Source organism: Mesorhizobium sp. P2_C4, assembly GCF_056404575.1.
The window spans coordinates 614,107-670,287 of sequence record NZ_JBFUDT010000003.1 but is presented as its reverse complement, the minus strand read 5'-3'; the positions used below and the strand labels follow the sequence as shown (position 1 = coordinate 670,287).

General features: G+C 61.4%; 55 protein-coding genes (2 of these 55 cut by a window edge). 29 read left to right on the top strand and 26 right to left on the bottom strand.

The genetic code is table 11. The features are described 5' to 3' along the window. Positions 1–808 carry the 5' portion of a UbiH/UbiF family hydroxylase gene (locus AC1DX6_RS15885; RefSeq protein ID WP_477315131.1) on the bottom strand. It extends 404 nt beyond the left edge of the window, so 808 of the gene's 1,212 nt are visible here — the first part of the coding sequence; the start codon lies at positions 806–808; the stop codon falls past the left edge of the window. A gap of 60 nt (positions 809–868) precedes the next feature. On the opposite strand from AC1DX6_RS15885, the gene AC1DX6_RS15880 reads away from it, so the two are divergent. The 8 genes from AC1DX6_RS15880 (at position 869) to AC1DX6_RS15845 (ending at position 9,133) form a co-directional block, all read left to right on the top strand. After that, a complete protein-coding gene (locus tag AC1DX6_RS15880) occupies positions 869–1,807 on the top strand; it encodes a DUF2182 domain-containing protein (RefSeq protein ID WP_477314846.1) in 939 nt (312 codons plus the stop codon). 14 nt (positions 1,808–1,821) lie between these two features. Continuing rightward, complete coding sequence (locus AC1DX6_RS15875) at positions 1,822–2,436, top strand: DUF1326 domain-containing protein (protein WP_477314844.1); 615 nt, start codon at positions 1,822–1,824, stop codon at positions 2,434–2,436. Then, a complete protein-coding gene (pcsA, locus tag AC1DX6_RS15870; RefSeq protein WP_477314842.1) occupies positions 2,433–3,266 on the top strand; it encodes a phosphatidylcholine synthase in 834 nt (277 codons plus the stop codon). Before AC1DX6_RS15875 ends, pcsA begins: the two co-directional genes overlap by 4 nt. Positions 3,267–3,298: 32 nt before the next feature. Continuing rightward, positions 3,299–4,276 (top strand): quinone oxidoreductase family protein, encoded by a 978-nt coding sequence (locus AC1DX6_RS15865; protein ID WP_477314840.1) that lies wholly within the window; start codon positions 3,299–3,301, stop codon positions 4,274–4,276. Positions 4,277–4,409: 133 nt separating this feature from the next. Continuing rightward, positions 4,410–5,987, top strand: coding sequence for an ABC transporter ATP-binding protein (locus AC1DX6_RS15860; protein ID WP_477314838.1), 1,578 nt, complete (start codon positions 4,410–4,412; stop codon positions 5,985–5,987). After that, positions 5,984–7,096 (top strand): ABC transporter permease, encoded by a 1,113-nt coding sequence (locus AC1DX6_RS15855; RefSeq protein WP_477314836.1) that lies wholly within the window; start codon positions 5,984–5,986, stop codon positions 7,094–7,096. The genes AC1DX6_RS15860 and AC1DX6_RS15855 overlap by 4 nt, the downstream gene beginning before the upstream one ends. Beyond that, positions 7,096–8,016 (top strand): ABC transporter permease, encoded by a 921-nt coding sequence (locus AC1DX6_RS15850; protein ID WP_477314834.1) that lies wholly within the window; start codon positions 7,096–7,098, stop codon positions 8,014–8,016. Before AC1DX6_RS15855 ends, AC1DX6_RS15850 begins: the two co-directional genes overlap by 1 nt. A 49-nt stretch (positions 8,017–8,065) precedes the next feature. Beyond that, positions 8,066–9,133, top strand: coding sequence for a BMP family ABC transporter substrate-binding protein (locus AC1DX6_RS15845; RefSeq protein ID WP_477314832.1), 1,068 nt, complete (start codon positions 8,066–8,068; stop codon positions 9,131–9,133). A 47-nt stretch (positions 9,134–9,180) separates the two neighbouring features. On the opposite strand, the gene AC1DX6_RS15840 is transcribed toward AC1DX6_RS15845, so the two are convergent. Next, the gene (locus AC1DX6_RS15840) at positions 9,181–10,287 is read right to left on the bottom strand and encodes an acyltransferase family protein (RefSeq protein ID WP_477314830.1); all 1,107 of its coding nucleotides are present in this window, start codon (positions 10,285–10,287) and stop codon (positions 9,181–9,183) included. 238 nt (positions 10,288–10,525) lie between these two features. Between AC1DX6_RS15840 and AC1DX6_RS15835 the strand changes: the two genes are divergently transcribed. After that, a complete protein-coding gene (locus tag AC1DX6_RS15835; RefSeq protein ID WP_477314828.1) occupies positions 10,526–10,969 on the top strand; it encodes a hypothetical protein in 444 nt (147 codons plus the stop codon). An 82-nt stretch (positions 10,970–11,051) separates the two neighbouring features. On the opposite strand, the gene rimO is transcribed toward AC1DX6_RS15835, so the two are convergent. The 5 genes from rimO to AC1DX6_RS15810 all read right to left on the bottom strand — a co-directional run bounded on the left by rimO (position 11,052) and on the right by AC1DX6_RS15810 (position 16,025). Next, positions 11,052–12,365: a 30S ribosomal protein S12 methylthiotransferase RimO gene (gene rimO / locus AC1DX6_RS15830; RefSeq protein ID WP_477314826.1), complete on the bottom strand. Its 1,314-nt coding sequence runs from the start codon at positions 12,363–12,365 to the stop codon at positions 11,052–11,054. A gap of 150 nt (positions 12,366–12,515) precedes the next feature. Continuing rightward, on the bottom strand, positions 12,516–13,175 hold the full coding sequence (locus AC1DX6_RS15825; RefSeq protein WP_477314824.1) for a TerC family protein: 660 nt from the start codon (positions 13,173–13,175) through the stop codon (positions 12,516–12,518). A 208-nt stretch (positions 13,176–13,383) separates the two neighbouring features. Continuing rightward, positions 13,384–13,791 (bottom strand): DUF930 domain-containing protein, encoded by a 408-nt coding sequence (locus tag AC1DX6_RS15820; RefSeq protein ID WP_477314822.1) that lies wholly within the window; start codon positions 13,789–13,791, stop codon positions 13,384–13,386. Positions 13,792–13,899: 108 nt separating this feature from the next. Further along, a complete protein-coding gene (locus AC1DX6_RS15815) occupies positions 13,900–14,259 on the bottom strand; it encodes a hypothetical protein (RefSeq protein ID WP_477314820.1) in 360 nt (119 codons plus the stop codon). Positions 14,260–14,288: 29 nt separating this feature from the next. Beyond that, positions 14,289–16,025, bottom strand: coding sequence for an Rcat domain-containing protein (locus AC1DX6_RS15810; protein WP_477314818.1), 1,737 nt, complete (start codon positions 16,023–16,025; stop codon positions 14,289–14,291). Between the two features lie 243 nt (positions 16,026–16,268). Here AC1DX6_RS15810 and AC1DX6_RS15805 point away from each other — a divergent pair, with 243 nt between their 5' ends. The 4 genes from AC1DX6_RS15805 (at position 16,269) to AC1DX6_RS15790 (ending at position 19,413) form a co-directional block, all read left to right on the top strand. Continuing rightward, complete coding sequence (locus tag AC1DX6_RS15805; RefSeq protein ID WP_477314816.1) at positions 16,269–17,132, top strand: bile acid:sodium symporter family protein; 864 nt, start codon at positions 16,269–16,271, stop codon at positions 17,130–17,132. A 200-nt stretch (positions 17,133–17,332) separates the two neighbouring features. Then, entirely contained in the window at positions 17,333–18,568 is a 1,236-nt protein-coding gene (locus tag AC1DX6_RS15800) for a pilus assembly protein TadG-related protein (protein ID WP_477314814.1), read from the top strand. Positions 18,569–18,572: 4 nt separating this feature from the next. After that, entirely contained in the window at positions 18,573–19,013 is a 441-nt protein-coding gene (locus tag AC1DX6_RS15795; protein WP_477314812.1) for a TadE/TadG family type IV pilus assembly protein, read from the top strand. Further along, positions 19,003–19,413, top strand: coding sequence for a TadE/TadG family type IV pilus assembly protein (locus AC1DX6_RS15790; protein WP_477314810.1), 411 nt, complete (start codon positions 19,003–19,005; stop codon positions 19,411–19,413). The genes AC1DX6_RS15795 and AC1DX6_RS15790 overlap by 11 nt, the downstream gene beginning before the upstream one ends. Before the next feature lie 65 nt (positions 19,414–19,478). Here the strand turns inward: AC1DX6_RS15790 and AC1DX6_RS15785 are convergent, their stop codons facing one another. After that, on the bottom strand, positions 19,479–19,931 hold the full coding sequence (locus AC1DX6_RS15785; RefSeq protein ID WP_477314808.1) for a pyridoxamine 5'-phosphate oxidase family protein: 453 nt from the start codon (positions 19,929–19,931) through the stop codon (positions 19,479–19,481). Positions 19,932–20,403: 472 nt separating this feature from the next. Here AC1DX6_RS15785 and AC1DX6_RS15780 point away from each other — a divergent pair, with 472 nt between their 5' ends. The 4 genes from AC1DX6_RS15780 (at position 20,404) to AC1DX6_RS15765 (ending at position 26,617) form a co-directional block, all read left to right on the top strand. Beyond that, positions 20,404–21,240 carry a universal stress protein gene (locus tag AC1DX6_RS15780; RefSeq protein ID WP_477314806.1) on the top strand — a complete coding sequence of 279 codons (837 nt, stop codon included), beginning with the start codon at positions 20,404–20,406 and terminating at the stop codon, positions 21,238–21,240. An 11-nt stretch (positions 21,241–21,251) separates the two neighbouring features. Further along, complete coding sequence (locus AC1DX6_RS15775) at positions 21,252–22,853, top strand: MBL fold metallo-hydrolase (protein ID WP_477314804.1); 1,602 nt, start codon at positions 21,252–21,254, stop codon at positions 22,851–22,853. Positions 22,854–22,975: 122 nt separating this feature from the next. Next, on the top strand, positions 22,976–25,399 hold the full coding sequence (locus tag AC1DX6_RS15770) for a phosphoketolase family protein (protein WP_477314802.1): 2,424 nt from the start codon (positions 22,976–22,978) through the stop codon (positions 25,397–25,399). A gap of 51 nt (positions 25,400–25,450) precedes the next feature. Further along, positions 25,451–26,617: an acetate/propionate family kinase gene (locus tag AC1DX6_RS15765; protein WP_477314800.1), complete on the top strand. Its 1,167-nt coding sequence runs from the start codon at positions 25,451–25,453 to the stop codon at positions 26,615–26,617. A 382-nt stretch (positions 26,618–26,999) separates the two neighbouring features. Here AC1DX6_RS15765 and AC1DX6_RS15760 read toward each other — a convergent pair whose 3' ends face one another. Both AC1DX6_RS15760 and AC1DX6_RS15755 read right to left on the bottom strand, forming a co-directional pair. Beyond that, positions 27,000–27,515 carry an N-acetyltransferase family protein gene (locus AC1DX6_RS15760; protein WP_477314798.1) on the bottom strand — a complete coding sequence of 172 codons (516 nt, stop codon included), beginning with the start codon at positions 27,513–27,515 and terminating at the stop codon, positions 27,000–27,002. 68 nt (positions 27,516–27,583) lie between these two features. Next, positions 27,584–28,231, bottom strand: coding sequence for a helix-turn-helix domain-containing protein (locus AC1DX6_RS15755; RefSeq protein ID WP_477314797.1), 648 nt, complete (start codon positions 28,229–28,231; stop codon positions 27,584–27,586). Between the two features lie 215 nt (positions 28,232–28,446). Between AC1DX6_RS15755 and AC1DX6_RS15750 the strand changes: the two genes are divergently transcribed. From AC1DX6_RS15750 to AC1DX6_RS15730, 5 genes are all read left to right on the top strand, one after another. Next, a complete protein-coding gene (locus tag AC1DX6_RS15750; protein WP_477314795.1) occupies positions 28,447–28,698 on the top strand; it encodes a hypothetical protein in 252 nt (83 codons plus the stop codon). 87 nt (positions 28,699–28,785) lie between these two features. Next, positions 28,786–29,529: a metallophosphoesterase family protein gene (locus AC1DX6_RS15745; protein WP_477314793.1), complete on the top strand. Its 744-nt coding sequence runs from the start codon at positions 28,786–28,788 to the stop codon at positions 29,527–29,529. Continuing rightward, positions 29,496–30,959 carry a protein kinase domain-containing protein gene (locus AC1DX6_RS15740; RefSeq protein WP_477314791.1) on the top strand — a complete coding sequence of 488 codons (1,464 nt, stop codon included), beginning with the start codon at positions 29,496–29,498 and terminating at the stop codon, positions 30,957–30,959. The genes AC1DX6_RS15745 and AC1DX6_RS15740 overlap by 34 nt, the downstream gene beginning before the upstream one ends. Positions 30,960–31,192: 233 nt before the next feature. Continuing rightward, the gene (locus tag AC1DX6_RS15735) at positions 31,193–31,714 is read left to right on the top strand and encodes an SRPBCC family protein (protein WP_477314789.1); all 522 of its coding nucleotides are present in this window, start codon (positions 31,193–31,195) and stop codon (positions 31,712–31,714) included. 373 nt (positions 31,715–32,087) lie between these two features. Next, the gene (locus AC1DX6_RS15730; protein WP_477314787.1) at positions 32,088–32,585 is read left to right on the top strand and encodes a sulfocyanin-like copper-binding protein; all 498 of its coding nucleotides are present in this window, start codon (positions 32,088–32,090) and stop codon (positions 32,583–32,585) included. 114 nt (positions 32,586–32,699) lie between these two features. Here the strand turns inward: AC1DX6_RS15730 and AC1DX6_RS15725 are convergent, their stop codons facing one another. The 6 genes from AC1DX6_RS15725 to AC1DX6_RS15700 form a co-directional block, all read right to left on the bottom strand. Then, complete coding sequence (locus tag AC1DX6_RS15725; protein WP_477314785.1) at positions 32,700–33,290, bottom strand: NAD(P)H-dependent oxidoreductase; 591 nt, start codon at positions 33,288–33,290, stop codon at positions 32,700–32,702. A 32-nt stretch (positions 33,291–33,322) separates the two neighbouring features. After that, on the bottom strand, positions 33,323–33,709 hold the full coding sequence (locus tag AC1DX6_RS15720) for a hypothetical protein (RefSeq protein WP_477314783.1): 387 nt from the start codon (positions 33,707–33,709) through the stop codon (positions 33,323–33,325). Positions 33,710–33,792: 83 nt separating this feature from the next. Next, complete coding sequence (locus tag AC1DX6_RS15715) at positions 33,793–35,046, bottom strand: MgtC/SapB family protein (protein ID WP_477314781.1); 1,254 nt, start codon at positions 35,044–35,046, stop codon at positions 33,793–33,795. Positions 35,047–35,056: 10 nt separating this feature from the next. After that, positions 35,057–35,506 (bottom strand): thioredoxin TrxC, encoded by a 450-nt coding sequence (trxC, locus tag AC1DX6_RS15710; protein ID WP_477314779.1) that lies wholly within the window; start codon positions 35,504–35,506, stop codon positions 35,057–35,059. Between the two features lie 28 nt (positions 35,507–35,534). Continuing rightward, entirely contained in the window at positions 35,535–37,388 is a 1,854-nt protein-coding gene (locus AC1DX6_RS15705) for a heavy metal translocating P-type ATPase (RefSeq protein WP_477315129.1), read from the bottom strand. A 34-nt stretch (positions 37,389–37,422) separates the two neighbouring features. Next, complete coding sequence (locus tag AC1DX6_RS15700) at positions 37,423–37,809, bottom strand: DUF302 domain-containing protein (protein WP_436261611.1); 387 nt, start codon at positions 37,807–37,809, stop codon at positions 37,423–37,425. A 153-nt stretch (positions 37,810–37,962) separates the two neighbouring features. On the opposite strand from AC1DX6_RS15700, the gene AC1DX6_RS15695 reads away from it, so the two are divergent. After that, complete coding sequence (locus tag AC1DX6_RS15695; RefSeq protein ID WP_477314777.1) at positions 37,963–40,644, top strand: bifunctional acetate--CoA ligase family protein/GNAT family N-acetyltransferase; 2,682 nt, start codon at positions 37,963–37,965, stop codon at positions 40,642–40,644. Positions 40,645–40,666: 22 nt separating this feature from the next. On the opposite strand, the gene AC1DX6_RS15690 is transcribed toward AC1DX6_RS15695, so the two are convergent. Both AC1DX6_RS15690 and AC1DX6_RS15685 read right to left on the bottom strand, forming a co-directional pair. Continuing rightward, positions 40,667–42,220, bottom strand: coding sequence for a bifunctional aminoglycoside phosphotransferase/ATP-binding protein (locus AC1DX6_RS15690; protein WP_477314775.1), 1,554 nt, complete (start codon positions 42,218–42,220; stop codon positions 40,667–40,669). A gap of 48 nt (positions 42,221–42,268) precedes the next feature. Then, positions 42,269–42,667 (bottom strand): c-type cytochrome, encoded by a 399-nt coding sequence (locus AC1DX6_RS15685; protein WP_477314773.1) that lies wholly within the window; start codon positions 42,665–42,667, stop codon positions 42,269–42,271. Positions 42,668–42,842: 175 nt separating this feature from the next. Between AC1DX6_RS15685 and AC1DX6_RS15680 the strand changes: the two genes are divergently transcribed. After that, entirely contained in the window at positions 42,843–43,679 is an 837-nt protein-coding gene (locus AC1DX6_RS15680) for a universal stress protein (RefSeq protein ID WP_477314771.1), read from the top strand. A 72-nt stretch (positions 43,680–43,751) separates the two neighbouring features. Here the strand turns inward: AC1DX6_RS15680 and AC1DX6_RS15675 are convergent, their stop codons facing one another. From AC1DX6_RS15675 to AC1DX6_RS15645, 7 genes are all read right to left on the bottom strand, one after another. Beyond that, on the bottom strand, positions 43,752–44,198 hold the full coding sequence (locus AC1DX6_RS15675) for a pyridoxamine 5'-phosphate oxidase family protein (protein WP_477314769.1): 447 nt from the start codon (positions 44,196–44,198) through the stop codon (positions 43,752–43,754). Between the two features lie 11 nt (positions 44,199–44,209). Further along, positions 44,210–44,914 carry a phosphoribosyltransferase gene (locus AC1DX6_RS15670; RefSeq protein ID WP_477314767.1) on the bottom strand — a complete coding sequence of 235 codons (705 nt, stop codon included), beginning with the start codon at positions 44,912–44,914 and terminating at the stop codon, positions 44,210–44,212. 30 nt (positions 44,915–44,944) lie between these two features. Further along, positions 44,945–45,436, bottom strand: a complete 492-nt coding sequence (locus tag AC1DX6_RS15665) for a DUF2267 domain-containing protein (RefSeq protein ID WP_477314765.1) — start codon at positions 45,434–45,436, stop codon at positions 44,945–44,947. Positions 45,437–45,560: 124 nt separating this feature from the next. Beyond that, a complete protein-coding gene (hemA, locus tag AC1DX6_RS15660; RefSeq protein ID WP_477314763.1) occupies positions 45,561–46,838 on the bottom strand; it encodes a 5-aminolevulinate synthase in 1,278 nt (425 codons plus the stop codon). 134 nt (positions 46,839–46,972) lie between these two features. Continuing rightward, complete coding sequence (locus AC1DX6_RS15655) at positions 46,973–47,797, bottom strand: universal stress protein (RefSeq protein ID WP_477314761.1); 825 nt, start codon at positions 47,795–47,797, stop codon at positions 46,973–46,975. Positions 47,798–48,242: 445 nt separating this feature from the next. Beyond that, positions 48,243–48,857 carry a response regulator FixJ gene (gene fixJ, locus AC1DX6_RS15650; RefSeq protein WP_477314759.1) on the bottom strand — a complete coding sequence of 205 codons (615 nt, stop codon included), beginning with the start codon at positions 48,855–48,857 and terminating at the stop codon, positions 48,243–48,245. Beyond that, entirely contained in the window at positions 48,847–50,334 is a 1,488-nt protein-coding gene (locus tag AC1DX6_RS15645) for a PAS domain S-box protein (protein WP_477315127.1), read from the bottom strand. The genes fixJ and AC1DX6_RS15645 overlap by 11 nt, the downstream gene beginning before the upstream one ends. 258 nt (positions 50,335–50,592) lie before the next feature. Between AC1DX6_RS15645 and AC1DX6_RS15640 the strand changes: the two genes are divergently transcribed. The 5 genes from AC1DX6_RS15640 to AC1DX6_RS15620 all read left to right on the top strand — a co-directional run bounded on the left by AC1DX6_RS15640 (position 50,593) and on the right by AC1DX6_RS15620 (position 55,519). Next, positions 50,593–51,405 carry a universal stress protein gene (locus AC1DX6_RS15640; protein WP_477315125.1) on the top strand — a complete coding sequence of 271 codons (813 nt, stop codon included), beginning with the start codon at positions 50,593–50,595 and terminating at the stop codon, positions 51,403–51,405. Next, entirely contained in the window at positions 51,405–54,032 is a 2,628-nt protein-coding gene (mgtA, locus tag AC1DX6_RS15635; RefSeq protein WP_477314757.1) for a magnesium-translocating P-type ATPase, read from the top strand. Before AC1DX6_RS15640 ends, mgtA begins: the two co-directional genes overlap by 1 nt. Positions 54,033–54,053: 21 nt before the next feature. Then, complete coding sequence (locus tag AC1DX6_RS15630) at positions 54,054–54,527, top strand: NUDIX hydrolase (RefSeq protein WP_477314755.1); 474 nt, start codon at positions 54,054–54,056, stop codon at positions 54,525–54,527. Between the two features lie 63 nt (positions 54,528–54,590). Further along, on the top strand, positions 54,591–54,860 hold the full coding sequence (locus AC1DX6_RS15625; protein ID WP_477314753.1) for a DUF6455 family protein: 270 nt from the start codon (positions 54,591–54,593) through the stop codon (positions 54,858–54,860). A gap of 56 nt (positions 54,861–54,916) precedes the next feature. Next, positions 54,917–55,519, top strand: coding sequence for a hypothetical protein (locus AC1DX6_RS15620; RefSeq protein ID WP_477314751.1), 603 nt, complete (start codon positions 54,917–54,919; stop codon positions 55,517–55,519). 156 nt (positions 55,520–55,675) lie between these two features. On the opposite strand, the gene AC1DX6_RS15615 is transcribed toward AC1DX6_RS15620, so the two are convergent. Continuing rightward, positions 55,676–56,181, bottom strand: the 3' portion of a protein-coding gene (locus tag AC1DX6_RS15615) for a CBS domain-containing protein (protein WP_477314749.1). It continues 193 nt past the right edge of the window; 506 of the gene's 699 nt are visible here — the last part of the coding sequence; its start codon lies beyond the right edge, outside the window — the gene reads right to left on this strand; its stop codon occupies positions 55,676–55,678.

The following is a 56,181-nucleotide window of genomic DNA, read 5'->3' as shown; positions in this document are numbered from 1 at the left end:
CCGAAAGCGGGTAGATCTGCCGGCCGGGCTCGACCGTCACCCGGCCGAGCAACGATTGCATCTGCTGTTCGACCCGCTGCGAAAGCGTGGCATCGTCGAGTGCTGCGAGCTCCTTCGCCGTCTCCGGCTTCACCACCCAGACCAGGCTGGAGCGGTTGCCAGGCAGCGGAACCTGCGTGAACGGGCCGGTTTCTGTGTGGAATTCGGTCGAGGTGAAAGCGTGCTCGCGACGGTGGCCGAAATTCAGCACCAGCGCAGCCTGCGGGTAGGAGCGCACGGATGCGTGAATGCCCGCCGCCTCGCGTGCCGGCGACAGGCGCCCGTCGGCAGCGACCGCCAGCAACGCCGCAACCCCGCTGCCATCGGCGAGGGCGGCATGAGCGCTGCCGGCATCGAGACGCCACGTCTGCACCATTGATTTTCGCCATTCGATGCCGGCATGGGCGGCAACCGCCTTGGCAAGCGCCGGATTAAGGGCGCTGTTGGGCAGATTGAGCCCAAATTGCTCCTCGTCGATTTCCGTGGCGCGAAAGGTGACCACCGGGCTGCGGATCAGCCGGCTGGTCGCATCGATGATGCGCATCACCTTCAACGGCGCAGCCTTGGGCCTGATGTCGGCAAGGACGCCCAACCGCTCGAGGATTTTCAGGGCCGGGTTCATCAAAGCGGTGGTGCGGCCATCGGCGCCGCCCGCCTCAGGTCCGACGAGCGTGACGGGAAAGCCTGCCTCGGCAAAACCGAGCGCCGCAATCAGCCCTGCCGGGCCGCCGCCGGCAACCAGTATCCGCGCTGTCTCCTGATGGTCCAAATTCGGTTTCCGCATCACGATGCAGGCCCGTTCGGCCTGCTGATGGATATAGGGCAGATCATGCAGCTTGATCAACGCGGCGATTCGGCTCATTCGATTGCCATGACCGGCCAAGATCATGATTTCAGTCATCTCGACCGTGCCGGTCGCACCACGGCAGGCGTTGCGCGCAACCCGCGGCTGACGGTCAACATCATCGTCGGCACGAGCATCCTGCTGGCCTGGCTGCTGCTCGGCAGCATGGCCATCCGCGGCGCTGAAAGCCGGGTGCCAGGTGCCGATGCACCCGGCGATTCCATGCTGAGATACCTGCCGCATTTGCCGCTGCCCGATTTCCTCGATCGCTTCTTCGCGCTTTGCCTCACGCCTGCGCCACTCGACGGAACCGTCGCCACAGAGGCGCTGGCGCTCGTCGGCATGTGGTTCCTGATGGCTGTCGCAACCATGCTGCCGTCGGCGGCGCCGATGGTCCGAATTTATTGCGAGATCGCCGACACGGCGCGGATCAAGGGCGAACCGGTCGTCCATCCGCTGGTTCTGGTCGCCGGCTACCTCTGCACATGGTTGGTCGCCGCGGCAGGCTTCGCGGCCCTGACGCTTGCCGTCCATGCCTTCGCCACATCTGGGCAGTTGCTGGGTCCGGTGGTTGGGCTTGCCGGCGCAACCGCGCTGCTGGTTGCCGGCCTTTACCAGTTCAGCGACCTCAAGGACGCCTGTCTGACAAAATGCAAAAATCCGTTCTCGATCCTGTTTGCGAACTGGAGCGCCAGGCCCGTGCGCATTTTCCAGCTCGGCCTGCAGCAAGGCCTGTGGTGCCTCGGCTGCTGCTGGGCGCTGATGCTGGTGATGTTCGCCGTCGGCACGATGAACGTGTTCTGGATGGCGCTCATCGGCCTGTTCACCCTGATCGAAAAACAAACGACAGGCAGGCTTCCAACCCGGCTGGCCGGTGCGATACTGCTTGTCTGGGCCGCCGCCCTGCTAGTAGTCTCGGCGTAGGGGGAGAGAATTCGATGGCAGATCACGGCTGGGCAATGAAGGGAGAGCTCGTACTCTCCTGCAATTGCACGGTTTTTTGCCCTTGCGTGCTGTCTCTCGGCAATCATCCGCCAACCGAGGGTTATTGCCAGACCTGGGCGGGATTCCGCATCGACGCCGGCCATTTCGGCGAGGTTGACCTGTCCGGCCTCAATCTGGGGCTGATCATGGAAATTCCCGGCTATATGAGCCGCGGCAACTGGACCGCCGGCCTGTTCATCGACCAGCGCGCCTCGGTCTATGCCGTCAAGGCGCTCACGAAGATTTTCACCGGCAAGGCCGGTGGAACCACGTCGCTGCTTTCCATCCTTGTCGGAAAATTCCTGGGCGTCGAACAAGTGCCGATCACCTATGAGACGCGTGACAAGACGCGTATCTTCCAGATACCGAAGATCATCGACGGGGCGGTGACGCCGATTCCCGGCAAGGATCGCGAGAAAGATACGGTGATCACCAACTCGGAATACTGGATCGCACCGGAAATCATCGTGGCCAGGTCCGACAAGAGCAAGCTGCGGGCTTTCGGCCGCAACTGGAATTTTGCCGGCCGTTCGGCCGAAATCTGCAAGCTGGACTGGCGGGGCCCGTGAGCAAGAACACAACGGCAAGGAAAACGGCCAAGAAAATCGCCGACCGGATTCCAAGGCCGAAAAAGAAAGTCACCTGGCCGCAGGCGCGTGCGTTTTCGGTCCATCTCTTGACTGCATCGGGTTCGTTCCTGGCGTTCCTGTCGCTAGTCGCGGCAAGCGAGCAGCGCTGGACGGCGATGTTCTGGTGGCTCGGCCTGGCACTGTTCGTTGATGGCATCGACGGACCGATCGCCAGGAAGCTCGAGGTCAAGGAAATCCTGCCGACCTGGTCGGGCGAAATGCTCGACAACATCATCGACTATGTCACCTATGTGCTGATCCCGGCCTTCGCGCTTTACCAGCGCGGTTTCATGGGCGAGCGGCTGTCGTTCCTGTCGGCGGCCATCATCGTCGTGTCGAGCGCGATCTACTACGCCGACACCGGCATGAAGACCAAGGAGAACTTCTTCAAGGGTTTTCCGGTGGTCTGGAACATGGTGGTGTTCACACTGTTCGTCATAGAGCCTGGACAATGGGTTTCCTTCGCCATCGTCGTGGCGGCGGGCATTCTGACCTTCGTGCCGATCAATTTCATCCATCCGGTACGCGTGGTGCGGCTGCGGCCGCTCAATCTCAGCATGACGCTGCTGTGGTGCGCTTTCGGCGCGCTCGCTTTGGCGCAGGCCGCCCTTGCCGCCTTCTACGATCAGATCGGCGTGCTGGGTGAGCAGGTCAGTGTCTTCACCAAGATCGGCATCACCTTCACCGGGCTTTACCTCGCTTGCATCGGCGGTATCATGCAGTTCTTCCCGGCGCTTGGCGCCAGGAAAGATGATTCCGACAAAGCCTGATCCCAGGGCCTGATCCCAAGGAAGCCTGCTCAATGTCCAAAGCGATCCGTATCCACGCCCATGGCGGTCCGGAGGTTCTGACCTATGAAGACGCCGATCCCGGGCAACCCGGCGCCGGGCAAATCCTCGTCAGGCACACGGCGATCGGCCTCAATTTCATCGATGTCTATCATCGTTCAGGCCTCTATCCGCCGCCCGGCGGCTTCCCGCTGATCCCGGGTGGCGAGGCTGCCGGCGTGGTTGTGGAGGTCGGCGCGGATGTCGACTGGCTGAGACCGGGCGATCGCATCGCCTATGCCGTCAACGTCGGCGCCTATGCCGAACAGCGCGTGATCGCCGCCGACCGCGTGGTGAAGGTGCCGGACGGCATCAGCGACGAACAGGCGGCAGGCATGATGCTGAAGGGCATGACGGCGGAATATCTGCTGCGCCGCACCTTCAAGGTGAAGGCGGGCGACACGATCCTGTTCCACGCCGCCGCCGGCGGCGTCGGACTGATCCTCGGCCAATGGGCCAAGCATCTTGGCGCGACCGTCATCGGCACCGCCAGCAGCACCGACAAGATCGAACTCGCCAAGGCGCACGGCTTCGACCATGTCATCAACTATCGCGAGCAGGATTTCGTCGCCGGAGTCGCCGCTGTCACCGGCGGCAAGAAATGCGATGTCGTCTATGATTCCGTCGGCAACGACACGTTTCCCGCCTCGCTCGATTGCCTGAAACCGCTCGGCATGTTCGTCAGCTTCGGCCAGTCGTCGGGACCAATACCGCCTTTCAGCATGTCGCTGCTGGCGCAAAAGGGCTCGCTGTTCGTGACCCGGCCGACGCTGTTCGTCTACAACGCCACCCGCGAAGCCCTCGAAACCTCCGCCAAGGCTTTGTTCGACATCGTGCTCAGTGGCGCCGTCAAGATCAAGATCAACCAGCGCTACGCACTCAACGATGCCGGCAAGGCGCATTCCGACCTCGAGGGTCGCCGGACGACCGGGACGACTATTCTCATCCCTTAGTCCCGTCTGCCTTGCTATCCCTTGAGTTTCCGCTGAAATTCTTGAAGCTCTTTCAAGTCGCGTGCCGCTTTCCCAGCGGAGCCGGCCGCGCCTACCATGCTTGCGGGAACACAGAACATATCTGGCAAACCAGATGGGAGGCACTGTGAGTGCAAATCAGGACGACGCGACCTTGCTCGAGGTTCGCGGGCTCACCAAGATATTCGGCACGCTGACAGCGTGTGACCATGTCGATCTCAACATCGCCAGGGGTGAAATCCACGCGCTGCTCGGCGAAAACGGCGCCGGCAAGTCGACGTTGGTCAAGATGCTGTTCGGATCGCTCGAGCCCAATTCGGGCGAGATCTTCTGGAACGGCCAGGCGGTCAGGATTTCCAGCCCGGGCTTTGCAAAGAAACTCGGCATCGGCATGGTTTTCCAGCATTTTTCGCTGTTCGAGGCGCTGACGGCGGCCGAGAACATCGCGCTGTCGCTGGATGACGGATCGCCAATCAGCACCATCGCCGCCAAGGCGAGGGCGCTCTCGTTCAGCTACGGCCTGCCGCTCGATCCGGAATCGCTGGTCGGCGACCTGTCGGTCGGCGAACGCCAGCGCATCGAAATCATCCGCTGCCTGTTGCAAACGCCGCAGCTCATCATCCTCGACGAGCCGACATCGGTGCTGACGCCGCAGGAAGCCGACAAACTGTTCGAGACCCTCGAGCGTTTGCGCTCGGAAGGAAAGTCCATCCTCTACATTTCGCACCGGTTGGAAGAGGTCAAACGCATCTGTGACCGCGCCACCGTGCTGCGTCATGGCAAGGTGGTCGGTCATTGCAACCCGCGCGAGGAAACCGCCTCGTCGCTGGCCCGCATGATGGTCGGCAACGAGGTGCAGGCCGTGGTGCGGGCGCCGGCCGACGGCATCGAGACCGCCCAGTCGCTGCTTGAGATCCGGGCGCTGAGCCGCAAGCCGGCGACGCCGTTCTCGATCCCGCTGAAAAACATCAATCTCAACGTGCGCGCCGGCGAGGTGATCGGCATTGCCGGCGTCGCCGGCAACGGCCAGGGCGAGTTCTTCGAATCCGTCTCCGGCGAAGTGCTACAGCAGGACACCGCCTCCGTGCGCATCCGCGGCAAGGACGCCGGTGGCCTCTCCATAACCGGCCGTCGGCTGATTGGTGCTGCCTTCGTCCCGGAAGAGCGGCTGGGCCACGGTGCCGCGCCGCGCATGAAGCTTTCGGAAAACCTGCTTCTGTCGCGCCACGCCACCGACGGCAAGGTTTTCGTCGGCGCCGGAGGCGTGGTCAAAAGCGCTGCGATCTACGGTGCCGCCCAGCGCATCATCGAGGCCATGGACGTGCGCAAGAGCGCGCCGGACCCCGAAGCAGCGGCTCTTTCGGGCGGCAACCTGCAGAAATTCATCGTCGGCCGCGAACTCGACCGCAAGCCCAGCGTCATGGTCGTCAACCAGCCGACCTGGGGCGTCGACGCCGGCGCTGCCGCCCACATCCGCCAGGCACTGATCGAACTGGCGCGCAGCGGCTCGGCGGTTCTGGTCATCAGCCAGGACCTCGACGAGCTGTTCGAGATCTCGGATGCAATCGCGGTCATGCACAATGGCGAATTGTCAAAACCGTTGCCGATCGCCGAGGCCACTTTCGAGAAGATCGGACTGCTGATGGGCGGCGCCGAGCCCGGCCACGCCGAACATGTTCTGGAGATCGCATGATGCGCCTCGAACTCGTCAAACGCCCGCAGCGCTCTATGCTGTTTTCGGCATTGTCGCCCTTCATCGCCTTCGTGCTGACGATGATCGCCGGCGCGATACTGTTCGCGCTGCTTGGCGTCAACCCGTTGACTGCGTTTCAGATTTACTTCATCGAGCCGATCAGCCAGGTCTGGCAGCTGCATGAGCTGGCGATCAAGGCAGCACCGCTGATCCTGATCGCGGTCGGCCTGTCGGTCTGCTACAAGGCCAACATCTGGAACATCGGCGCCGAAGGCCAGTTCATCCTCGGCGGTATTTTCGGCTCGATCATTCCGGTGTTGTTCCCGCAGTTTGAAGGCCCTTTGGTACTGCCGATGATGCTGTTGTTCGGCATGGTTGGCGGCGCCGCCTATGCGGCGATCCCGGCCTTGCTGAAAACACGCTTCGGCACCAACGAGATCCTGACCAGCCTGATGTTGGTCTATGTCGCCCAGCTGTTCCTCGACTGGCTGGTGCGCGGTCCGTGGCGCGATCCGCAGGGCCATGGCTTTCCGCAAACCATCCAGTTCAACGACTCCGCCGTGTTGCCGGAATTGATGCCGGATGCCGGCCGGGCAAACTGGGGCTTCGTCTTTGCGCTGGTTGCGGCGCTGCTGATCTGGATCCTGATGAGCCGCCTGCTGAAAGGCTTCGAGGTCCGCGTGCTGGGTTCGAGCCCGCGGGCAGGGCGCTTTGCCGGCTTCGGCCTCAACCGCATGGTGTTCTTCGCCTTCCTGCTGTCTGGCGCGCTGGCCGGTCTTGCCGGCATCTCGGAAGTCTCCGGCGCCATCGGTCAATTGCAGCCGGTGATCTCACCCGGCTACGGCTTCACCGCCATCATCGTGGCGTTCCTTGGCCGGCTCAATCCGCTGGGCATCGTCGCCGCTGGCCTTGTGCTGGCGCTGACCTATCTCGGCGGCGAGGCGGTGCAAAGCGCGCTCGGCATCTCCGACAAGGTGGCGCGGGTGTTCCAGGGCATGCTTTTGTTCTTCGTGCTCGGCTGCGACACGTTCATTCACTACCGCATTCGCCTGATCGGACTTACCGCGCCCAAACTTGAAGCCGCACCCAAGCTGGAGGAGGCCCGCTGATGGACATCGTCGTCAACATCCTTTTGACCGTCGCCACGGCGGCGACGCCGCTGCTCATCGCGGCGATCGGCGAACTGGTGGTCGAACGCTCTGGCGTGCTCAATCTCGGCGTCGAAGGCATGATGATCATGGGTGCGGTCGGCGGCTTCGGCGCCGGCTACCTCACCGGCTCGCCCTGGATCGGTCTTTTGGCGGCGATCGCCATGGGGGCGCTGTTCTCGTTGCTGTTTGCCGTCATGACCCTGTCGCTGGCCACCAACCAGGTGGCGACCGGCCTGTCGCTGACGCTGCTCGGTCTCGGCCTGTCCGGCATGATGGGAACCAGTTTCGTCGGCCAGCCCGGCGTCAGGCTGCCTAACCTCGACATTCCCGGCCTGACCTCGATCCCTGTCGTCGGCAGGCTTTTGTTCGGCCAGGACCCGATCTTCTACATCTCGATCGCGCTGACCGCGGCTGTCATGTGGTTCCTGTTCAAGACCCGCACCGGGTTGACGCTGCGCTCGATCGGCGACAGCCACACCTCGGCGCACGCGCTTGGCATCAAGGTCATCCGCTATCGCTATCTCGCGGTGATCTTCGGCGGCGCCTGTGCCGGCCTCGCCGGCGGCCACCTGTCGCTGGTCTACACGCCGCAGTGGGTTGAAAACATGAGCGCCGGCCGCGGCTGGATCGCTCTGGCCCTGGTCGTGTTCGCCTCGTGGCGCCCATGGCGCGTGCTGGCCGGCGCCTATATCTTCGGCGCGGTCTGGATCGGCCAGCTTCATGCACAGGCATTTGGCATTCCGGTCCCTTCGCAGCTGCTTTCTTCGCTGCCCTATCTGGCAACCATCGTGGTTCTCGTTCTAATCTCGCGCAACAAGCGTCTGACGATGATGAACACGCCGGCTTCCTTGGGGCAGCCATTCGTTCCGGATCGTTGACAATAAAAACAAACGGGAAGCTCCAAGGCTAACACAGAGAGGTAACACAATGAAAAAACTGCTTATTGCCCTGATGACCACGACGGCCGCCGTCTCGCTGGCGGCGTCGGCGCAAGCCGCCGACAAGCTCAAGGCCTGCTGGGTCTACACCGGCCCGATCGGCGATTTCGGCTATTCCTACCAGCACGACCAGGGCCGTCTCGCAGTGGAGAAGGCGCTCGGCGACAAGGTCGAGACCGCCTATCTCGAGAACGTCTCCGAAGGCCCCGATGCCGATCGTGCTTTCGAGCGCCTGGCGCGCGAAGGCTGCAAGATCATCTTCGGCACGTCCTTCGGCTTCATGGATCCGGAAGTGAAGGCCGCCAAGAAGTTTCCCAAGGTGATGTTCGAGCATGCAACCGGCTACAAGACCGGCGACAATCTCGGCATCTACAATGCGCGTTTCTATGAAGGCCGCTATGTGCTTGGCCAGATCGCCGCCAAGGAATCGAAGGCTGGCGTTGCCGGCTACATCGTTTCCTTCCCGATCCCCGAAGTGGTGATGGGCATCAATTCCTTCATGCTCGGCGCGCAGTCGATCAACCCGAACTTCAAGGCCAAGATCGTCTGGGTGAATTCCTGGTTCGATCCGGGCAAGGAAGCCGACGCGGCCAAGGCGCTGTTCGACCAGGGTGCCGACGTCATCGTTCAGCACACCGATTCGACCGCTGCCCTTCAGGTGGCGGAAGAGCGCAAGCTGCACGGCTTCGGCCAGTCCTCCGACATGATCAAGTTCGCCCCGAACGCCGCATTGACCTCGCTCACCGACGAATGGGGCCCGTACTATGTCAGCCGTGTCCAGGCCGCGCTCGACGGCACCTGGAAGCCCGACAATGTCTGGCTCGGCATCAAGGACGGCGCGGTCAAGCTCGCTCCGTTCACCAACATGCCCGACGACGTGAAGGCGATGGCCGAGGCAACCTCGAAGAAGATCGCCGACGGCTGGAACCCCTTCACCGGGCCGGTCGCCAAGCAGGACGGCACGCCGTGGCTCAAGGACGGCGAAGTCGCCGACGACGGCACGCTGCTCGGCATGAACTTCTATGTGAAGGGTGTCGACGACAAGCTGCCGCAGTAAGCCGGCAACACATCGAACGGGGGAAGGGCGCCGCGAGGCGCCCTTTTTCATTCGGCGGGTTGCGCGCCGATAGAGATCGGACGAAATCGCATTAGCACGGTATCGACCACGCGGCCGAGCCAGATCTTGACCATGCGTTGGGCCGCTCGTTCGAAATAGTGCCAGATCGCCCACGAAACCAGGAGCATGAGAGCAACGCAGCCGAAGGCGGCAACCCATTTGCCGACCAGTGGTGCCGCGCCATTGATCGCGAGATAGCCGATGTTCTGGTGCAGGAGGTAGAGCGGGTAGGTCAAGCCGCCCAGCGCCAGCGTCAGCGCGGACGGCCTGACACGATTGCGCAACAGAACGCCGCCGATCAACGCCGCATGCATGACGACATTGGCGGCCACGAGATGTGTCTGCGAAACCGCAATGCCATATTCATTGAGCATCCAGTGCTGCGTCACCGAGAGCGTGCAGCAAGACAGCAGGAAGGCGGCCGCCAGCAGCAGCAAGGCGTTGGCCGAGCGGCCATGCGCATGGATATGGTGGACCAGCAGGCCTACCGCGAAGAAGGGGCCGAACTCGGTGATGAACAGCAGCCGGATGGCGCGACTGTCGACGAAGAACTCGTTCAGCGCCGCGATCGCCAGCCAGATGAGGATCAACTGCAGCTTCCATTTCTGGAAAACCCCGGTGAGCAAGGCGAGCGTCACCCAGCCGTAGAAAACCAGCTCAAGCAGGATCGACCAGTAAACGCCGTCCATGAAGGGTTGGCCAAGCGCCGGCGCAAACATCGACAGATTGGCGCCATACTGGCGCAAGGAGGCTGAGAACAACGGCGCGCCGACAGTAACGACAATCGCGAAGGTGATCGTCATGCACAGCAGGTAGCCAGGATAGAGGCGCGCGAAACGCGCGATTGCAAACTGTTGCCAGCCGCGGTTCTCCGCCGACCAGGCAATGACGAAGCCGCTGATCAGAAAGAACAGATTGACGCCGAGATAGCCGTAGATGGCGACCGGCGCCGCGGTCGGATAGCTCACGGCGAGAACGCCGCCGGCGGCCGACCCGCGAAAGAAATAGTGAAAGAACACCACAGCCAGCGCCGCCGCCAGCCTCAGTAGGTCCAGCGTCGCGATGTAATCCTGGCGGGCAGGTCTGGGGTCCATCCAAATTCTCTGCGTTTACGATACGGAAACCATAAAGCAGGCCGCGGCCAAACAGGGTAAACGGGCGCACCTATCGCGAAATTTGGTAAATAGCGGCCGGAACATTGCGCACGGGGCACAATGTCTGTGACACGGCTCCGTGACACCCTTCACAGACGCCAATGGGTTCTACTTCCATGCTCATCTTGCGGACCGGACGAAATCGGCCGGCGTGACAAGCGTCAGCAGGAGAAGTCTTATGCAATTGAACAAAAAACTCTTAGCCATCATCGGTAAACGTATTCCAGCCATTTACGACGTTATCCCGCACGGACCCCAGTGGCGACTTGCGCAAATCGCACTCAATCCTCAGCCGCTCCCGCCTCACGAGCTGGGCGCTGCGATAGCCGACGAATTCGTGCGCTACGCATGGGTCGCCGAGCGAGGCGGGCACGACATGAAAGGGGTGCTGAGCGACCTCGACGATTGGTGCCCGACGCGCCCGAAGCTGCCGAAGCTCCCCCCGTGGTGGCCGCCCATTCCGGAGCCGGAGCCGCATCCCGAATGGTTCGTCGACTATCATCTGGGATTTGCCGCACGGTTGGCGGTGATAGCGGCCGGCTCGGCGGGCACACGATTGGACAAGACCCTCAATCAGGTCATCGATCGGTCCCTGTCTGCAATCGAGCAAGTGAAGCTCTGACGGAACGCTGCCAAAAATGAGGGCGCCATAGAGGCGCCCTTTTTGGCAATTGGCGAATTCGTCCGGACGTCGCGACCGATACCTAGACCGCTGAACCGTAGAGATCGTAGGCGTCGGCACGGTCGATCTTGACGGTGACGATGTCGCCTTGGCGCAGCGGGCGTCGCGACTGGATATGCACCGAACCGTCGATTTCGGGCGCGTCGTATTTGGTGCGGCCCTTGGCTGATGTGCCATGCGCCTCGTCGATCAGCACTGGCAGGCGCTTGCCGACCTTCTTGGCCAGCTGCGTCGCCGAGATCTTCTGCTGGCGCTGCATGAAGCGGTGCCAGCGTGCTTCCTTGATCTCCTGCGGCACCTGTTCGAGGCCGAGATCGTTGGAGCGGGCGCCCCGGACTGGCTCATATTTGAAACAGCCGGCGCGGTCGATTTTTGCTTCGTCCAGCCAGTCGAGCAGCATCTCGAAATCCTCGTCCGTCTCGCCGGGAAAGCCGACGATGAAGGTCGAGCGTATCGCCAGATCGGGACACGCTTCGCGCCAGCCGCGAATGCGCTCCAGCGTCTTTTCGCCATGCGCGGGCCGGCGCATGTTCTTCAGCACCTGCGGCGAGGCGTGCTGGAACGGGATGTCGAGATAGGGAAGGATCTTGCCCTCGGCCATCAGCGGGATGACATCGGCGACATGCGGGTAGGGGTAGACATAGTGCATGCGCACCCAGATGCCGAGCTTGCCGAGTTCCTCCGACAGGTCGAGGAATTTTGCCCGCACTTCGCGGTCGCCGAACATCGACGTTTGGTATTTGATGTCGATGCCGTAGGCGCTGGTATCCTGCGAGATGACCAGGAGCTCCTTGACGCCGGCCTTGGCCAATTTCTCAGCCTCGCGCAACACGTCCGCCGCCGGCCTCGAGACGAGATCGCCGCGCAGCGCCGGGATGATGCAGAAGGTGCAGCGGTTGTTGCAGCCTTCCGAAATCTTCAGATAGGCGTAGTGGCGCGGCGTCAGCTTGACGCCTTGCGGCGGCAACAGGTCGATATAGGGATCGTGGCTCGGCGGTGCCGCCTCATGCACAGCCGCCATCACGCTCTCATAGGCCTGCGGGCCGGTGATGGCGAGAACGTTGGGATGCCGTTCGCGGATGACGTCGGGTTCGGCGCCGAGACAACCAGTGACGATGACCCTGCCGTTTTCCGAAAGTGCAGAACCGATGGCGTTGAGCGACTCGTCGCGGGCCGAATCGAGGAAGCCGCAAGTGTTGACGACGACCAGGTCTGCGCCGTCATGCTTGCGCGCGATCTCGTAACCTTCGGCGCGCAGGCGCGTGATGATGCGCTCCGAATCCACGAGGGCCTTCGGGCATCCAAGGCTGACGAAACTGACGCGAGGGGCAGACATAAGGGTTTTCCAGATTTTCAGGATTGGCGGCGCAGTACCACACTTATTGTGGCATTGGTATGGGCAGGGCAGCGGCTGCGGCGAAACGCACGGCAGCTGCGGGCAAAGGCAAATCTGCGCCAATCGCCGAAATTGCAGAGAGAGACGGTGTCAGCCCACCGCGGCGTTCACATGCGGCAACACTTCCACCACGCCCCGATAGACCATGTCGACCGCGACATAGAGGATGATCGCCAGGCCGATATAGGCGATCCAGCGGTGGCGATGCAGCAGCTTGGCGATGAAGCTGGCGGCCAGGCCCATCAAGGCAATCGACAGCACCAGGCCGATGACCAGCACCGGAAAATGATCGCGCGCCGCGCCCGCGACCGCCAGCACATTGTCGAGCGACATCGACACATCGGCGACGACGATCTGCAGCGCCGCCTGGCCAAGCGTCTTGCGCGGCGCTTTGCCGGCCACCGTTCTGTCGTTGTTGAGGTCGGAATCGGACAGCGCCTCGGTCGCCTCCAGCTCATCGGCATGAGACGTGCGCAGCTCGCGATACATCTTCCAGCACACCCACAAAAGCAGGATGCCGCCGGCCAGCAGCAGGCCGACGACCGCCAGCAGCTTGACGGTGATTGCGGCAAAGCCGATGCGCAGCACCGTTGCCGCCAGCACGCCGACAAGGATGGCCTTCTTGCGCTGTTCGGACGGCAGGCCGGCCGCGGCCAGGCCGATGACGATGGCGTTGTCGCCAGCGAGCACAAGGTCGATGGCAATGACCTGGAGCAGGGCGGTCAGGCTGGCAGCGCTGAAAATGTCCATCGACTGGAAGTCCCTTGCTCGTTGGCCGAGTGTGCGTCGTCGGATATCCCGACGCCCTAACGTGGATGCTTCCCGCGCGTCAAGACACCGCCGGGAACAACATCAGCGCATCGGACTTTTGCGGCGGGAAAGCATAGGGTTTACGACGGTCGGCGACAGCGGGTGAAATACCGCACCATCCCGGTAAATCCAGTCGCAGGGATGAATTCTAGTCGTAGAGGTTATATTTCGCCCAGTCGGTTTCCGGAATCTCGTCGCCGATCCGGTAACGGAGCTGCAGCACTTCCATATGGTCCGGCGCCGTCTCGCATTTGAATTTCAGCCGGTACCACTGCCCCTTGCTGCGAAAGGCAGCGCCTGGGCTCTTGATTGCGTCGGCGCCCATTTCAGGCGTCGAAAAGGCGTAGGCGACGACGCGATCGGCTTTGAATTTGCTGTCGTCATGCGTGATCCGATCCAGCACTTCGGCGTCACATCGCTGTTCGAGCCGGGTTTGCGGATCGAGTTTCAGCAGGCCGGCGCGGAGCGCGCTGTCCATCGCGTTGGCTGGCCAAGCCAGCGTCAGCGACGCCAAAGACATAAGGCAGAGCTTTTTCATGGGCGCGAGAAGCAGCATATTTTGTCGGAGAAATCAACTATTGCCGCCCCTCGACACGTCCGATCCGGTCAAACCATCGTGTTCCCTAAGTCATCGAGGCGGGCAGGGACCAAGCTCTCGATCAGATCAAGAAACGGGCACACCAGCACGCGACTTCAACCGGCTGTAGAGCCGGGCAAGCCGCAGGCGGGCAACGGTCAGCCCCGCCGCTTTGCCGATGAGCGCGGCAGCGGCGAGGTAGAGCAGGATGCACCACCAGGCGAGCGCGCCGTCGAATCCCCTGAGCAGCCCGAGCAGCACGGACGCGACCAGGACGGCCATGACGGCGACCGAGCCCTGTTCGCATCCGCAGGCGAAGTATGCGCGGTTCAACGCCCGCTCTGTGCCTTCATCGGCGAGTGGCCCAGCCAGCCGGATGCGCCGGATTGCCGGCTTGCCGCTGCGCAGCTGCTCCAGGCTGGCGAGGCTGTCTACGGTGAACTCCATGGTGGTCTTCTCTCCACGCACGACCCGCTTCAGGGAAAGATCTTGTCGAGCGCTTCGGGCGTGGTAGTGATCCACTGCCACACCGCCTCGGCGTCGGCACGGGTGAAGTTGGCCTCGCCGCTGCCAAAACCGTAATTGCCGATCGTCTCACCCCAGTTGGTGCCGAGCGCCGGCTTCCACATGATCTCGGCCGGGCTGGTGTGCCCGTCATGGTTCAGTCCGACATAGTGCCCGATCTCGTGGATGGCGACATACTGAAAGATGACTTCCGGGAAGCGGTCGCGGAAGGTGGTGCCGGTCGGGCTGCCGTCGCCCAGGGCCGGTCGAAACCATGAGGTCAGACCGTGCAGACTGGTGCTGACGTAACCGAAATGGGCGATCACCGGCACCACACGCAGGTCCTCATCACGGTCGGGGCGGCCCATCAGCCGCAACAGCTCTTTTTGCACGGTATCGTCGTTTTCGTCGCTGTTGAGCGGGACGAATTTGGACTCGGTCACCGCGACCTCGCCGATCGACGGCCAGGTGAAGTTGATGCCGACCTGGAAGCCCTTGCGCTGGGCAAGCTCCAGCCGGTTGCGGAACGCGTCCCGCTTGATCGGGTAGGCGGTGAAGGAGGGAACGGCGCCGGCGCCGAGTTCGAGGAAATCGTCGAGGTCGGTCTTCGTCACCGTCGTCCTGGTGCCGGTGTAGACGACCTCGCCCTCGAATTGTTCCCAGGCCGCCTTGCCCTGGCAGTCGGTGAAACGCCCGGCGACGGCATAAAGGTTGAGCGCGCCGGAGCGGTGCAATTCGCGCAGGAACTCGCTGGAATGAATTGCCATGCGGCGAGGGGCCAATTCCATGGGCACGCCGATGGGCGCGCCGCCCAGGCGCGCTCTTTCCTTCGAGCGCGCCAGCCGGTCCGGATCCTTGGCCAGTGCCGCCGACAAGGCGTCGTCGATGATGGTCTCGAGGCCGCGTTTGTCGATCAGCTCGCGCGGACCGACATAAAACACCATGCCGAGCAGGCGCGTGACGCTGGTGATCACCCTGAGCACATTGAAGATGCCCAGCCCCTTCTGGATACGGCACCAGTCCAGGCTGAGGATGCCGATGACCAGATCGCGGATGCCTTCGACGGTATCGCGCACCCAGTCGACCACATCAGCCGCCCAGTCCAGCAGGCCTTCGAGGGCGCCGAAGATCGCGCCGAAGAAGGCGCAGGCGCCGTCGCCGAAGATGCAGAAGGTGCGGCCCAACGAGCCCAGAAGGTCGCCGACCTCGTGCAGGATTTCGGCCACGTCGTCGAGCAGTGACACGACCAGTTCGAACACGTCGTCGACCGCGTCGACGACGTCGTTGACCAGGTCCCAAAGGGCCGAGAACGCCTTCACCGGATCCTCGAACAGGCAGACGAAGAAAGTGACGAGCCGGGTGATCACCTTCAGCACCAGTTCGACGACGATGCCGACAACCGTGGTGACGATCTTGCAGACCAGGTGCGTAACCCATTTGCCGATGGTGACGACGACCCAGGTGACGACGCGGACCACGACGGTGACCAGCCAGCAGAACCACTTGTTGCAGCAGGCGCACCACCAGTTGCAGTCCTGCTCGCGGCAGCGCTTTTCCTGCTTGCTGACCCAGTTCTCAACCGGCTGCTGCACCTGCTCCTCGACCCAGGTGGTCACATTCTCGCAGGCTTCGCGCGCCTGGGTGATGAACCGCTCCACGGGAGTAAGCACATTCTCGGTGATCCATGTCGACACTTCACGGCAGGCCATGACACTGTCCCTCCTTGGCCAGGCCAACCGCTGAAGTCCGATCAGCCTCGGCCTTCATCTGTGACATCCGGGCGATCACGCGTCTGTGAGCTGTTTCTCAATCCAGCCTCAGTGGAATCGCGCCGGATTGCCCGAGGACGGGTGCCGGTGCAGTGGGCCGGAATGTCGAATAATTCCGTATTCATAGTTTTGCGCTAATAGATCGGTTCGCGGACCTTGGCTGGTCAGCAGGGGAGCACCAGCATGCAGCACAGCGCCACCTTCAACATCTTCCTGCCGGTGGCGCTCGTCATCATCATGCTGGGGCTTGGCCTGTCGCTGAAACTCCAGGATTTTTCGCAAGTCCTTTTGCGGCCAAAGACCCTGCTGGTCGCTCTTGTCGTGCAGATCCTGGTGCTGCCGGTCGTCTGCTTTGGCATCGTCTCGGTTTCGGCGCTGCCGCCGGCCATCTCGGTCGGCATGATGCTGCTCGCGGCCAGCCCCGGCGGGCCGACGGCCGTTCTCTATACCCATCTGGCCAAGGGCGACACGGCGCTCAGCCTGACGCTGACGGCGATCACCTCGCTGGTGGCGCTGGTTTCAGTGCCGCTGATCACCAATTTTTCGCTGCAGCATTTTTATGGCGCCGGACAGATCCTGCCGTTGCCGGTCGACAAGTTTCTGCAGTTTTTTGCCATTGTCCTGGTTCCGGCTGCGATCGGCATTGCGGTTCAGCATCGCTACCCAACCCTGGCGGACCGCCTGGAGCGCCCGGTCAAGCTTTTGGCAACGCTTTTCCTGGCGGCAGTCGTTATCTTTGCGGCCGTCAGCCAATGGGACGTGATCGTCACCTGGGGGCCGGTCGTCGGCCTTGCCGCGCTCGCCTTCAATCTGGCCAGCATGGCGATCGGCTACCTCATACCGCTTCAGCTTCGCCTCGAAAGGCGGCAGGCGGTCGCCGTCGCCATGGCCACCGGCATCCACAACGCCGCCTTCGTCATCACGCTCGCGCTCAGCGAATTCCTGCTCAACAATGCCGAGATGGGCGTGCCGCCGGCCATCTACGCCCTGATTGCCTACATCACAGCCGCGGCTTTCGTGTTCATCCTGAACAGATCGGCCAGATAGCCCAAGTCTTTGCAGACGGATTGCCGCGGCGGCGCGGACACGCGATCCTCGTGCGAAAGACGATCCAGCAAGCGCCGGAAGGCGCATTGCACTCTGGAGTATCGGCGCAAAAAAGAAATTGCGGGCTACTTCCGTCATTGCAAAGAATCGGAATGGAGTTTTTAGCCATTCATTCACACATGCATGCTTTCTAATAACATATGTTATTCAGCGCTTTCACCCGGATCCGGTTTGGCTTGGGCCGCCTAGTACGGGCCAAGAACGCGAATGTTGCCATCATCTTTGCGTTCACCTTGCCGGTTGTGGTCGGCGCCGCGGGCTTCGGGGTCGAGACCTCCTATTGGTATTACAGCAGCCTCAAACTGCAGGCAGTCGCGGATGCCGCAGCTTATGCTGGCGCCCTGGAAAAGATTTCCGGCTCCAATAAGCCCGCGATCATCTCCGCCGCGACGCTTTCCGCAACGTCCAATGGTTTTGCAACGCCACCAGGGACAATTAGCGTTTTCACACCGCCGTCATCCGGTCCAAACGTCGCAAACAAGGCGGTCGAGGTCATCGTTCACCAGAACCTGGATCGATATTTCACCGCGATATTCAACCAGGGGGCCGTTCCCGAACGGGCAAGAGCGGTGGCTCTCATTACAGATGCTTCAAAAGCCTGCGTACTGGCGCTCAATACCTCCGCGTCGAAGGCGGCGCTCTTTTCCGGCAGCACAAATGTCAAACTGACCGGCTGTTCGGTTATGTCGGATTCGATTGCCGCGGACGCCATCAAGCTGCAAGGGTCGGCAGCTTTGAATGCAGATTGTCTGATATCGGCAGGCGGCGTCTCTCTGAGCAACCCCGTAACGACCGTCTGCGCCGCGCCGATGACCCAGGCGTTGCCCGCCGCCGATCCTTTCGTCAATTTGCCGACGCCAGCAGCCTCGAACCCCTGTCAGAACACCAAGCCGTCGACCCTGCAGCCCGGAACCTACTGCGCCGGACTGAGCTTGAGCGGCAATGTGACACTCAAACCCGGTGTCTACGTCATTCAGGGCGGAGATTTCAAAGTGAATGCGAACGCCCAGATTTCCGGCAACGGCGTTACCATCTATCTGGCCGGAAGCTCGCGTGTCAGCATGAACGGCAACGCTTCAATCAAACTCAGCGCACCGACCTCTGGCACCTATTCCGGGGTGCTGCTCTATGGAGACAGAACCAACCTCGGCGGGCAGAACACGATGAATGGAACCGCGGATTCCTTGCTGACCGGCGCCCTCTATTTTCCAACGCAGCAGGTCAATTATCTCGGCAATTTTTCAGGCACGGGTGGTTGCACGCAGGTCGTCGCCGACACGATACAGTGGTCCGGCAGCAGCACCATCAAACAGGACTGCACCGGCCTCGGAATGAAGGACATTCCGGCGACGCAGTCCGTGCGGCTTGTCGAGTAGCACGATGGGCTGGCATGCCTCCCGATTTTTACGGAACAAGTCCGGTGTTGCCGCCGTGGAATTCGCGATGGTGCTGCCCATCCTGTGTGTTGTTCTCCTCGGCATCATCGATGGTTGGTCATTCGTCGCGAGTTCATTGTCGATGCGCGCCGGCGTCAAGACGGCAGCAAATCTCCTGATGGCCGGTGCGGCCAACGATCCGGCTACACAAGCGATTGCCCTTTCGAGTTGGGAAAGACATCCCGACGACGCACAGGTCACCATGGCGCGGCAATATATGTGCGGCAGTACGGTGGTGGATGCGACGAGCCTCTGCGCCGGGCCGAAAGTGCCGATGATCCTCGTCCAGATAGAAGCGACAGCCACCTGGGCACCACCTTTCGCCTTTGGCGGTTTCATGGATCCCCGCACGATCAGCCATCAAGAGGTGATCCGTGTCCGCTAGACAGACCGCACGTGGATTGCGTCGAGACCGATCCGGCGGAGCGGCGCTGGAGTTTGCGCTGATCGCACCTATTCTGGTGATGCTTTTGTTCGGCATTTTTGCTTTTGGGTGGTCCTTGAATGCGGAATCCAGCGTTCGCTACACGCTGGAGACGTCCGCACGTGCGCTGCAGATGAAGAATTCGCTTACACAGAGCCAAATTCAAGCCATCGCCACGCAAAAACTGCTGACATTAGGATTGAAGGATGTCGTGGTCACAGTCGCAATTGATGCCGCCAGCGGAGGTTTCCGCATGGCTCATCTTACCGCCGACTACGCCTATGTGATCGCGTTCCCGTATTTCGATCAGTACCCCATTAATTACTCAACAACCGTCACCGTCCCGCTGGTCGCCAGCTAAAGGTACCGCCGGCTTTCGCTGAGTTGGCGGCCGCATTACCCAAAGCTGTCTGGGGGGAAGCGCGCTCAGCAGGTGACGAGATCGGTGTGGCCAAAACCCTTGGAGTAGTCGAGCACGGAGATGACAGTAGGCATAACGCGAAATATGCGCGCCTGCTCCGGAGTCGGCATCGGACCTGGCAGCGAGACTTGCTCCGGATACTTCAACGGCAGCATCCGCAGGACCTTTTCCGCTTCGGCCCGGTCTACCACCGCCTGCGCGCGCGCCGCCATGGAAAGCCCGGTGATTTCCATCACCTGTGGCGTGTCGTGATCGATGGTCAAGGACACGCGATCGTCTCGGGCCAAATTCGCGGCCTTCTGACTTTCCAGACCGCAAAGGAAGTAAAGGGTAAGGCCTTCGTTCACATAGCCGACGGTCGTCGCCTGCGGCCAGCCGTCCGGCCTCAGCGTTGCAATTGTCATGATGCGGTGTTGATCCAGCAGCGTCAGGATCTTGTTTCTGACCTCTTCGTTCATCGGTTGTCTCCAAAGTCGATGCCGACCGTGACGCGATAGTAGGGGACTGTCGATCTCCTGACATTGACGCACATCAACGAAGATGGCTCGCAAACGCTTCTCGGCCGCAACGGCTGGTTGCTGCTATGTTCGCGCGATGGGGCCATCGGTTGTCACGAACGTCAGCAAACGGACAGCGACATGGATCGATTGAAACACGGCCAAGGGATCAGTAGCCGACATTGCTCGACTTCGGCCTTTGACTAGGCAGGCGGTATCACGATCACGCCAAGTGCGCTCGTCGCCGGTAGTGCTGAAAGTCCGCATTTGGCGGCGCCAATCGGTTTTGGCGAGCGTACCTGCGCAAACCTTATGCCGCCCCACCGATCGCAGCATTTGCGGTGGATCAATGCTCGCGCCGTCGATTGCCTCCAAAGTGTCGAAGCGCTGGCATGACGGTGGCGCGACCTTGTCGCAACGGAGGCGGAATCTGATGAAGCTCATGGCATCCCTCTGCATGGCCACATACCCGGATGCGAACACACCAAAGATCGCATCGAATGCAGTCGCACTCGCCAGGAATATCGACGCGACGCTGCATGCCGTTGCCATCAATGTCGACATTCCCGACGTTTCGAACGCGCTCTCAAATTACTTGCTGGACCTTCCCTACAAGATACAAGAGGTCGAGGCGACCAGTCGTAAGCATGGCAAAGAACTGCTCGGGACAATTACCCAAGAGGCCGCGCACGCGGGTGTGACCATCACCACGCAGGAGTTGACCGCACCACCAGCCTTGATGGGCGATGTCGCCGCGAAGCATTCCCGCTATTTCGACCTCTGTCTGGTCGGCTGGGCGCCAACCAACCAGACGGCGCGGATGCTAGCCGAGGCGATACTGTTCGGCTCGGGTCGACCGACCTTGCTTCTTCCCGACTCCACGGACGTTGGGGTGCTTGGACATGTCGTCATCGCCTGGGACGGCAGCCGAGTGGCCGCACGGGCCGTTGCCGACGCGCGGGCCTTTCTTGACCGTGCGTCCATGGTCACCGTTGTGACCGTCACCGACGAAAAGCCGCTTCCGGGACAGGGCATCGGCGAACGCCTTGCGCTGGGCTTGAGGACGCGTGGGCTGGTGGCCAAGGCTGCCTCTATCCGGGCAGGGGACAGTTCGATCGGAACCGCTCTACAGGAGCATGCTCTCAAGATCGGCGGCGACCTGCTTGTCATGGGCGGATACGGTCACTCCCGCGTCAGGGACTTCGTGCTTGGCGGTGCCACCGAAGGCATTCTCGCGGATCTGCGCCTGCCTGTTCTCTTGTCGCATTAGGTCGACCCAAGATGAGAGGCGAGACGGATCCTATCCTGCGTTTCCACGGCGCAGCCCATGGCGTCACCGGCTCATGTTATGAGATCGAGACGCCGCATTCGCGCATCCTCATCGACTGTGGTCTCTTCCAAGGGTCGAAGTCGGAACGGGAATTGAACTATGGAGCATTCCCGTTTCCACCGGAAGCGATTGACGCTGTCATTCTGACGCACGCGCATATCGATCACAGCGGCCTTTTGCCGAAACTGGTCAAACACGGCTTTTCTGGACCCATCCATACGACCCGCGCCACCATCGATCTCTGCTCGGTCATGCTGCCGGACGCGGCGCATATCCAGGAAATGGAGGTCGAGCAGCTGAACCGTCGTAACGCGCAGCGCGGGCGCCCGCCCGTCGAGCCGATCTACAGTCAGCAGGATGCGGCCGCGTGCATGACCTTGTTCCGCGCCCTTGAATATGGCGAATGGACCACGGTCGCCGAAGGCCTTCGCGCTCGCTTCTGGAACGCTGGCCACCTGCTTGGTTCGGCGTCGGTGGAGCTCGAGATCGACCGACACGATGCGCCGCTGCGCATCATATTCTCGGGCGACATCGGCCCAGGCCACAAGCTGCTTCAAACCGATCCCGAGGGGCCCGCTGGCGTTGACTATCTGATCTGCGAGTCGACCTATGGCGATCGCGACCGGCCGGACGTTTCGCCCGAACAGCGGCGATCCCAACTCGGCGACATCGTGCGTGACGCCGCCGAGGCGGGCGGCCCCCTCATCATTCCGTCCTTTGCTGTCGAGAGGACGCAAGAACTACTGGTCGATCTGTATTTGCTCATGAAAGCGGGGGAGGTGCCGTCAGCCCCGGTCTTCGTCGACTCGCCGCTGGCAACACGCGCCAGTGCGATTTTCGAACGCCATGCCAACGAGATAGAACAGGGTGACGTGCTGCGCCTGGCCCTCAACTCGAAGGAGCTTCGCTTCACCGAGACGGTGGAACAGAGCAAGGCGATCAACCGCCTCACCGGCTTCTTCGTGGTGATCGCCGCCAGCGGCATGTGCGATGCGGGCCGTATCCGCCATCATCTCAAGGCCAATCTCTGGCGAAGGAACGCCACGATAATGATGGCCGGATACCAGGCCCAAGGATCGCTCGGCAGGATCCTGCTCGACGGCGCGCAGCGCGTGCGCATCCAGGGCGAGGAAGTCGAGGTCAAGGCACGTATCAGCCTGTTCGACCTCTATTCCGGCCACGCCGACGCCAGCGAACTGGTCGCCTGGCTCAAGGCCCGAACTCCGGTGAAGCAACAGGTGTTCCTGACGCATGGAGAAGAGCCTGGACTTGGCGGCTTGCGTGGAAGGCTTGCAGGACTGATACCCGACGACAAGATCATTATCCCGAGGCTGGACGATGCTTTCCAATTGACCCCCGGTCGCAGTTTGCCGGTCGAGGTCAACGAGCCTCGCCGTCTGAGGCCGGAAAAGATTGCCCGCCTCGACTGGCACAATGACCTTTCAAAGCTTCTCCTGGACGTGAACGAGGCGGTCAGCGCCGCGGCCGACGAGAGGAGTCGCGCAGCGGTCATCAGGCGCATGCGCAGGGCGCTCGAGGACACGGACGCATAGAGACCGCGAAGCGATGAACTGAAGGCGCGCTAGCGCGTTGGTGTCCATTCGCTGCAGATCGACGAACACATGCCCATGTCGCAATCTGCGACCGGGCGCCAACAGGGCAATGGGAGCCAGACATGACCGAGCATACGACAATACCAGCTTCCAGTGGCCGGCTGTCAGATCGCGAATTGCACGATATCGACGCCTATTGGCGCGCTGCCAACTATCTGACGATTGGCCAGATCTACCTGCTCGACAATCCGTTGCTGCGCGAACCGTTGCGGCTGGAGCACGTCAAGCCGCGCCTGCTTGGCCATTGGGGAACGTCGCCGGGACTGAGCTTCATCTATGCGCACCTCAATCGCGCGATCCGGCTCAGGGACGCAAATGTGATCTATGTCTGCGGTCCCGGGCATGGCGGCCCGGCAATGGTGGCCAATACCTATCTGGAGGGCACCTACAGCGAGCTCAATCCCGACATTGCGATGGACGAGCAGGGGATGCGCAAGCTGTTCCGGCAGTTTTCGTTTCCCGGCGGTATCCCGAGCCATGCAGCACCGGATGTGCCCGGCTCGATCCATGAGGGCGGGGAGTTGGGCTATTCGCTTGCGCATGCCTATGGCGCGGCCTTTGACAATCCGGATCTTGTGGTCGCCTGTGTCGTCGGTGACGGCGAGGCTGAAACGGGACCACTGGCGGCCGCGTGGCATTCCAACAAATTCCTCAACCCCGCGCGCGACGGGGTAGTGCTGCCGATCCTGCATCTGAACGGCTACAAGATCGCCAATCCAACCATTCTGGCGCGCATTCCCGAAGACGAATTGCGCGCGCTGTTTACCGGCTACGGCTACGAGCCGCTGTTCGTGGAAGGCGACGAGCCGGCCCTGATGCATGAGCGGATGGCGGGCGTACTCGACGATGCGTTTGATCGGATCCATTCTATCCAGCATGCCGCACGCAACGGACCTGTGGCGGCCGCGTCGCGACCAAAATGGCCGATGATCGTGCTGAGGAGTCCCAAGGGGTGGACGGGACCGAAAGAGGTCGACGGTCTGAAGACCGAGGGCTTCTGGCGCTCGCATCAGGTTCCCCTATCAGGCCTTGCCGAAAACCCAGCCCATCTCAAGCTGCTCGAGGAATGGCTGAAAAGCTACCGGCCCGAGGAGCTGTTCGACGCCGCAGGCGCTCCTGTCGCCTCGATCCGCGCCACGGCACCCCAGGCGACGAAACGTATGAGCGCCAACCCGCATGCCAATGGCGGCTTGCTGCGCAGGTCTCTCGAACTGCCCGGGTTGCATGATCACGCAATTGCGCTCGAGCACCCCGGCGACGCAAAGGCGGAGTCGACGCGGGTCATGGGCAGTTTCCTGCGGGATGTCATGCAGTTGAACGAGGCATCGAAGAACTTTCGCATCGTCGGCCCCGACGAGACTGCCTCGAACCGCCTCCAGGACGTGTTTGAAGTGACCGAGCGTGGCTGGATGGAAAAGATCCTGCCCGAAGACGTTCATCTTGGGCGCGATGGCCGGGTTCTCGAAATCCTCTCCGAGCACACCTGCCAGGGCTGGCTGGAAGGCTATTTGCTCACCGGGCGCCATGGTCTGTTTTCCTGCTACGAGGCGTTTATCCATATCGTCGATTCCATGTTCAATCAGCACGCGAAATGGCTGGATGCCTGCCGCGATATCCCGTGGCGGCGGCCGATCGCATCGCTGAATTATCTGTTGTCCAGCCATGTCTGGCATCAGGAACACAACGGCTTCAGCCATCAGGACCCTGGCTTCATCGACGTCGCCCTCAACAAGAAGGCCGACATTGTGCGGGTCTACCTGCCACCGGACGCCAACACGTTGCTGTGCGTGACCGACCATGTGCTGCAGACCTGGAACCGCATCAACATAATCGTCGCCGGCAAGCCGCCATCATGGCAGTGGCTGTCGATGGACAGGGCAATCGTTCACTGCAGGGCAGGGATCGGCATCTGGGACTGGGCGTCAACGGACGATGGGGCTGAGCCCGACGTCGTGATGGCTTGCGCTGGCGACGTCCCGACCCTCGAAACGCTGGCGGCAGTGCAGATCCTGAGGCAACAGGTTCCCGATCTCAGGATCAGGGTGGTCAATGTCGTCGACCTGATGACTCTTCAGCCAAAGGAAAATCATCCGCACGGTCTTTCGGATCGCGATTTCGATGCGCTGTTCACCACCGACAAGCCGGTCATCTTTGCCTATCACGGCTATCCCTGGACCATTCATCGCCTGACTTATCGCCGCACCAACCACGACAATATCCATGTGCGCGGCTACAACGAGGAAGGGACGACGACGACACCTTTCGATATGACTGTTCTGAACGGCCTTGACCGCTTCCATCTCATCAAAAGCGTCCTTGACTGGGTTCCGCAACTGAAAAGCGTCCGGGTCGCCTTGAAGCAGGCGATGGAAAGCAAGCTGCTTGAACATCGAGCCTATATTCGCGCCCATGGTCAGGATATGCCGGAGATCCTTGGCTGGAAGTGGGGACAGGATCCTGATGCGGCGCCGAAGCGTCCAGATTGAGCTGATGCCCGTCCACAAGCACATCGGGCGAGAAACATACTGGATGGCTTCATGACCGATGCGATCCTTGTCCTGAACGGTGGTTCTTCCAGCCTGAAGTTCGCCGTCTTCGAAGGGCGTGACGAACTTCCGCTACTGCTGCGCGGCAACGTCTCTTCTCTCGGCCATCAACCGCGGCTGCGAGTCGAGGCCCCGGCCGGCAGGTCCAGGATCGACAGAAGCCTCGGCGACACACCGATCGATATCGCCAAGGCGTTCGCAGCAGTTGCATCCGTGCTAGCCGAAAGCGGATTGCTGCGTCGCATCGACAGGGTAGGGCACAGGATCGTTCACGGCGGGCGTGACTTCACCGAAGCGACGCGGCTCGACAAACGCACGCTCAAAGCACTGCGCCTGCTCGAGCCGATGGCGCCTATCCATCAACGGATCAATCTCGAGATTGTCGCGATGGCCACGGACCTCTTGCCGCAGGCCCTCCAGATCGGGTGCTTCGACACGGCGTTTCATTCGACCCGGCCGGAGCTTGCCAAAATCTACGGGCTGCCGCGCGCGATGACCGAGGCGGGCATCGTTTCCTACGGGTTTCATGGGCTGTCCTATAGCCATATCGCTTCGAAGCTGCGAGACCGATACGGCGTGGGCGCCGGCGGCCGGACGATCGTCGCCCATCTCGGCAGCGGCGCCAGCCTGTGCGCAATGAGATCAGGGGCAAGTGTCGCCACCACCATGGGGTTTTCGACACTCGATGGTCTCGTTATGAGCACCCGCTGTGGCGCAATCGATCCCGGGGTCATTCTCTATCTTCTGCAGAATCAGAAGCTGTCGCCTAAAGAACTCACTATGCTGCTTTACGAGAGCTCCGGCCTGCTGGGCGTGTCCGGTGTTTCCGGAGATATGCAGACGCTGCTTGGGTCGAACGACCCGGCGGCGGCACAAGCCGTTGACCTCTTCATTTATCGCGTCGGGCGCGAAATAGGCTCTATGGTAGCCGCGCTCGGAGGGCTCGACACGCTGGTGTTTACCGCCGGAATCGGCGAGCACGCAGCTCAGATTCGGCAGAGGATATGTGTCGAGGCTGGATGGCTTGGCGTCATGGTCGATGATGATCACAATCTGCGTGGCGACGATGTGGTGAGTGCCCCGAATTCGCGGGTCGATGTCCTTGTCATCCCCGCGAATGAAGAAAGCGCGGTGGCTAAGGAGATGCTCATCTTCTGAACCAGATGCGGTTGATCTAGCACTTCGGCCGCTTCTTCATCATGGCGGCCAATCCGCCGATGAACGCCCGCGTGCCGGCGCCAGTTCGAAGCAATGCTCCGATAATCAATCACAATACCAGCGCTTCGGCCTGTTGACCTGGATCAAGGCAACGAAACTCGGCTCGGCTTAGCCTTCTCGTAAATGGAGAAGCCCGCAATGCCTATCGAATCGACCGTAATCATAACCTCTGTAGTCCTCGCATTTGTGTTCTTTTCGGCCGTATTGGCATTTGGACAGATCACTTATAACCGCCCCGCCACGCCAGCCGCTCGCCGGCGAAAGTAAGTTCTGGGGAGGGTGACAAGAAGCAGGGTTGGTTGGGCTGCTCGGACCGCGGCAGCTAGGCGGTTGATCGCGCCCCCAGTTCCCGCCGAACCAGGACAAGCGTCGCATCGTCGGGATCGGTCGTGACGGTGAAACCCATATCGCGCTCGACCTCGATCGCAGCGCGGTTTTCGCGGCTCTCGATCGATTCGATGGCCTCGAGGCCGAGTTCCTCGGCATATTTGGAAATATAGGCGAGCAGCTCCCAGCCAACGCCCAGATGCTTGCGATCCGCGCGAATGCAAATCGCAACCTCGCCGGTTCGGTCGGCTCGATCGCTTGCCAGCGTCGCTACCGCGATCAGCATCCCCTCGATCGAGAAGGCGAGGAAATTATGGATATGGGGGTCGTCCGAGCGCGTCATCGCCACCAGCCGTTCGTGCAAGACTTCCTTCACAGCGCCGAGAAAGCGGAAGCGCAGGTCGTCCGGGGTCACATGGGTGAAGAACTCGGCCAGCGCTGGTTCATCTTCAGGGCGCGCGCGACGCACTTCGAAGCGAAAGCCGGTATGGGTGATAAGTGTGTTGTTCATCGTTATCTGGTCCTTGAAACCGTACCGGTGCTGCGGCGTGGTGATGTCTCTTCCGCAGGGCGAAGCCCCTATTCGCCCATGGTCTGCAACACGTCCTGCTTGAGGATTTCGATGTTGCGCAGGTTAAGCAGGCGGATCACGCCCTTGTCCTTCAGCCGGGTGAAAACCCGCGATACGGTCTCGATGGTGAGGCCGAGATAGTCGCCGATGTCCATGCGTGACATCGGCAGCTCGACCTGTCGCAATCCGCCTTGCCGCTCGGCCATGTCGACCAGGAAGGCGGCGACGCGTTCAATGGCATTCTGGCGGCCGAGAACCAGCAGATGTTCCTGCGCGCGGGTCAAACCCTTCAGCGCCAGGGGCAATAGTTGGCGGGACATGTCCGCCCCGGCGGCGAGCCGCAAGACGCGGACAGCTGTGGCGTTGATTGCCTCTGCGAAGAAATGATGCGTTGCGTCTGCCTCGAGCCCGAATGTCTCTCCGGCGAGGTGAAAGGCGCTGATCTGCCGGCGACCGTCGGCAAGCAGACGGTAGATGCGCACGGCACCGAACTCGACCTGATAGAAGGCTCCAGCCTTCTCGCCCTGGGCATAGATTTCGGCGCCTGCGGGAAAAAAGCTTAGCGGCTGCAACGGTGTCGGGTCGAATGCGTTCGGCAGGGTTGGTTGCACAGAAAGCGACGGCAGTGAAATTTTGGAACTCGTGTAGGCGTGCATGGCTGTTTTCCCGGTTGATCCGTGACAAAGCAATCGCGCGAATCCGGGGGTTGCGAAATTCGGTTATATCCCTACGGGAAACTACCTAGTCGTGCGGATTGTTGATCTACATCAAGTGCCCAGGCGCGCGGGTCGCCTAAGTCCTTCTTCGCTTTGGGCGATGGCAATCGGGAGTCGTTTCGAATTCTAGCATCGGAACGGCTGGTGGGCAGCGAATGTACCTTCCGCAATTCCTGGTGGGAATGTCTGTCACCTCGACCATCGTCGCGGTCTGGACCTACGCAGAAACGGGCTCGGTCTGGACAGCACTGGGCTGGGCGATTATCGACTTGGTCGTTCTGCAGGTCGGATACTTCGTCTTTGTCATACGCCTGGTTTCCAAAGGCGCGAGCGCAGACGCTGAAACAGACTCTGCGTCACTCAGCCATGTTGTTGCACCGCCCCAAAAAGACGGCACGTTGCATTAGCCGTCCCCTATGATCGCGACGCAGCCATATCAAATCAATCACGTCACGCGCCTTGCCATGTTTTGCCAATCTCTGGGACAAGGTTGAATGCGCATCGCGATCCTGTCTGACATCCATGCCAATCGCGAGGCGTTCGACGCGGTCCTGGAAGCTGTTCACGAACGCGGTAGTCCAGACGAATTGGTATTGCTCGGCGATCTGGTCGGCTACGGTCCTGATCCCATCTATGTGATCGAAAAGGCCGCCCAACTGATGGCTGACGGCGCGCTTTGCATCATGGGCAACCACGACGAAGCGGTAGCGTTGAACCTGAGTAACATGACTGAGAATGCGCGGTTCGCCGTCCAGTGGACTCGCAAACGCATCGCCCCGGCGCATCTCGATTTCCTGGCGCGACTACAGCTTTCGCTGCAATCCGAAGACCGCCTGTATGTGCACGCAAGTGCGGAACGACCGGGAAAGTGGCCCTATATCCGCGACGTGGATTCAGCGGAACGCTGCCTCTCGGCAAGCGATGCGCGCTTCGTTTTCTGCGGCCACACCCACATTCCCGCCATCTACTACGCGCTGCCCGGCCGCCGGCCGATGCATTTTCAGCCGCATGACAATGTGGCTGCCCCCCTGTCGGAGATGAGGCGGCACCTGGTGATCGCCGGCGCGATCGGCCAACCGCGCGACGGCAACCCGGCGGCGTGCTTTGTTCTTGTCGACACGCAGCGGCAAGAGGTCACGATGGTTCGTGTTCCCTATGATCACGAAGAAACAGCCCGCAAGATCCACGCCGCCGGCCTGCCTGGATGGCTTGGCATGCGGCTGAAGATCGGCCGCTAGGCTTCAAGGAGATCTATTCGATGCGACGGTTTGAGGCAGGCGCAGTCATCGATGGTTTCGAGCTGGTCGAAAAACTCCCCTCCGGCGGCATGGCCTCGCTCTGGCGGGCGACCAACCCGCGCTATGATTTTCCGCTTGTGCTGAAGATCCCCTTTCTCGACCCGGGCGAGGATGTTTCCGTCATAATCGGCTACGAGGTGGAGGAGATGATCCTGAGACGCCTGTCGGGGCCGCATGTGCCGCGTTTCGCGGCATCCGGGAGCCTGGCGGAGGTTCCCTACATAGCCATGGAGTTCGTGGCCGGCATCGGCCTGGCGGATCACGTCGGCAATGCGCCGCTACCTGTGGACGAGGTGGCAAGGATCGGCATCGAGATAGCGACGGCGCTCGCCGCCCTGCACCGGCAGAAGGTCGTACATCTCGATCTCAAACCCGAAAATATCATGCTCACCAGGCGGGGTGTGGTGCTCCTCGACTTCGGGCTCGCCCGACATGCAGAGCTTCCCGATCTTCTTGGTGCGGAAAGGTCAGTGCCGATGGGCACTGCCGCCTATATTTCGCCCGAACAGGTGCTCGGGGAGAGGACCGATCCTGCAAGTGACCTGTTTGCATTGGGTTGTATCCTCTATCAGCTGGCCACGGGTGAGGAGCCGTTCGGGCGGCCGGCCACTTTCGCCGGGATGAAGCGCCGGCTCTATCATGCTCCCAGATCGCCGCGAGATATCAACGAGGCTATTCCGCGGTGGCTGGAAGCCATCATTATGCGATGCCTGGAAGTGGACAGGTCTCGACGATATGTCGAGGCGGCGCATGTTCTTTCGGATCTCAGAAACCCCGACCAGGTCGTGGTTACCAAGCGTAATCCACGGGACGAAGGGGCGTGGGCTACCATCACCAGCGTGTTTCGCAAGACGGATGACAGGTCGCTCGTAGGCAGGCCGAGCTCGACAAGGACACAGGCCGGACCGTCGATTGTTCTTGCCGCAGTCGACCTGGCCAATGGCAGCGATGCGTTGGCGGGCGAGGTTCTCAACGAAACCGCGCGTGTGCTGGCTTCGCGGGAGGATTCGTGGCTGGCCTGCGTGACGGTCCTGAAGACCGAAATCATCGGCGAGACGCCGGCGACCGACGAAACAGGGCGCTCGGTCTATTTGAAGCGGCTCGTGGCGCTGAAGGATTGGGCCCATCCACTGCATCTGCCGGAAGACCGCATCAGCTATCATGTGCTTGAAGCGGTCAGCCCCGCTGATGCGATCCTCAACTACGCCGAGCACAATGACGTCGGACATATCGTGGTTGGAGCGCGGGCGTCCTCGGCAATCCGCCGTCACCTCGGCAGCGTCTCGACCAAAGTCGTGGCACAGGCCCTTTGCTCGGTTTCAGTGGTCCGATTGAAGGCAGTCGAAGAACAGCAGCGGCGGCCGCTTTGATGCGCTTCAGGATTTAGGGGCGTCTTTACAGGAGGATCACGGACAGCAGTAAGCGAAGCTCAGCCAACGCGATTTTCATACATTTAGTGTAGCCCAACTGGGCATCGCCACTTTGACACAAATCAACGCCGCGGCTCCGAGAGAGCGCCTAATCTGCAGGTCTTCATCCGACACGGGATCGGAATGTTTTCTTAGGTCTGTCCTGAAACCAGGGATGAACCGGAGGTGAGACAATGCCAGCAGTGTCACGTTCCATCGAAACTACCGTCAGGATAGAATCCGCAGTCGAGACCGTGTTCGCCTATCTCGACGACCACAGGCATCTTGGGGCTCACATGAGCGCCTCGTCATGGATGATGCTCGGTTCGAAAATGGACTACGAGTTCGACGCGGGCGAGGCCCGCTTAGTCGGCTCCAAGTTTGGATTCCATGGAAAGATACTTGGAATTGCGCTGTCTGCGGAACAGGTGGTTACAAACCGGATGCCACCCAGACTGAAGGTCTGGGAGACCATCGGAGCGCCAAATCTCTGGGTAATCGGCCGCTATCGCATGGGTTTCGAAATAGTGCCCGAGGCGAGAGGGTCCCGGCTTCGAGTCTTCATTGAATACGACCTGCCGGAAGCGGCACCGTCCCGTTGGCTTGGCCTGATCTTTGCGAGTGCATACGCACGCTGGTGTACTGGCCGGATGGCGAAAGACGCGGCCCGCTATTTCGAGACGGCGGGGGCGCAGGCAGTCCCTTCGACAGGCTGAGCGAGGAGCGTCGGCTCCGAACCGTGTGCCTCGCTCCCCTCTGACAATTTCGACCACATCATCGAGCTTGCCGATCGCTGCAGGTTTGCCCGTCGCTTCAGCGAACTCCATTGCGGCGCTCACCTTCGGCCCCATGGAGCTGGCTGCAAAATCCCGACCGGATATCTCTTACCGTTGCACCCCGCCGGAGCGCGCGGGCGGTGGCGGTGCCGTAGTCGGCATAGACCGCATCAACTGGCTGACATCAGCATCGGCGCCGCTGATGGGGTGGCCCCGGTCGGTTTGATCTGGCGCAACGACGGTGGGCGACGTTCATGAACGGGATGGCATCGGGATGTAGAGCGCTTCTGCTGCCGTCCTGAAGGAGATCGCCATGAAAACCATATTGAGGAGAGCAGCACTCGGGCTTGCTGCCGCAATGCTCATGGCCGGCAGTGCCGGCGCCGTTCGGGCTGCTTCGCTTGTCGAGATCTCGTTGTGGGACAAGGGCGCGGGTACGGAGATGCCGATGGGGCTCACCTATGCGACGCCGGGACTCGACCTCGCCAGGGCGACCATGGGCATCAAGGCTTTGCCCGGTGCAGTGAAGGCCGGGGAGGTCACATTCAATGTGAAAAATGACTCCAAGGACACGATCCACGAAATGATCGTGATGTACCTTGCCGAACCTGGCAGGCCGCTTCCTTATCTTGAGGCCGAGAACCGGGTCGACGAAGACAAGGCCGGCGACAAGGGCGAGGTTTCGGAACTCGATCCGGGCAAGTCAGGCACATTGACCGTCGATCTGAAGGCTGGAAAATACCTGCTTATCTGCAACGTACCAGGTCACTATGGTGCCGGAATGTGGGCCGAATTCACTGTCGATCCATGAAGCAGGGCGCGCCCTGGCCGGAAAGCTTCGACTGTCGCCGTTCCGACGCTTGCCGGGTCGCTAGTCTTTTTTGCGGCGCATCGCACGAAGTGTCTGACTGCTCAGATCGCTGCGCTAAAGCGCTCGCTCGCCGAGATCGCGCATCTGGCTGATCCACTTCGCGCGGGTCGCATCGCTGGCGCCAGCGACCATGCCGAACAAGGCCTCGCGCACCGGACTGATGCCGACAAAATGCAGAATACTTCGCTTCATGCCGGCGATGCCGTGTCCGAGGAACCATAGCCGGTAGACGACGGAAGGCATGCCCATCGTCACCACGACGCGCGCAGAGCGGCCGCGAAGAAGTGTCTTGGTGAAACCGCCGCCCTTGTCCGGGTAGGCGAAGGCCGTCCCTGGCCGCATCACCTGTTCCAGGAATGCCTTCAGCAGAGCCGGCATCGTTCCGAGCCACAGCGGGAAGACAAAGACGATGTGCTCCGCCCACACGATCGCCTCGGCTGCATCCTTCAACTCGTCGGGAACCGCACCATGTTCGAACTCCTGCATTGACCGCAGCATCGGAAAATCAAGTGCTGCCAGATCGACCCGGCGGACAGCGTGCCCCGCCTTTTCCGCGCCTTCGCCATAGGCGTTGGCAAGACCGCGGCAGAGCCGGTCCGGCGACGGGTCGGGATGGCTGACCACAATGAGAATGCGTCGCGACATGGTCTACTCCCAGGGAGCCTGGCCCCGAGGCGTCAAGGCCGTTCGACCCGTGCCACCTGGTAGGTGTGCATGGCGCCGTTGCGCTCTATCGACACGTACTCACCGGTCACGAACCGTTCGTCGCCGAGATGGAAGCCGACCTCGTCGTCGCGATCGCCCTCGGCATAGTCGAAATACCACTGTCCGCCCGGTTTGCGCCTCAGCCGGCCGATCAGATCCTCCTCGCCGGTGCGAAAGCGACGAACACGGCAAGAGGCCTTGTGCGATTTCCATTCTTCCGCATCGATCTTTCCTTCGCCGGTCAACGGCGCCAGCAGGTCGTAGCCCTCTTCGCGGTCGCCATCTGGGTGGCCTTTTTCACGCGCGAGCAGCAGCCGGACATTGCGGAATTTCGGGGTGAGGTCCTTCAGATTGGTCATGGCAAACTCCTTTCACGGAGTTTTATAGAGCGGCGCGGTCCCGGCCCTTGATCCGCATCAAGGAAGGCTCGAGAACAGCGCCTCTATCCAGGACCGAGCAACAGGAGGGCGCAGATGCCGATGGTCGCTGCGATCAGGGTTGCTACGGCTAGTGGCAGCCAGAATCTAACCGGACCGGCAAATACTGCGAGCGACAGGCGGCCGATGCCGTTTGCTGCCAGCGCCGCGAGCACGGCCTGTCCCACGGTCTCAACGGACACGGAATGCTTGACTAGGCGCAGCGCGCCAAGCACCGAGACATCGACATCGAATGTGCCTGCCAGCGCCGAACTCGCTAGCAGACCGCGCCCGCCGAATTGAGTGGCCAGCCCGGCACTTGCGGTTGACACGATCGCAAAGAGCAAGGCGAAGAGCAGCAACGGGCCCAGTTCGAATGGATTGCGCGCGATCGCGCTGCCTTCACCGTTCCCGCCGCCGCGAGTCAGCAGCAATGCCCCGCAGACAGCCAAGGCAAGCGCCGCGGCAATCGCCGGAATGGCGACCGAGGCGAACACGCTTGGTTCGACGATCAGAACCACGGCGCAGACGCGCAGCACCGAAACCATTGCAGCCAGGGATGCAGCCCCGACGAACGGCAGCGGATTGCTTGCCGACGCCGCATTGCGGGCAAGCGCCAAAGTCACCGCGGTCGAAGAGACGATCGCACCGGCGAGCGAACTGACCAGCAGACCACGCGTATTGCCAAGAATGCGAACAGCCACATAGCCGCCGAACGAAATCGAAGCCATCAGCACCGTCAGGAACCATACTTCCCAAGGATTGAAACCGCCCCACGGATCCATCGTCCGGTTTGGCAACAGGGGCAGAACGATCGCCGTCATCACCGCCAGGATCAGCGCTGAACGCAGTTCAACCCAGGTCAATCGCTTCAACAGGCCATGCAAGACCTCTCGGCTGGCCAGGACCGTCGCCAGTGCCGCCCCACCGGCAGCAGCTGCTCGATAATCGCCGGCGACGGAGAGCGCCCCAAGCGCGAAAACGCCAAGGCCGGCGATCACGCTCGTGACGCTGAAATCCTCATCATGGACGGCCTCGCGCGCCTTGAACCAGGCGAAGATTGCCGCAAAGGCGATGAAGCCGCCCACCAGTACGGATACCGCGCCGAGCGCACTGGCAAGTGCGGCGAGCACGCCGCCGAGCAGGCCGGAGATGCCGAATGTCCGGATGCCGGCCGTGCGACTGCGATCCGGTGCATCGCGCTCTTGCCAACCACGCTCCAAGCCGACGAGCAGGCCTATCGCGAGGGCAAATCCGAGCCGGGCGATGAGCGAATCCATTGGGTGTCTCTCAGGCGGCGACCGTCGGCAGGCGGTCTCGAACCCACCTGACGATCTGGCTCGCCGTCATGGCACCTGATGTGCGCGCGATTTCGCGCCCGCCATGAAAGAGGATCATGGTCGGGATGCCGCGAATGCCGAGCCTGGCCGCGACGGCCTGCTCATTGTCGGAATTGAGTTTGATCAGGAGAACATGCGGCTCTAACTCACTGGCCGCGGCTTCATAGGCTGGGGCCATAGTCTTGCAGGGGCCGCACCAAGGTGCCCAGATGTCGACGACAACGGGCAGGCTGCTGCGCGCGATCTGACACTCGAAAACCCGGGTGTCGACGTCTTCCGTGTGACCCGAAAACAGCCTGTTACGGCACTTTCCACATTTCGCCTCCATGGCATTACGGGCCGGTGGCAGGCGGTTGACGCCACCGCATCTGCTGCAAACCACCAGATCATGCTGTGCCATGGCTATTCACCGATTTTGCTCTCGACCATTATGCGCGCCACAGATGTCCAACGCCAAGGGTGCGCAACGCGTTCAGGATCACCGCCACGTCAATCCCTTCCTGGAGCAGCGCTCCGGCAACCGGCGTGATCTGCCCCATGGCCGCCGCGATCATGGCCAGCCCCGACAGCGCCAGCCCAGCGATGATGCTTTGCAAGGCGATCGATCGGGTTCGCCGTGCAATCCGAACTGCATCGACAACGGGCTGCAGCCTGTCGGTCAGCACGATGACGTCGGCCGCCTCGGAGGAGGCGGTGGCACCACGTGCGCCCATGGCGACACCGACCGTTGCGACCGCTAGCGCTGGGGCGTCGTTGATGCCGTCGCCGACCATCATCGTCGGCGCCAAGACTTTCTCGGCTTCGACCGTCGCGACTTTTTCGGCAGGGGTCGCATCGGCGACTACGGCGTCGAGGTCGAGCAAGGCGGAAATGCGTTTGGCTGCCACGCCATCGTCTCCTGTCAGCATAACCATGCGCCCAATGCCGGCGGAGCGCAGCTTGCCGAGTGCATCGTGTGCATCAACACGCAGGGCGTCGCCAAACGTGAAAACACCGGCAAGCCGTCCGCCGCTTGCTAGGAAAACCCTGAGTACCGGCTCGTCCCGGTATTTTTCTTCGCCGCTTTTTGCCCAGCCGGGCAGCGGCTTGTTGGCGAGCACGAGGGCCCGCGATCCCGCCGCGATCGACATGTTGTCGACCCGGCCCTTCAGGCCCGCACCGCGATGCTCCCGGACATCGCGCGGATGCGAAAGCATCAGCTGTCTGTCGCGCGCCGCCCGGATGATCGAGTCGGCGAGCACATGGTGCGAGGCCTGTTCGAGGGATGCCAACAGCTGCAGCGAATGGTTCGCGTCACCGCCGGGTGCTGTCTCGATTTCGATGAGTTCGGCGCCGCCTATGGTCAAGGTCCCCGTCTTGTCGAAGATCGCGGTTCGGACCTGCGCAAGCGCCTCCAGAGCCGCGCTGCCTTTCATCAGGATGCCGGCACGCGCGGCGCGAGATACGCCACCGATAAAGGCAACGGGTGCCGCGAGGATGAGCGGACAAGGTGTCGCGACGACCAGCACGGCAAGCGCCCGGATCGGATCGTTGGAGATGTACCAAGCGGCACCGGAGACCAACAAAGTGGCTGGCAGCAGGAACAGCGCAAAGCGGTCGGCCATGCGGATGAACGGGGATTTCGCCGTCTGCGCCGCAGCCACCATGCGTACGATCGCGGCATAGGTGCTCTGTTCAGCCAGGGCCGAAGCCCGCATGCTGAAGGACTCGCCAGCGTTGAGGGTGCCGCTGCGCAGCAGATCGCCTGCTGTCCGCCGTTCCGGCAGCGGCTCACCGGTCACCGCCGACTCGTCGAGCGAGGCCGAAGCATCGAGCAGGATGCCGTCGACGGGAAGCTGTTCGCCGGCACGCACCAGGAGGTTGTCGCCGACGGCCACTTCTTCGACGGGGATCCTTTCTGTTCCATGTGTCGACTTGCGGTGTGCGACACGCGGTGACCGGTCGGTTAATGCCTTGAGGTTCCGCTCCGCGCGGCCGCGGGCGAAATCTTCAAGCACCGTGCCGCCGGCATACATGATCGCCACCACCACTGCCGCCAGGGATTGGCCGAGCAGCAGTGCGGCGGACATCGACACCAGCGCAATCGCATCGACACCGAAACGGCCGATCCAGAAATCGCGCAGAATGGAGATGGCGAGAGCCGCCACCACGGGCAATGTCGACACCGTCCAGATCGTGTCGGCTTCAATGGGGCCGAGCCCGGTTCGCCAGGCTCCGATTCCAACGGCGAGACCCAGGACGGCAATGACCAGCAATACGCGTCGTAGAGCAGACTCGTTCATCCGATGTCCCTCAACCTTGATGGCCCTCTTGGCGCTAGAGTTCGCGGACCATCTCCTCGAGCAGGCGACGCACATCGTTCGCGACCTGCGCAAGCTCGCGATTGCCGATAGCTCCCATTGAAGCGACCGGATCCACTGCCGCGACCTCTACCTTTCCTGGTCCGACCTCCGTGACGATGACGTTGCAGGGCAGCATGGTTCCGATCTTGTCTTCGGCCTGAAGCGCCCGCCATGCGAAATGTGGATTGCACGCGCCCAGGATCACATAGGGCCTGAAATCTGCGCCAAGCTTGGCCTTCATGGTCTGCTGGACATCGATCGATGTCAGAACGCCAAACCCCTTGCTTGCGAGCTTGTCGGTCACGTGGTCGATTGCCGCTGTGAACGGCATGGCGACGATCTTGCTGAAATAGTAGCTCATCTAACTCTCCAATCGTTGATCGCAACAGCTCGTCGCCACTTTGCGAACGACCTCGCGCATGAGCTAATCGCGATCACCGGAGGAGGCTTTGATCCAACGCAATGAACGGGCAAGATCGATTGGTGACTATCGCCGCGAACGGGAGATACAGCGGTGACGATCCGAAATCTCGAACATGCGTTTGCCCCGAAGTCGGTTGCAGTGTTTGGGGCATCGGTGCGCGACGGCTCTGTCGGGCGTGTGGTCTTCGACAACATCGTCAATGGCGGCTTCGCGGGCGAGATCTGGCCGGTCAATCCGAAGCACTCGAAAGTGGCCGGGCGGCGTTGCTATGCGAAGGCGGCAGACCTGCCAGGTATTCCCGACCTCGGTGTCATCGTGACGCCGCCGGAGACGGTTCCCGGCATCGTGCGCGACCTCGCAGACAAGGGCACGCGGGCGGCGGTCGTCATCACCGCCGGGCTCACGCGCGAGAACGGCCTGCGCCAGGCCATGCTCGACGCTGCCAAGCCCGCCCTGTTCCGCATCATCGGACCGAACACGGTCGGGCTGATGATCCCGCCGCTACGGCTCAATGCCGGATTTGCGCATATGGCCGCCAAGGCGGGCAACATCGCGCTGCTGTCGCAATCCGGCGCCATTGCCACATCGCTCATCGACTGGGCAGCAGACAACAATGTCGGCTTCTCGCAGATTGTCTCCCTTGGCGACATGGCTGATGTCGACGTGGGAGATTGTCTCGACATGCTGGCGGGCGACATCCACACGCGCGCCATCGTGATGTATCTCGAGACAATTCCCAATCCGCGCAAATTCATCTCGGCCGCCCGTGCTGCGGCGCGGATCAAACCGGTGATCGCGATAAAATCGGGTCGGCACGAGCAATCGGCCAAAGCGGCCGCGACCCACACCGGAGCGCTGTCGGGAGCCGATCGTGTCGTCGATGCGGCATTGCTGCGCGCCGGCATCTTGCGTGTCAAAGGCCTGACCGAGCTGTTTGATGCCGCTGAGACGATCGCCCGCTTCGCTCCTCTCGAACAGGCCCGTGTCGGCATTGTCACCAATGGCGGCGGGGCAGGGGTATTGGCCATCGATCAGCTCATCGACTGCGAAGGGGAACTGGCCGCGCTTTCAGCGGCCACCATCGAACGCCTGAACGCCGTGCTGCCGCGAACATGGTCGCACGCCAATCCGGTTGACATCATCGGTGACGCCCCGCCTGAGCGCTACAAGGCCGCCGTCGAAGCCGTGGCGTCCGATCGCGGAACGGACGTCGTCCTGGTGATGAATTGTCCAACGGGGCTGGGCTCGCCGCTTGCCGCGGCAAGCGCGGTGGCGGAACTCACAAGGGAAGGGATGATCGCCGGCAAACCGGTCCTGACCTGCTGGCTCGGAGAACACACCGCGCGCTCCGGGCGGCAAATACTTCAGGATGCAGGCATTGCCAGTTTTGAAACGCCGGCTGACGCGGCAACGGCCGTCTCCTATCTCAGCGAATGGTCGCGTGCCCAGAGGGCATTGATGCGCACGCCGTCGAGCCGCAGCGAGGACGTCACGAGCGACCGAGACGCCGTGCTGGCCATATTCAGGCAGGTCGCGAAGGAGGGGCGGCGAATGCTGACCGAGCCCGAAGCCAAGGCAGCGATTTTCGCCTACGGCATCCCGGTGCCCGAGACGGTCGTCGCCAGATCTCCCGCTGAAGCGGAAGTGGCGGCCGGCCGGCTCCTCAACGCGTCTGAACATATCGTCGTCAAGCTGCTGTCCAAGGCGATCTCGCACAAATCGGACATTGGCGGGGTAGTGCTCAACATTGCCGATGCCGCTGCCGCCGGAACTGCAGCACGCGCAATCGAGGCGCGGGTGCGCAAGCACGCACCGCAAGCCGATATTGAAGGCTACGCCGTTCAGCCGATGGTGGTGCGAACACAGGCGCAGGAACTCATCCTCGGCATGAGCCATGATCCGATCTTCGGGCCCGCCATACTGTTTGGAGCTGGCGGTGTCGCAGTCGAAGTGATGGATGACATAGCGATTGCCTTGCCACCGCTCGACGACGTTCTTGCCGGTGACCTGATCGACCAAACGCGGATCGGCCGCCTGCTTGCCGGATTCCGCGATCGCAAGCCGGCCGATCGGCAATCGATCTTTGCTGCACTCAACGGCCTGTCTCAGATGACCGTCGACTTTCCGTGCCTCGTTTCAGTAGACATCAATCCGCTGCTGGCCGATGCCGAGGGCGTGATTGCGCTCGACGCACGCATCGAGATCGCGCCGGAACGCGTGGAAGAGGCGGGGCCGAACCCCGCACTTGCCATCAGGCCTTATCCGTCGGGTTGGGAGAAGGAGTTTTTGGGAGGCGGCACGCACTATCACATCCGGCCGATCAAGCCTGCCGACATCGCGCTCTATCCCGAATTCCTTGCCAGGATTTCGCCTGACGATCTGCGCCTGCGTTTTCTGTCGCCGCGCAAAAGCTTCTCCGACCAGATGCTGAAGCGACTCACGCAGCTCGACTATGACCGCAACATGGCCTTCGTCGCTCTGGAGACAAGCACTGGCGCTTTGGCGGGCATCAGCCGGCTTTCCTGCGATCCGGACCGCTCCGTTGCCGAATACGCCTTGCTGGTGCGCACGGATCTGCAGGGTCACGGTCTGGGCTGGGAATTGCTCAGGCAGATCGTCGATTATGCAAGGGCCGATGGGATCGGTCGGATTGAAGGCATCGTGCTCAGCGAGAACACGAGGATGCTGGCCATGTGCCGCGAATTCGGCTTCTCGATCGCCTATCTTCCCAACGAACCCGGCCTTGTCGAAGCCAGGCTCCAACTGCACTAAGGTCGATCACTTGCCGCAGCCTTCACGAGGCCGTGCGCAGGGTTTCGGATGCATCCGTCTCGGAAAACCTCCTCAGCTCTGCGACGATGTCGACAAGCTTCCGATCGGCATTGATCTTGCGCCAGCTGGATTGGGTGACGTTTCGCTGCAACTGTCGCGAAAGGACATCTATGGTGGCGTCAGAAGGGCCTCCCTTGCGCTCGCTGACACGTTGCCAGAGAACAAGCGGATCCGCTTCCAGCCAGAACCCGGTGACAGCCACGCCCCTAACGCTTGCCGCCTTCTCTATACGGTCGCGATCGGCAGGCCTGTCAAACACGGCATCGGCGACAACCGAACCGCCCTCCGCAAGGACCAGGCCGGCGCGCCATGCCATTTCGCGGTAGACGCGGTCCGATACGTCCGGCCGATAAGCCTTGTCCGGCAGCCGCGTTTCAGCCGGCACACCGTGCATGGCCTTGCGGATACGGTCACTTTCGACAATGCGGGCGCCTGGCGGCGCACCGACCTGGGAAGCTAGCGCCTCTGCAACTGTCGTCTTGCCCGAGCCACTCAGGCCGCCGATGGCAATGAGCCGCGGCGATGTTTCCTGGAGCAATCCTTGGGCAAGGTCGAAATAGGATCTGGCCTCGGCAGTCAACTTCAGTGAATCGGCGCTGCCCTCCTCGACCTGCGTTGCGGTGACATGGGCGCGCACGGCGGCCCGCACCGCCATGAAAAAGGGCAGCAGGATGAACCCATCCTCATCGTCGGCTTCGTCGAGATAGCGATTCATCACAAGATTGGCGAGCTGCGGAAAACCGCGATGCCAGAGGTCCATCAACAGGAAAGCGAGATCGTAGAGAACGTCGATGCTGGCGATCTGGTCGTTGAATTCGATGCAATCGAAGAGGCGGGGCTCGCCGTCGAAAAGGCAGATGTTGCGCAGGTGCAGATCGCCGTGGCACCGGCGAACCTTGCCAGCGGCTTCTCGGCGGTCGAGCAATTCGGAATGCCGGGCGAGGGCGGTGCGGAAGGCCTGGGCAAAGCGTTCGATCTGCGGTTTTGTGAAAACATGGCTGGTGGCAAAGCCGGCCTCGTTGATGTCGAGCACGCCGGCCAGATTGGACGAGCCACTGCCATTGTGGATTGTCGGCGCGGCACGGTGGTAGCCGACGATCATGCGCGCAACCGCGGTCATCAGCGCCGGCGTCAATTCTCCCGCGGTTGCCATACGATCGAGAAGCTTCGACTGGTCGAAGCGGACCATCTCGATCGCCGCGTCGACCGTTTGGCCCGCACCGTCGAAAGCCAACTTGCCGTCGGCTTCGCGCGTAATACGGCGCACACCCAGATAGAGGCCTGGTGCGGTCTTCGAGTTGAGTTCCACCTCCTTCTCGCAAGCGGCCAGCCTGAGGGCCGGCGCCGAGAAATCGACATAGGGCAGCTTGACCGCACGTTTCATCTTGTAGGCGCGTTCGCCAGTCAGAAAAATACGCGAGATATGGGTTTCGATCGCTTCGACCGGTCCGCCCCCGCCATATGAGGCAGGATCAAGCAGAAACGCGGTAGTGGCTTGCTGGTCTTCGATGATCATGTTTGCCTCGATCGTGCGTCCACCACATATGCATTCCGCCTTCGGATGCTATTGCTGCAGCGTCTGGACATACCCTGCCAGCTCATGGATCCGTTCCGTGGTGACGATTTCGCCGGCTTTCGGGCCGTATTTCTTGGCGTCGCCGGGAAGGAATTGGCGGCCCCAGACCGGCATGTCGCGATCGCCATGCTCCGGCACCATGGTGCGGCCATCGATCGTCGCGAAAACGCGCCAGTAGGGGAACGCGCCGCCATTGTCTCTCGAAAGACGGGTGAGGTCGGCCGGCCGCTTCAACAATTCGTCGCCGAGTGGTCCATCGCCCTTGCCTTCAGCACCGTGGCAGACGGCGCAAGAGTTCATGTATTCCACCTTGCCGTTGCCGAGTTCCTGGGCGCCGGCCGCATTGAAGGCCAAGCCTGCCAGGGCCGCCGCGATCAGAAACTTCATCTGCGTTTCCCAGATTGATCGGCGCTACCCTACAACCCTTATTGGCCAGCACGTTGATGCGGATCAAACGCCCGCCGCGGCCAAGGTGTTTGATTCAGCGCAATGAACGCACCGGCCTCTCTCGCTTAGGCTTCAGCAACGATTGAAAATTCATTCGAAATGAGGAGTTGTTGCCGTGACTTTCAAGACACTGCTTACGGTTACCGGACCAAACCAGGGCGAGGGCGATCTGAAGCTCGCCGCCGGCCTGTGCGAACAGGTCGGCGCCCACCTCTCCGTGCTCGTTCTCGAGCTGGCTGCACCGCCCTCGGGCGGTGCGTATGCGGCTGTCGTCTCCCCAGCCTGGCTCGAGGAGCGTCAGGCCGAGGTCAAGAGGCTCAAGAAGCGGATCTCGGCAGTCGGCGCCTTTCTTGCGAAGAGCCCGGTATCGGCTGATCTGAGCGACGACTATCCCGATACGGCCTGGGCGGACGAGGTCGTCGGAAGGCGTGCCCGCTATGCCGATCTGACCATTCTTGGCCCAGATCTGCTCTCAAGCCCGACGCTGAGGGATAAAGTCATCCAGGGCGCGCTGTTCTCATCTGGAAAGCCCATCCTGCTTGTTCCCGAGGGAGCGCGGCCAACGCTGAAGCCGAAACGCGTCCTGGTCGCTTGGGATGCCCGGCTTGAGTCGTCGCGCGCCGTTCGCGAGTCGCTCGACATGCTGAAAAGCGCCGTAGAGGTTCGCCTCGTTATGGTCGACCCAATCGAGGACGAGTTCCATCACGGCGCGGAACCCGGGGCGGATGCCGCAACCTATCTCGCTCGGCACGGCGTCAAGGTTACGGTCGAGCGACTGCCGAGCGCGAACCATTCGGTTGCCGAGGTGCTTCGCCAGCACGCCGGCGACGTCGCAGCCGATCTGATGGTCATGGGTGCCTATGGTCATTCCCGGCTGCGCGAGCGGATTTTCGGTGGCGTCACCAGGTCAATGCTTGAGGGGCAATCGCTGCCGGTCTTGATGGCGCGATAGCAATTCAACAGGAGGGAAAGGAGGGCCGGTGCAGATAGCGCCGGCTCATTCCATTTCTCGCTGGCGGGACGACTACTCGCTCGCTTCTCGTCCAGACACCTGCTCAATCAGGATCCGGAAGAAGACGTGCGGTTCAGTGTCGGCTGTGGGAGCAACGACGGGCTTGAGTGCACCAGGTTCCCACCAGTCGGGGCGCTTGCTCAACACCTCCCAGGCATGATCCCGCTGAAGCTTGTAGCCGACCCGGTCAGGCAATTCTTCGTATCGGCCATCGACAACGACACTTCTCCATCCTCGCCCTTCGCCATGCTCGTCAACCTGGACGGATACCAGCGGATTGGCCCGCATCCACTCGATCTTCTTTCCCGGCATTGAGAACGCATAGAGATGAGCATCCGAATGGGCGTAATAGAAGGGCACGACGTAGGGTTGCCCGTCCTTTGCGCATGCCAGGTGGCCAACGCGATTGGCCATCAGGATTTTCGTGCATTCCAAGGCAGAAAGCGCGCGGACCAGCATGACGTGATCTCCTATTCCTCAGTATTCCGTGGCACTGATTTTGTGGCGGCTTTCGCACCGGAGCCGGCTGTGTGTTGCCCACTTCGGTGTTGCCCGACCGTTTGCGACCGACCAGCCTCGCCCATCGCAGCGACGACATAGCTGTCCGAGAGCTGAGGAAATCGCAAGTAGTGGTAGCTCAGGGCACGGAACTGTCCCGGCTGACTGAGGCAAACCACACGATCGGCTTCCCGTGCCAGTTCAGCGACCGTCTCTTGCGGGGAAACAGGAACTGCCACGATGATTTCCCTTGGTGACCGGCGCTTGAGGGCGCGGATTGCGATTTTCATGGTCGTACCGGTTGCAGCGCCGTCATCGACGATGATCGCGGTCTTTCCCGCGATCGAGATCGGTTTGGTTTTGCCTCGATAGGCAGCGCGCCGGCGTTCGAGTTCTGGGCGCTCCTTTGCAATCAAGACACGTAGCTCGCCTTCGTCGAGCGCATAGGTCTCGACGATCTCCCGGTTCAAAACGACCTCCCCAGGGTCGCCATCGACGATTGCGGCCACAGCCAGTTCGGGATTGCCTGGCGCGCCGACCTTGCGGACGATAAGCAGGTCAAGAGGAGCATTGAGAGCTCTGGCCACCTCCACCGCGACAGGCACGCCGCCACGTGGCAATGCCAAGACAACAGGCTGATGCAGGTGAAGCTTGCTCAGCTCCAGGCCAAGCCTCACGCCAGCGTCTTCCCGGTCTCGGAACATGGGTCAGTCCACCGGCCACAATTTTCTGAGCGACTTCTTCATCGAGTTTCTGACTTGCACGATCTCGCCATGCGAAATGTGACGGTCCAGAAGCTTGAACACGGCGCCAATCGCGACATCGAAATCGACCTCCTCATCGTAGCCGAAACTGTCTCTGACGCTGAGAACAAAGTCGCGCTTCGTGCGCTCATGCGCGGGCGCAGATGGAGTCCAGCCTTCGAAGTAGATGCCACGGACCAGAACAGGCAGTTGGGCCGAGAGATCGGCCATTTCCGCTTGCGACAGCCAGTCCCGCACAGTGTGAAGGACGGATCTCAGTAGGCGGCACGCGCTCGGCTCGCTCCAGCAAAGATCCCTGGCAAGCTCGTTGACCCATTGCTGTGCCTGTTGGGCAGCGTGCGTGAAATCGGCAAAGGACGTGTGAGAGCTGTGACCCATGGCGATGCTCCTCGAAGATTTGAACTCCATTTTAGGGCGTCGAAAGACTTCGAGCATTGAGCCGGATCAAACCGTGCAAAAGTGCGTGGCCCCGATTATGCATCCACCGCTGCCTCGACCGGCTCGAGGAAGCCGCGCACCGGCTGGCGAAATGGATGAAGACCGTTTGAGGAGGCGGCGTCTAGCCGCCAGACTTCGGCACCAATAGCGGAATGATGCGGTCGCTCTTGGCCACCGATGGCCGGCCTGCCGAACCATAGGGGATGCCGAGCGCGTCCCAGGTCTCGACCAGTGCGTCCTGCAGCGAGGCGATCAGCGCATCGGTGTGGAACGGCGTCGGCGTGATGCGCAGCCGTTCGGTGCCGCGTGGCACGGTCGGGTAGTTGATCGGCTGAATGTAGATGCCGTGCACGCCGAGCAGGCGGTCGCTGGCCATCTTGCAGAGCTCGGGATCGCCGACCAGCAGCGGCACGATGTGGGTCGGCGACTCCAGCACCGGCAGGCCGGCGGCGGCCAGAACCTGCTTGGTCCGCGTCGCCTGGCGCAGTTGCGCGTCGCGCTCGGCCTGCGAGCGCTTCAGGTGGCGGATCGAGGTGGTGGCGGCAGCGGCGACGGCCGGCGGCAGCGCCGTGGTGAAAATGAAGCCCGGCGCATAGGAGCGCACGGCGTCGATCACCGCACTTGTACCGGTGATGTAGCCGCCGAGCGTGCCGAATGCCTTGGCCAGCGTGCCTTCGATGATGTCGATGCGGTCGGCCAGGCCTTCGCGCTCGGTGATGCCGCCGCCGCGCGGTCCGTACATGCCGACGGCGTGAACCTCGTCGATATAGGTCATGGCGTTGTAGCGCTCGGCCAGCTCGACGATCTGCCGGATTGGCGCGATATCGCCATCCATCGAATAGACGCTCTCGAAGACGATCAGCTTGGCGCGTTCGCGGCCGGCCGCCTGCAGCAGGCTTTCGAGATGGGCGACGTCATTGTGGCGGAAAATCTTCTTCTCGGCGCCCGAGCGCCGCACGCCTTCGATCATCGAAGCGTGGTTCAGCTCGTCCGAGATGATCAGGCAATTGGGCAAAAGCCGCGCAATGGTCGAGATCGAGGCTTCGTTGGAGACGAAGCCGGAGGTGAAGACCAGTGCCGCTTCCTTGTCGTGCAGGTCGGCCAGTTCCAGCTCGAGCTCGACCAGCGGGTTGCTGGTGCCCGAAATGTTGCGGGTGCCGCCGGCGCCGGACCCCATCTTGCCGGCTGCGGCCTGGAACGCGGCGATGACGTCAGGGTGCTGGCCCATGCCGAGATAGTCGTTGGAGCACCAGACAGTGATTTCCTCGGCGCGGCCGTTGGAACGCCAGATGGCACGCGGGAATTTGCCGACGATGCGCTCGAGGTCGGCGAAGACGCGGTAGCGACGCTCGGCATGGAGCTGGTCGATCGCTTCTTCGAAGAACCGCTGATAATTCATGTCGACTTACCTTTGCCTATTGAGCATTCACTGATACCGCCGCGCCGCCCCCGCTGCCTGGACTGTGTAGCGGTTTGCGCGAAAAGCCGACCTTGATTCATGTCAATATCAGGGGGCCTGAGATGTCTTTTGGCTCAGTTCGATATGAACCGATGCAGTGATCCGCTGCCCAGGACAGAACGCGTCACGCCGCCAAAGGTCATTTCCCGCACGCGGCTGTGGCCATAGCCACCCAGAACAATCAGATCGGCCGAAATCTCCTGGCCGATCCGGAGGAGCAGGTCCGACGGTTGGGAGCGCCGTGCATCCAAGATTTCCGATCGCGCCTTTACGCCGTGTCGTGTCAGGAAGAGCTCGACGTCCGCAAGATCTTCGGCAGGTGTGGTGTCCCCGTTGTTCACGGTGGCGAGAACGACTTCCGTGGCGGCGATCAGGAAGGGCAAGGCGTCGACGACGGAGCGTCGCGCTTCCCGCGTGTCGTTCCATGCAATCAAGATGCTTTCGGCCTTGATCGAGGCACGAGTCTCCGACGCCACAAGTATCGGGCGGCCGGCTGCCAGGATGAGACTTGCCGTATCCAGGGTGCGGTGATGGTCGCTCACCAGATCGATCGAAGGCGAGCCGGTTATGATCAGGTCGGCGGCACGTGCGTTGAGCGCAAGCTGAGCCGTCGGGTTCCCTATTTCGCCACGCCACGAGGCACGATTGCTGCCGTTGACGGTAGTAAGAAATTCTTCTTTCAAGCAGTCGAGGCGGCCTTCAATCTGCTCCACTTGAGCCCACATCGCCCTAGCCGAGGCCTGATTGTCGACGCCAGTTGGGATGACGAAATGAGGCTCGGCCGCACAGAAGCCGATCAGATCGGCATCATGCCGTTGAGCAAGATCCCACGCCATCGAGATACATGGCGCGGTGATGCCGTCCACGTCCAGCTGAACCATGATCGTTTTGAAAGCCATTGCGGCAACCCTTTTGCGTCGAAGCGAGCTAGCCACAACGGAAGGGCAAGGACCTTGATGCGTGTCAAACGCGGAGATGTCGTCCGACGGCGCCCAACTGATACGAAACGACGATCCGGCCGGTGCCGCAATGACTGACATCCGTCTTGCAGAAAATCGTATCGCTCAATTTCGGAAATGATCCAGATCAAAGCGCCCACCTTCGCTTTAGAGATCATTGCCCGATGTGGAACCCAATCCTAAGCGCACCGTCTGGTCGCGACCTCGAACTGGCCGTCTTCGACGAAGAGGGGGAGCATGCGCTCGTATTTCCTTGCATAAAGGATCGCGAAGGGTGGAGGAATGCCACCACCGGCGCTCGTGTTGACATTCGGCCGACCCATTGGCGCGACTGGGAACCGGAACAGGCCAAGGCCCGATTTGACAAACCTCTCGAAGGCTCTCCCTAGGATCTGGTTTCCACGATCAGCGCCATGCGCACAAGGTGTGATAGGCTGCCTGCGCCCATCTTGCTCATGACGTTGGCGCGATGGATCTCGACCGTGCGCGGGCTGATTCCGAGGTCATAGGCGATCGTCTTGTTCGGCAGACCCGAAACTAGCCCGTCCAGCACCTGCCGCTCGCGCTCTGACAAGGTCGACAGACGCCCGCGGATTTCCGCAGATTGCGGATGCGCAGCATTGACCTGGTTGCGGTTGGCCAGCGCGGAGCGAATCGAGCCAATAAGCACCTCGTCGTCGAACGGTTTTTCGATGAAATCGGAAGCGCCTTCCTTCATCGCCTGTACGGCAAGCGCCACATCGGCATGGCCCGTCATGACAATCACCGGAATTGTATGTCCACTTGTTCTGAGCTGGCGCAGGAACTCGATGCCGTCTATGCCCGGCATGCGCACGTCGGTGACAATGCAGCCGTCGAGATTGCTCTGTGCCGTCGAGAGAAAAGCTGTGGCCGATTCGTGCAAGCGCACAGCGAAGTCTGCTGTGGCCAGGAGAAAACCGAGCGACTTGCGAACATCGACGTCGTCGTCGACCACGTGCACCAGATTACTATCGGCCACTGGAGACCTCTTCTTTTCTCACGATGCGCAAGGTGAACCGAAAGGCGGTGCCCCCAGCCGGCACTGCCTCAGCCCATATGTGACCACCGTGCGATTCAACGATCGTGCGGCAAATGGAAAGGCCAACACCCATGCCTTGCTTCTTGGTGGTTACAAACGGCTGGAAAAGTTGCGCCGCAACCTCCGGGGCGAGGCCTGGGCCGGTATCGATCACGCTCACCTCGGCCATCCCATCATCCCGGGCAACGGTTGTGACTTTCAATTCGCGGCGCGGCGCGCCCTGCATGGCCTCCACCGCGTTGCGCATCAGGTTGAGCAGAACCTGCTGAATCTGGATGCGATCGGTCAAGACCAGTTCGGCGGCGGGGTCAAGCTTGTAGCTGACGAGGAGATTAATCTCCCTTGCACCGACCAGGGCGAGGGATGAGGCTTCCTCGATCAGCGCGGGCAATCGCTCAACCTGACGCTCGCTTTCGCCTCTTGCAACAAAATCCCTCAAATGACGTATGACGTCGCCTGCACGTAGTGCCTGCTCGGCTGCCTTGTCCACGGCATCCCGCAGCATGGGCGCGTTCTCTTCCGTGCTCTTCTCGAGCAGCCGACGACTGCCCTTGAGGTAGTTCGTGATCGCCGTTAGTGGCTGGTTGATCTCATGAGCAAGCGTCGAGGCCATTTCGCCGAGTGCGGTAAACCGCGCCATGTGCAGCAGCTCCTGCTGCTGCTCCTGGATTCTCGCTTCTGCCCGGTGGCGTTCGGTCAGGTCGCGGCAAAAGCCGGTAAAGAAGCGTCCGGTTCCCGGATGCATCTCGCCAACGGAAAGCTCCATCGGAAAAGTGGTACCGTCCTTGCGCGCGCCGGTAACAGTGCGGCCGAGCCCGATGATCCGGCGTTCTCCCGTCGTCAGGTAGCGCAGCAGATAGGCATCATGCTCATCGCGATAGGGCGAAGGCATCAGTATGTTGACGTTTTTGCCAATGACCTCGCCTGACTGATAGCCGAACAGCGTTTCGGCAGCCGTGCTGAAGGACTGGATCCGGCCCTGTTCGTCGATAACCACCATAGCGTCCGGCACTGTGGCCAGGATCGATCGCAAATGGTCCTCACGCAACCGAAGTGCGGCGTTTGCAAAGGACAGGTCGCTGACATCCGTGCCTTCAACAAAGATCGCGGTGATACGGCCGTCGTCGGCCTTGATCGGCTGATAGACGAAATCCAGGATGCGTTCTTCGACCGGCTCGTCGACTTTGTTGCGAAGACCGACCTTTACGCCTTGGCCCCTGTATGGCTCGCCGGTCGTGTACACGTGGTCCAGATGTTCGAAAAACTCATGTCCTTCGAGCTCAGGAAAGGCCTCCCGCACCGACTTTCCAATCACTTGCCTGTTGCCGATCAATCGCTGGTAGGCTGCATTGGTCAGGTCGAAAATGTGACCTGGCTCGCGGATGAGCGCAATAAAGCCCGGAGCCTGATCGAACATTCGTGACAAAAGTGATTTCAGCGTCGTCCCGCCGGGCGACAGACTGAGCTCTTCGTCTTTGATCACCTGAAGTTCCTGGGTTCGAGACGGTGCTACCAGGGCTAACTATCACTTCTCGCCGCACACGCAAAACGGATCGAAACCGGCGCTTTTTCAAACACAGATGCAATTGGCGGGTCCTTGATACGCATCAAGGCATCGGGCGCCGGCGAATGCAATTCATCACGCATTCGACCGTTTCAGCGAAAGGCACCCGCAATGTCCTACAAGTCAATCATCGTGAACCTCGCCATCGATGCGCCCCCCGCACCGGTTGTGCGGGTCGGGATCGAACTTGCCGAACGATTTGGCGCCCATCTTGTTGGCTTGGCGGCGGCTGATGTCCCGCCGCTGGTCGCCACAGGCGACGGCATGGTCTACGAAGGCGAGGTCATGCAGATCCAGAGAACGGAAATCGAAATGCGGCTTGCGGAATTGCGTGCCGAGTTCGAGGATCTGGTGCCAGCTTCGATTACCAGTGAATGGGGGCAAGCGGTCTGCAGTCCGACCCGGTTCCTCAGCGCTTCGGCCAGAGCGGCCGACCTCATCGTCACCGGCGGCGTGGATGGAGACAACGTCTTTCGCGCCGTGGATATCGGCAGCCTCGCGCTCGGTGCAGGACGGCCAGTGCTGGTCACCGCGGGCAATATCGAGCATATCCGTGCAAAAACCGTACTGGTTGCATGGAAGGACACCAGGGAGGCACGGCGTGCCATCGCGGACGGACTGCCATTTCTGGCCAAGGCCAACGAAGTTGTCGTCGCCACGATAGACACCAACCGCGACGAAACCAGCCGTGACAGCCTCGACGATGTAGCCGTCTTTCTTGAACATCATGGCATCAAGGCGCGAACCGAGTTGATCGCTGGCGAAGCTGACGGCGACCGGTTGCTGACATTCGCCCGCTCGATCCACGCGGACCTGATCGTCTCTGGCGCCTATGGCCATAGCCGCTTGCGGGAATGGGCGTTTGGCGGCGTCACCCGCACGCTGATCGAAGAGAGCAGCATCAATCGCTTCATGTCGTATTGATGGTAGGCGAAGCTGACCTGCCATCCGTCCCGCCAGACGGTGCCTATTGGTCGATTGAGACCAATGAGCTCCTGCGCCGCCTCGAGACATCTGCCTCGGGCCTGGCTGGTTCCGAGGCCGCATCGAGGCTCGCAAGATTCGGCCGAAACACACCGGCGTCGAAGTCGAGCACGTCGGCCCTGATCGTGTTTGCCCGCCAGTTCCGTAGCCCGCTGGTCCTGATCCTCATTTTCGCCGCCAGCGTGTCGGCCTTCGTGGGAGAGGGCCAGGAGGCTGCGATCATCAGCGCGATCGTGCTGGCAAGCTGCGTCCTGAGTTTCACCCAGGAGTATGGTGCGTCCCGGGCGACCGAAGCACTGAAACAGCGCATCTCGCGCAGGGCAATCGTGTTGCGTGATAGTGCCGAGTGTTCGATTGCTGCCGAAGATATCGTGCCGGGCGACTTGATCCGCCTGTCGGCCGGAAACCTCATTCCTGCGGACGGTATTATTCTGGATGCGCGCGATTTCAATGTCAGCGAGGCCGTGCTGACCGGCGAAACCTTTCCCGTTGTGAAGGCACCGGGACGGTCGGCGCCCGAGGCTTCCGTCGCACAGCGCAGCAATGCCGTTTTCACCGGCACATCGGTTCGCAGCGGCACTGCAACCGTGCTTGCGGCAGCCACCGGCGCCAGCACTGAATTCGCATCGATCGCTGCGGCCCTGGAGCGCCAAATCCCGGAAACCGGGTTTGCCCGGGGCATAAGACTGTTCGGCTATCTGATGACCGAGATCATGCTGGCGATTGTCATCCTGGTGTTCTTCGCCAACCTGATGCTGCATCGACCGCTGATGGAATCGCTGCTGTTTTCGCTGGCACTGGCGGTCGGTCTTACGCCGGAACTCCTGCCGGCCATCATCAGTGTGACGCTGGCTAGAGGGGCTCGGGCGATGGCTGCCAATGGCGTCATCGTGCGCCGTCTCGACGCCATCGAGAATCTGGGCAGCATGGATGTGCTGTGCACCGACAAGACCGGCACGCTGACGGAAGGCGTGATCCATCTCGACGGGTGGCTTGATATCGACGGCAATCCATCAACCGACATCCTGCTTTGGGCGCGTCTCAATGCGACCCTGCAGACCGGATTGAAGAACCCGCTGGACGAAGCGATCGCCGGTGCGCCAGGCGAGGGCGCATCATTGGCCGCTTTCACCAAGGTCGACGAGATCCCCTATGATTTCATTCGCAAGCGCCTATCCGTGGTTGTGCGGACCAAGCATGCCGAAGATCTTCTGATCACCAAAGGCGCCGTGCCAAATGTCCTCGCGACGTGTGGCTTCGTCCGCACAGCGAAGGGGCTGGAACCCCTCGATGAGAAGCGGCGTGCGGCGATCGACGAAAAATTCCGGCGCTGGAGCGCGGACGGCTACCGCGTCCTGGGCCTGGCAATCCGTCGATTTGAGAGCCGAAAAACGTTCAGCAGGAAAGACGAAATCGATCTCGTCTTCGCGGGCTTCCTGCTTTTCCTCGACCCACCAAAGGAAGGCGTCAGGGAGACACTTGCCGAGCTCGCCCACCGCGGCATCGCGGTGAAGGTCATTTCGGGCGACAACCGTTACGTTGCCGCACATCTTGCCCAGGCGGTCGGCTTGCACGCCAACAGGATCATGACCGGCGAGGAGCTTTCGAAATTGACCAAGAGCGCGCTCTTTGCGGGCGTGCAGCACACCGATCTCTTCGTTGAGATCGACCCCAACCAGAAGGAGCGCATCGTCCAAGCCTTGCGCAGCAGGGGCAATGTCGTCGGTTACCTCGGCGACGGCATCAATGATGCGCCCGCCCTTCATGAGGCAGACATAGGCATCTCGGTCGACACCGCTGTTGATGTCGCGCGCGAAGCGGCCGATATCATCCTTCTCAAGCAAGATCTTGGCGTGCTCGTGCGCGGCGTCGACGACGGCCGCAAGACGTTCGCCAATACGATGAAATACATTTCAATCACCACCAGCGCCAATTTCGGCAACATGATCAGCATGGCTGTCGCCTCGCTGTTCCTGCCTTTCTTGCCGCTTCTGGCAAAGCAGATACTGCTCAACAATTTCCTTTCAGACGTTCCTTCGCTTGCCATCGCAAGCGACAATGTCGATACCGACCAACTGCGCCGACCCCGCCACTGGGACATTCGTTTCGTGCGGCGGTTCATGATCAGCTTTGGCCTGGTCAGTTCGCTGTTCGACTTCGCGACCTTCGCCTTCCTTCTGTTCTTCGCGCATGTCACGGAGGCGGCATTCCAGACCGCCTGGTTTGTCGAGTCGCTGCTGACGGAGCTTGCCATCGTGCTCATTGTGCGTACGCACAGGGCTTTCTGGGCGAGCCGTCCAAGCCCGTTGCTTGCCTGGCTTACATTGGGTGTCGGGGTTGTCGCGATCATGTTTCCCTATCTGCCGTTTGCAGCCTGGTTCGGCTTCGTACCCTTGCCGCTACCGGTGCTTGCCGGGCTTGTCGCAATCACCGCGCTCTATCTGCTGGCCTCCGAGGCGACCAAGCGCTGGTTTTTCAGCCAAGAGAGCCGCCAGTCGCATCGGAAGAGGGCGGGGCAGCTGATCGACCGAGGGCCCAAGCCTCATGCGGCCTATCCGAGATCGTAGGCGCTTGGGGAGGCTTGAGCGATGATGAAAAGGAGCGCGGGCATTCTGCCCTATCGTAGATCGACCAAGGCGCTGCAGGTGCTGCTCGTCCATCCTGGCGGCCCATTCTGGCAAAGCCGCGATCTTGGCGCCTGGTCCATCGCCAAGGGCGAGTACGACGAGGGCGAGCTGCCGGAAGCCGCGGCGCGGCGCGAATTCTCGGAAGAGACAGGCTGGGAACCCAACGGGACCCTGCTCAATCTGGGTGAGTTGCGCCAGCGAAAGAGCAAACTCATCACTGCTTTTGCGCTGGAAGGCGATTTCGATACCACGACGTTGCGCAGCAACATGTTTGAGATGGAATGGCCTCGACGCAGCGGCCGCATGCAATCTTTTTCTGAGGTGGATCGCGGTGAATGGCTGGATCTAGACCTGGCCCGGCAAAAACTGCTTGCCGGTCAGCGGCCCTTTCTCGACCGCCTTGTCGCTTCGGTTTTGCGCCACACAGCCTGTTGATCGAGATCAACGCCATCGGCCACCAACAGTGCCAAGGATGGCCAGCAGGCAGGAGTGATCAACATGACCTTTCTCGATTACCTGATTTCGGTTGACGCCAGAACCGCTCTGATGGGTCGCATGATGCAGAAGCTCGGCGTCGACAAACAATTGAAATCGGTGGCGGATCACGCGGGCGTCACCAATCGGGCTGTGGACCGCTGTCGTTCCTGCGGGCACCAGGATGAATGTTCGACCTGGCTTGACGAACATCAGCATGCCGATGTTCCGCCGGACTACTGCCGCAACAGCGACCTGATCGCACGACTGCAGCACGCAGCCGGCAAACGGTAGTACATCGAGCAGATCAGCCTTGAGGATTTCGTGCCGTCCGTGTCTTGACGGAGCCAATGCAAACCGACTTTTTGCAGTTGATGGGTTTTCATCCCACAGGATCAGGCAGTTTGGACACTCTATTTATTCTAGAAGCATCTCTGCTCTTTGTCGCGCCAGGGCCAACCAACGCCCTTTTGATGGCGGGGGCAGTCAAACGAGCGAATGCGATCAAGCTTTTGGTCGCTCAGGCATGCGGATACGGGATCGCATCCGCATGCTGGTTTTCGCTGCGTCCCGTTGTGTCACCGGATGCCATTCAAATCCTTAGGCTGGTTGCAGCCGCGTGGCTCGTGTTTCTTGGCCTACGTCTGACGGCGGGCGCTCGGATCAACGCGTCCCAAAACGGCGACGCCATTTCTGTTGCGGCGACCAGTGCCTTGAACCCGAAGGCCTTTATTTATTGCCTGGCTATCGTGCCGATCAACATCGAACCGCGCGCTCTGGGGATCTTCTGGGTTGCGCTCCTGGTGATGACAGCCGCCACCGGATCGGTGTGGCTTTTGCTAGGTCGGCGCTTCAGCGGAGGCAAAAGAATGGCAGAGAGAGTCGCGGGCGCAGCGCTTGTCGCATTCGCCCTGATGCTTCTTCGGCCATTGATACTTCTAGCCGCGATCTGAGTGCGGCGAAGCCTGCGCGAACTGTCGGCTGGCAATGAAAACCGACCGCAGGTGGAGGCGCGACCTGTTTTGCCGCTGGGCCGATCCTCGAATGCGACGTTATAACCCGGTGGCACGGCGGCTCGCGATATCAACTCGGTGTTGGTCCTGCCACCGCTACGAAACAAGGATGGCGGACACGGGATCGGCGCAAAAGAGATGGTCCTCGACCGCTTTGACGCCGGCGACGTTTTCGGCCGCAACAATGGCCGCCTGGCGCTCACGTTCGTCGAAAATGGCGCCGGTCAGTTTCACCACGCCATTGTTCACCGTCACGTTGATCAAGTCCTTGCCGGCCCATTTCTGTGTCGCTAGCTCGGTCATGATGTCCTGCCGAATCTGTTCGTCATCGATGGCTGCAGGGGCGGCATCGGGAAGGACGCTGAGCAATGCCCGCAAAAGGTCAGAGCGGGTGATGATACCCACGACTTTCCCAGCGTCGACGACCGGAATGCGTTTGATGTGGTGGCGCATCATGAGCTCGACGACCTCGGCCAGCGATGCGGTGGGGGGAGCCGTGACGACATCTTGCGACATCACTTCCTCGATCCGTCGCCCATTGGCGTGGACATATTCATCTGCGGCCTTTCCGGGGCTGACGAGAAACTCCAGCCAGCGCGAGC

Bases quoted from the DNA above. Each gene is read 5' to 3' on its own strand.
- AC1DX6_RS15685 (WP_477314773.1), bottom strand. From the start codon at position 42,667: ATGAAGTTTCTGATCGCGGCGGCCCTGGCAGGCTTGGCCTTCAATGCG.
- AC1DX6_RS15800 (WP_477314814.1), top strand. From the start codon at position 17,333: ATGTTATTCAGCGCTTTCACCCGGATCCGGTTTGGCTTGGGCCGCCTA.
- AC1DX6_RS15700 (WP_436261611.1), bottom strand. From the start codon at position 37,809: ATGAGCTACTATTTCAGCAAGATCGTCGCCATGCCGTTCACAGCGGCA.
- AC1DX6_RS15720 (WP_477314783.1), bottom strand. From the start codon at position 33,709: ATGACCAATCTGAAGGACCTCACCCCGAAATTCCGCAATGTCCGGCTG.
- AC1DX6_RS15730 (WP_477314787.1), top strand. From the start codon at position 32,088: ATGAAAACCATATTGAGGAGAGCAGCACTCGGGCTTGCTGCCGCAATG.
- AC1DX6_RS15755 (WP_477314797.1), bottom strand. From the start codon at position 28,231: ATGCACGCCTACACGAGTTCCAAAATTTCACTGCCGTCGCTTTCTGTG.
- hemA (WP_477314763.1), bottom strand. From the start codon at position 46,838: ATGAATTATCAGCGGTTCTTCGAAGAAGCGATCGACCAGCTCCATGCC.
- AC1DX6_RS15735 (WP_477314789.1), top strand. From the start codon at position 31,193: ATGCCAGCAGTGTCACGTTCCATCGAAACTACCGTCAGGATAGAATCC.
- AC1DX6_RS15840 (WP_477314830.1), bottom strand. From the start codon at position 10,287: ATGGACCCCAGACCTGCCCGCCAGGATTACATCGCGACGCTGGACCTA.
- AC1DX6_RS15810 (WP_477314818.1), bottom strand. From the start codon at position 16,025: ATGGCCTGCCGTGAAGTGTCGACATGGATCACCGAGAATGTGCTTACT.
- AC1DX6_RS15825 (WP_477314824.1), bottom strand. From the start codon at position 13,175: ATGGACATTTTCAGCGCTGCCAGCCTGACCGCCCTGCTCCAGGTCATT.
- AC1DX6_RS15805 (WP_477314816.1), top strand. From the start codon at position 16,269: ATGCAGCACAGCGCCACCTTCAACATCTTCCTGCCGGTGGCGCTCGTC.
- AC1DX6_RS15740 (WP_477314791.1), top strand. From the start codon at position 29,496: ATGGCTTGGCATGCGGCTGAAGATCGGCCGCTAGGCTTCAAGGAGATC.
- AC1DX6_RS15815 (WP_477314820.1), bottom strand. From the start codon at position 14,259: ATGGAGTTCACCGTAGACAGCCTCGCCAGCCTGGAGCAGCTGCGCAGC.
- AC1DX6_RS15690 (WP_477314775.1), bottom strand. From the start codon at position 42,220: ATGATCATCGAAGACCAGCAAGCCACTACCGCGTTTCTGCTTGATCCT.
- AC1DX6_RS15630 (WP_477314755.1), top strand. From the start codon at position 54,054: ATGATGAAAAGGAGCGCGGGCATTCTGCCCTATCGTAGATCGACCAAG.
- AC1DX6_RS15625 (WP_477314753.1), top strand. From the start codon at position 54,591: ATGACCTTTCTCGATTACCTGATTTCGGTTGACGCCAGAACCGCTCTG.
- AC1DX6_RS15785 (WP_477314808.1), bottom strand. From the start codon at position 19,931: ATGAACGAAGAGGTCAGAAACAAGATCCTGACGCTGCTGGATCAACAC.
- AC1DX6_RS15705 (WP_477315129.1), bottom strand. From the start codon at position 37,388: ATGAACGAGTCTGCTCTACGACGCGTATTGCTGGTCATTGCCGTCCTG.
- AC1DX6_RS15795 (WP_477314812.1), top strand. From the start codon at position 18,573: ATGGGCTGGCATGCCTCCCGATTTTTACGGAACAAGTCCGGTGTTGCC.
- AC1DX6_RS15725 (WP_477314785.1), bottom strand. From the start codon at position 33,290: ATGTCGCGACGCATTCTCATTGTGGTCAGCCATCCCGACCCGTCGCCG.
- AC1DX6_RS15875 (WP_477314844.1), top strand. From the start codon at position 1,822: ATGGCAGATCACGGCTGGGCAATGAAGGGAGAGCTCGTACTCTCCTGC.
- AC1DX6_RS15780 (WP_477314806.1), top strand. From the start codon at position 20,404: ATGAAGCTCATGGCATCCCTCTGCATGGCCACATACCCGGATGCGAAC.
- AC1DX6_RS15750 (WP_477314795.1), top strand. From the start codon at position 28,447: ATGTACCTTCCGCAATTCCTGGTGGGAATGTCTGTCACCTCGACCATC.
- AC1DX6_RS15765 (WP_477314800.1), top strand. From the start codon at position 25,451: ATGACCGATGCGATCCTTGTCCTGAACGGTGGTTCTTCCAGCCTGAAG.
- AC1DX6_RS15880 (WP_477314846.1), top strand. From the start codon at position 869: ATGCAGCTTGATCAACGCGGCGATTCGGCTCATTCGATTGCCATGACC.
- AC1DX6_RS15860 (WP_477314838.1), top strand. From the start codon at position 4,410: ATGGGAGGCACTGTGAGTGCAAATCAGGACGACGCGACCTTGCTCGAG.
- AC1DX6_RS15835 (WP_477314828.1), top strand. From the start codon at position 10,526: ATGCAATTGAACAAAAAACTCTTAGCCATCATCGGTAAACGTATTCCA.
- trxC (WP_477314779.1), bottom strand. From the start codon at position 35,506: ATGGCACAGCATGATCTGGTGGTTTGCAGCAGATGCGGTGGCGTCAAC.
- AC1DX6_RS15655 (WP_477314761.1), bottom strand. From the start codon at position 47,797: ATGGCTTTCAAAACGATCATGGTTCAGCTGGACGTGGACGGCATCACC.
- AC1DX6_RS15775 (WP_477314804.1), top strand. From the start codon at position 21,252: ATGAGAGGCGAGACGGATCCTATCCTGCGTTTCCACGGCGCAGCCCAT.
- AC1DX6_RS15715 (WP_477314781.1), bottom strand. From the start codon at position 35,046: ATGGATTCGCTCATCGCCCGGCTCGGATTTGCCCTCGCGATAGGCCTG.
- rimO (WP_477314826.1), bottom strand. From the start codon at position 12,365: ATGTCTGCCCCTCGCGTCAGTTTCGTCAGCCTTGGATGCCCGAAGGCC.
- AC1DX6_RS15820 (WP_477314822.1), bottom strand. From the start codon at position 13,791: ATGCTGCTTCTCGCGCCCATGAAAAAGCTCTGCCTTATGTCTTTGGCG.
- AC1DX6_RS15675 (WP_477314769.1), bottom strand. From the start codon at position 44,198: ATGCTGGTCCGCGCGCTTTCTGCCTTGGAATGCACGAAAATCCTGATG.
- AC1DX6_RS15770 (WP_477314802.1), top strand. From the start codon at position 22,976: ATGACCGAGCATACGACAATACCAGCTTCCAGTGGCCGGCTGTCAGAT.
- AC1DX6_RS15845 (WP_477314832.1), top strand. From the start codon at position 8,066: ATGAAAAAACTGCTTATTGCCCTGATGACCACGACGGCCGCCGTCTCG.
- AC1DX6_RS15855 (WP_477314836.1), top strand. From the start codon at position 5,984: ATGATGCGCCTCGAACTCGTCAAACGCCCGCAGCGCTCTATGCTGTTT.
- mgtA (WP_477314757.1), top strand. From the start codon at position 51,405: ATGGTAGGCGAAGCTGACCTGCCATCCGTCCCGCCAGACGGTGCCTAT.
- AC1DX6_RS15865 (WP_477314840.1), top strand. From the start codon at position 3,299: ATGTCCAAAGCGATCCGTATCCACGCCCATGGCGGTCCGGAGGTTCTG.
- AC1DX6_RS15645 (WP_477315127.1), bottom strand. From the start codon at position 50,334: ATGTTCGATCAGGCTCCGGGCTTTATTGCGCTCATCCGCGAGCCAGGT.
- AC1DX6_RS15640 (WP_477315125.1), top strand. From the start codon at position 50,593: ATGTCCTACAAGTCAATCATCGTGAACCTCGCCATCGATGCGCCCCCC.
- AC1DX6_RS15850 (WP_477314834.1), top strand. From the start codon at position 7,096: ATGGACATCGTCGTCAACATCCTTTTGACCGTCGCCACGGCGGCGACG.
- AC1DX6_RS15620 (WP_477314751.1), top strand. From the start codon at position 54,917: ATGCAAACCGACTTTTTGCAGTTGATGGGTTTTCATCCCACAGGATCA.
- AC1DX6_RS15760 (WP_477314798.1), bottom strand. From the start codon at position 27,515: ATGAACAACACACTTATCACCCATACCGGCTTTCGCTTCGAAGTGCGT.
- AC1DX6_RS15745 (WP_477314793.1), top strand. From the start codon at position 28,786: ATGCGCATCGCGATCCTGTCTGACATCCATGCCAATCGCGAGGCGTTC.
- AC1DX6_RS15665 (WP_477314765.1), bottom strand. From the start codon at position 45,436: ATGCTCGAAGTCTTTCGACGCCCTAAAATGGAGTTCAAATCTTCGAGG.